The following is a 57671-nucleotide window of genomic DNA, read 5'->3' as shown; positions in this document are numbered from 1 at the left end:
TCTCACATTTCGGCCCACAGCGAATTGGCTTGGCTCTTCAACTGTGTGACGCCGCTGAACTGGTTGGAGCGCATGATCCAGTTCAAAGAGAAAGCCGTCAAGCAAGGGGAGAATGTGACGGTCGGCTTGTTTGACTACCCGGTATTGCAGGCCGCCGACATTTTGCTGTATGAGCCGGATTTGGTGCCCGTTGGCGAAGACCAAAAACAGCATGTGGAACTCACCCGTGACATTGTGAATCGCTTCAACTTTCAATATGGCAGCGATGAGAAACCTGTCATCAAGGTGCCAGAGCCGATGATTCAAAAGGCGGGGGCGCGGGTCATGAGTCTGACGGATGGGACGAAAAAGATGTCGAAGTCTGATCCCTCCGAAATGAGCCGCATTGATTTAATTGATCCGCCAGAGCTGATTCTGAAAAAAATTAAGCGCTGCAAAAGTGACCCGGTGCGCGGTCTAGAGTTTGATAACCCCGATCGCCCCGAATGCCAAAATTTGCTGACGCTCTACATGATCCTATCGGGCCAAACTAAAGAATCTGTGGCGCAGGAATGCGCTGACATGGGGTGGGGACAATTCAAACCGTTGCTGGCCGAGACGATGGTGGCAACACTGCAACCCATCCAAGAAAAATATCAGGCCCTAATGGCCGATCGCGCCTATTTGGAATCAATTCTGCGGGAGGGGCGCGAAAAAGCGGAAGCGATCGCCCTGCAAACCCTTGCTAAAGCAAAATCAGCTCTGGGCTATTCACAGCCGCTTTAGACCATTAACGGTCGCTTACTCTGACTTCAGCATGGCAAAGGTGGCAGGATATACTGACCAAATAGCTGACCTCTGGATGCCTCTTCTATTTCTACCTGCAACCAAAATTTTCTTTAAACCAGTTTGATGTCGCCCACTGATACCCACGCCTTACCCACCTCACATTTCCAAAAAGCTGCCGAGGCTCGGGAGTTTTTGATCACGGCAGAAGTCATGCCGCCCAAGGGGGGGGATGTGAGCCACATGGTGCAGATGGCTCAGCAGTTGCGGGGGCGAGTCCACGCCGTCAACATTACTGACGGCAGCCGTGCGGTAATGCGCATGTCATCTCTAGCTGCGTCAGTCATCTTGCGACAGCAAGGGCTGGAGCCAATTTGCCAAATGGCCTGCCGCGATCGCAACCGCATTGCCCTCCAGGCCGATTTACTGGGTGCCTATGCCCTGGGGATTCGCAATATTTTGGCGCTGACGGGCGACCCGGTAAAAGCAGGCGACCAAACCGGAGCACGTCCCGTTTTTGACCTGGAATCGGTACGGCTACTGCAGCTCATCCGCCAGTTAAACAATGGTGTGGATGCCTGCGATCGCCCCTTACCCAATCAAGCGGTGCGATTATTTGCCGGAGCCGCGATCGATCCCCAATGTCGCAGTTGGTCGGGGCTCCAGCGGCGCTTTGCCAAAAAGCTCGAAGCGGGAGCGCAATTCTTTCAAAGTCAACTCATCGATGACTTTGAGCGGCTAGAAAAGTTTATGGATCAAATCGCGGTGGGCTGCGATCGCCCCATTTTGGCCGGCATTTTTCTGCTGAAGTCCGCTAAGAACGCCCAATTCATTAACCGCAACGTCCCCGGCGTCAATATTCCTGAGCACATTATTCAACGCTTGGCGACCGCCTCAGAGCCCCTCCGCGAAGGCATGATGATCGCGGCGGAACAGGTCAAAGCCGCCCAGGATCTCTGCCAGGGCGTGCACATGATGGCCATTCGGCGGGAAGATTTAATTCCTGAAATTTTAGATCTCGCTGGGATCAAACCTTTACAGGCGACGCCCACCGTCACACAACGTGAGCCTACGGAACTTGCGCGCGTCCGATTCAACCGGACCAAGGTACTCGGCGGCGAGGGATAAGTCCTGATCCCCAGCGTCCTCATTCATCGGCTCAGGGATAGTAATGACCGTCCGGCAAAATTGTGGTGCGATCGCACTTCGCGTTCGCCACATCCAGATTAGCAGCCCGAAAAAAATTCGCCCCGATTACACAAGCTTGGCTCAAATCGGCATCTTGGAGTGCAGCCCCAGTCAGGTCAGCCTCAGTCAGGTCGGCCCCAGTCAGGTCAGCCCCAGTCAGGTCGGCCCCGCTTAAATTACAGCGACAGAAACTCGCTTCCCGCAGTCGGGCATAGCGCAGATCAGCCCGCGACAAATTGACGCCGTCTAATTGTGCCCGGTTCAAGTTGCTGTTGGTGAATTTGGCATCGCCAAGGTTGCCCTGTTTTACCACCAAATCTTGCAGATTAGCTCGACTCAAATTGCCATACGGCAAATAAACATTATTAATCGTCGCTGCAAAGAGATCAATTTCTCGCAAATCACATTCAAACTCATCCGCATGTTCGATCTTGACACCTGGGAATCGGCGATCGCCTGCCCGATAGCGAGCCAATAATTCACTAAAATCTAGCATCACCATAAAATCAAATTTTCCGCTGAACACCCAACAACCCTTTTATTAGTTTCACTCCCTAAATCGCTTGCGAATCGGGCCCATACCAAGATCTACTTCACCCTGACAACAGCCCTCAGCTCGATCCAACAAAACGGGTCAAAGGCAGTTTTCCACGTGAGGCTAAATGATGGCCGACTCAACCAGAAAGCCCTTCTCGCTGGGAGTTGAGAGTTCACCACCATAAATATCTATGAGCCGCCACCACACCTATTGAATCCATCAAAACCGCCTCAACTATTGCGCTCAATTTCACCAACATAGAGTCTGGCGCGCAACTCAAATTGACACAGACAAACGACACAAATGTGTAGCTTTACGAGTAGCCGATTTCGGCCTAGAAAAGGAAACCTAAGCAACACTTGACAGGACGTTGTCAGCCAAAAATTTTCAATCCACTGAGAACACATTGGCTGAAAAAATAACGATTAATGCAGCAAACTTTATCCCTCTCAATAGTCAGTTAACGGTTGTTAAGTTACAGTGCTTTGACGAATGTTTCACCTGGCTTAAAGATATTTTTGGATTTATCTCAGCCTCATATCTACTTTCACTAATGGCTGAGAAAAGTAACGCTTATAGATATTTTTGAACGACGGACTCCCAGGTTGCTAGCTAGCATCAACCTCCTGTTGAATTTTCTCAGCCTGTCCGTTGTTTTCGTTGGAGTGTTTCCAGCTAATAACTAACGATGAAGTCATTCGAAAGACTCGCAAGTCACGCAGTCTGTGAATCACGCCCTGAGCCGCTGGCCCTCGCAAATGTCCATCCAGCTCAAATGTCGATGGGGTTGTGCAGCTGAAACGCCTTTGATGTTGGCGCATACAAGTTAGCGACCGTAAATATTGATGGTTTCGAGGGCGATCGCTGTCAGTCGCCTAGGCGAGAATGTAGAGTAATTCATAACAGCTCCCAATTTTTGGGCTGTATTCAACATTCAACTTTTCAGTGGAGCTGCGCACAGCCGGATTGCTGAAGCTGCTAATCGTATGAGTTCTCTCAGTTCAATAGCGGAATATTTCCACGATCGCACTAAATACAGTCCTGACTCGATTGCTCAGGCGGGTCGCGCGATGCAAGGAGCCCAGCCTGAGCCCTTCAAGACCTATCGGCTCGGGACGGAGATCGACCTTAAACCTTACCTAGAAGAATCTAAGGTCAACCCTGAGGCGACTGCAGATGAGCGGGCCTGGGCCAGGCTTTCCCACTTTTTGATCAACGTATACGGCCTCACCGCTCAGATTCAAACCCTGATGGGGCAGACGTTTTATCTGCGAGCGGCTCCTTCTGCCGGTGGTCTATATCCGACGGAGATTTACCTGGTGTCCCGGGGCAATCAGCTACTGCCCGCTGGCTTATACAACTACCAGGCCCGCACCCATGCACTCTGGCGGTTTTGGGACGACCACCCCTGGCAAGCCTTGCAGGCCGCTTGCTTTTGGCATCCCGCCTTAGAGACGACCCAGGTCGCGGTCATCCTCACCAGTGTGTTTTACCGTTCGGCTTGGCGCTATCAAGACCGCGCTTATCGGCGCATCTGCCTAGACGCGGGGCACGTGTTGGGCAATCTGGAGCTGGCCGGTGCCCTTGTGGACTATCGTCCGCACCTCATTGGCGGTTATCTCGATTCAGCCATCAACCAAATGCTGTATCTGGATACTGAAGCAGAGGGAGCGATCGCCGTGGCCGCTTTGGCCGACATGCTGCAAGTCGAGCAAAACCTGCCCCATCTCACCACAACTCAGCCGAGCCCGGCACAGGTCAAGATGCCCCGGCTCGCCGAGGGCGAACTGCTGCCTCTCATGCACCAAGCTACCTGCATCCAGCAGGATGAAGACTTTCGGTGGCACAGTCGTCGCCCCAGTGTGGCCGATCAAGTCGGACCAGCCGCTACAGCAATTCCTGACGACAAATACAATTTTCCGTTTTGCCTCAAAGTATCCACCACCACACCGCCCATTGACTGGGACACGCGCTTGCGAGGTATGGAGAAAACCCTATTGCGGCGACGCTCGACCCGAGAATTTAGTGGCGCTAACCTCACCCTAGAAGAACTCAACGCGGTGCTGGATTTTGTCTACCAGCCCCATCACTACATTGAGCAAGGTCTAGATGGGGATCCAGATTATTGCGACCTCAGCTTGATTCAGACTTTTGTCGCCGTTTCGGGTGTCGATGGGTTAGAGGCTGGCTGCTACTACTACGCTCCCTTGACCCAAGAACTCCGACAAATTCGCTTCAAGAACTTTCGTCCTGAGTTGCAATATCTCTGTTTGGGACAAGACTTAGGCCATGACGCGGGAGCGGTCATTTTTCACACGGCTGACTTAAAAGCCGCGATCGCACGCCATGGCGATCGCGGCTATCGTTATCTCCACTTAGACGCTGGCCATTTGGGACAACGCCTGAATGTGGCCGCTGTCCGCTTAGGGTTGGGCGTCAGCGGCATTGGCGGCTTTTTTGATGACCAAGTCAATGAAGTGCTGGGCATTCCCGAAGACGAAGCCGTTGTGTACATTACGACACTCGGGCGACCCGCCGCTGCCGCCACCGGTTAAGAGGCTGCCACTTGCCCCGATCCCTGACCGGGACTCAGAGGATGCCTTAAGAGGTTGCTTTGCGTCGTAAAGATGACCCAGGTCCCTTGAGACTGGGCTGAAACGCCTCTTTCATCGTCGTTTTTCTAGGTGTCCTAGGTAGCAAAACCTTGGCTAGAGAACTTTTCAAACACCCTCTCAGCAGATACACTGACCCCAGATCGAAGTAAGCTGATCTAACACAGTGAAATCGAGTTTCTTCTTATATGGTCACAATCAACGAGAACTATTTGAAGCTGAAAGCGGGCTACCTCTTTCCAGAAATCGCCCGTCGAGTTACGGCATTTGCGGAGGCTAATCCCACCGCGCCGATTATTAAACTGGGTATCGGTGATGTCACCGAACCCCTACCTGAAGCCTGCCGAGTCGCGATGATCAAAGCCGTTGAAGAAATGGGCGATCGCGACTCATTCAAAGGCTACGGCCCCGAGCAAGGCTACGAATTCCTCCGCGAAAAAATTGTGCGCCATGACTTTCAAGCCCGTGGGTGCGACATTACCGCCGACGAAATCTTTATTTCCGACGGTTCTAAGTGCGACTGCGGCAACATTCTCGACATCTTTGGCCACGACAATACGATTGCCGTCACCGACCCGGTCTATCCCGTCTATGTAGACACCAATGTCATGGCTGGCCACACTGGCCCAGCAGGTGAAGATGGCACCTACGAAGGGCTGATTTACTTACCAATCTCTGCAAACAATAACTTCACAGCGGAGATTCCGGACTATAAAATCGACCTGGTCTATCTCTGTTTCCCCAACAATCCCACTGGGGCCGCCGCCACTCGTGAGCACTTACAGCAATGGGTCGATTACGCCCACACCCACGGTTCCCTATTGCTGTTCGATGCGGCCTATGAAGCCTTCATTACTGAAGACGACATTCCTCACTCCATTTATGAGATTCCCGGAGCGCGGGATTGTGCGATCGAATTCCGGTCATTCTCCAAAAATGCAGGCTTTACGGGAACCCGTTGCGCCTTTACCGTCGTGCCCAAAACCATCAAAGTCACGGCTTCAGACGGCACCGAAGTTGACCTTCACCGGTTGTGGAATCGCCGCCAGTCCACGAAGTTCAACGGTGTGTCTTACATTGTGCAGCGCGGAGCCGAAGCTGTTTACACCGGAGCTGGGCAAACTCAAGTCCGTAAGCTGATCCGGTTCTATTTGGAGAATGCTCGCATCATTCGTGAAAAGCTGTCCGAAGCGGGCATTCAAACTTATGGTGGAGTCAATGCTCCCTATGTTTGGGTCAAAACACCCTATGGACTCTCTAGCTGGGATTTCTTTGACAAGTTACTGCATACTTGCAACGTCGTCGGCACACCTGGTTCAGGCTTTGGGGCCGCTGGCGAAGGGTATTTCCGCATCTCAGCCTTCAACAGCCGCGAAAATGTCGAAACTGCGATGCAGCGTATTACCGAAAAGTTCAAAGCTTAGGTCATAGATCAGCCATCTGCTCTAATTAGGGGTTGGGTGCTGCTGACTTCAAATTGCCCCTTGCCGCAGTTTGATTCATTGACTCGACGCCATGTTTGACAATCAGTCGTCGTCATCTAAGCCGTCATTGCATCAGCAAAAAAGGGAGCTAGTTCTCACTAGCTCCCTTTTTTTACTAAGCCGTCATGCAACTAAGGCCACACACAAAAAAGGGTTAAGCAACTTTAGTGCGCTTTTGCCATGCCATGGCACCACCGAGCAGCCCTAAACCAAGCAGTAAAGTCGGTTCTGGAACCTTGGCAGTGGTCCCTACAAACTTCCAGTCGGGACCATTAAACCCACTTTGGCTGAAGAAGCGCAGTGTCGACACCTCGCCACCCTGTACACCCAAATCGGCAATTTTGATCCCTAAGGAACCAACCGACTGAGCTTTTTCGATCTCAGAAGTGTCGATTTTAAAGCCAGTGCTAAACCACATATCGCGGGTGATGTCTAGCCGGTTGCCAAGCAATTCACCGCCAGCACCGACAGCTTGAATCCCGAGATCACTATTCATCCCTCGTTCCCAAATAAAGAGGGTCTTAATCGCCTCGCTGAAATTCAGGTCAATCTCAAACCGACCTTTATCTTCTGTATCGATAATGTGATTAATGTTGTTAGTGCTAAGGTTGGCAACCACATCTGCCGCCGTAGCGTCTTCTGCACGTGCACCTCCCGTGGCATCATCTCCAGTATCAGCACTCGCCGCCCCAGTGTTGCCACCAGTGTAAGCGTCGTTGTAGACGATCTCAGCGGAAGTTACGTAAGAAAACTCGTCAATGATTTGATCCCCAACTGTGATCGATTCCAGCAGGATGTCGGCTGTCGATGAACTGGTCTGGGAATACGTTCCCTCAAAATCGAATCCCAATGCGAAAGCTTGGCTCGTACTAAAACCTGAGAGTAAAGTACCGGTGGCTAACCCGGTGGCCATAGCAAACTTTGAAATAGAAAGAGACATGGTTGCTTACCCGAATACGACTGTCACGCTTTTGACAATAACGGGTAAAAATCGGCGAGACGACAGCGATGCTACCCAACCGAAAGTTGGTTGCACCTTACAGATTCTTTACTTAGCACTTAAGCACTCTCCCAACGGATCCAAAAAATGTATCAAAGAGTGCATTTGTTCAATTATTTAGGGTGACAGCGATCGCCAGTTTTGACGACCGAAGCCGACAACAGGTTGATTTGACGTCCTTTGTCTGCTGAGCTGAACTGTAAAAATCCACGTCTCAGTAGATTTTCTCAGATGTTCCGCAGAATTGCTGAATCGGTCATGATTTGCCAATGGTGGATGAGTTTAATCTCTATTAATAGGGATTTCTAGAAGTAGGGTCTCTACTAAATCATGTAATGGGTGTGTCTTTTGGTCTGGCGCTTTGTCTTGCCTACATCGTCGGTTTGCTCATCAGCGCGATCGCGGGGTATGGGTCTGTCGGTGTCATTTCAGTATCTTGGGCCGGGGTAGCGGGATTGCTGCTGCTGTCAGGCTGGGGGAGGTTGGCCCATCGTGCGTGGCGGTTAGGATGGCAACCGGGACGCTGGTGCGGCTTGGGAGTGGTGGTGCTGTTAGCGGCCATCTACATGCCCCTACGATCGCCGGTTGCGGGCGCGCACGATGTTAGTCAGTTCTTACAACGGGCTAACACCATTGGCACAGAACACGTCATTGTGGGGAGAGCGATCGAAGATCCGCGCCTCAATCGCGATTTAAAGGGCCGGCTTTTAGTCGCTGCTCAAAATTTACAAGTCTTAGATATCGATGGTGCGGTTACGTTTCAAATTCCTGTTAGCGGGCGAGTCTATGTCACGGCTCCCCTGCTTCAAGTTACCGGACTCCACGCCGGACAGCGAGTGACTGCAAGGGGACAGCTTTATCGCCCACAGCCCGCGATGAATCCGAATGGGTTTGACTTTCGAGCCTACCTCACCCAACGAGGCACATTTACAGGCCTCGTTGCCCACGAGTTCACGTTTGACCGGGCCACCTGGGGTCTCTGGCAAGTGCGGCAACGCATTGTGCGCACTCAGGTGCGAGCCTTAGGCAGTCCTTTAGGACAACTGGTGAGTGCCATGGCCTTGGGACGTAAAGCGGTTGACCTACCTAGCCCTATCCAAGATGTCTTCATGCGGGTTGGTCTGGCCCATACGATCGCGGCCTCCGGGTTTCATGTGTCGTTATTGTTAGGCGTCGTACTCGCACTATTGCGATCGCGTTCCAACCAATTACAGGCCTGGTGTGGCCTTGGTGTGCTGGTCTGCTATGTCTTACTAACGGGTGCTCAAGCCAGTGTGATTCGAGCCGCCTTGATGGGTGGGGCCGCGCTACTGGCATTAGCGACCAACCGTCGAGTGCGAGCGGCTGGAGCCTTGATCATGGCCGCCACGGTCATGTTGCTCATCAATCCCACCTGGCTATGGAGTGTTAGCTTTCAGCTCAGCGTCACGGCAACCTGGGGCTTAATCGTCACCGTGCCAACTCTGATGCGCCGATTAGACTGGCTGCCGGTCATGGTGGCATCTTTAGTCGCTGTGCCGATCGCGGCTACGCTGTGGACTCTACCGTTGACGCTGTACCACTTTAATGTGTTGGCGGGACTCAGTATTGTGCTCAATGTCGTGGCTATGCCTTTGGTCACTGTGATCAGTCTCGGAGGCATTGCGAGCAGTGCTTTAGCATTAGTGTTTCCACCCCTTGGGGGCATCGTGGCCCATGCGCTCTACTATCCAGCGGCAGCGCTGTTGTGGCTCGCGCAAACGAGTAGTCAACTACCCGGGAGCTCGATCGCCATTGGGCAAATTTCTCGCTGGCAACTGTGCGGTCTGTATCTCATCCTCTTGGGGCTTTGGGGCGGTGGCGGTTGGCTGCAACAACGTCGGGGCTGGCTACAGCCCATGTTCGCGATCGCGTTTCTGATGCTGATTGTGTGTCCACTCGGTTGGCACTGGGCAACGCAGGACCAAGTCACGGTGTTGGCGGCTGGACAAGAACTGATCTGGGTGCAACAAGACCATGGCCAGACCACACTAATTAATAGCGGCGATGCGAAAACGGCTTTCTACACCGTCGAGCCTTTTTTAACCCAGGCGGGCGTCAATCATCTGGAATCCGCGATCGCGCTCCCGTTTGGGGCCGACTATCGACAGGGGTGGCAGCGACTCTTGGCGCAGGTGCCAACGGCGCATCTCTACAGTACCGATACGGCAACCGCCGACCTGATTTCCCAGGGGCAGTTTCATCCATTACAGGCCGGTACCACTACCGCCCTGAACCAACTGTCGCTGCAACTGCTAGGGGTTGAAAATCCGATTGTGCGGTTGAGCGATCGCCAAGATTGGCTATTGTTGCCTGAACTGCCATTAGGGACTCAGGAGCATCTGGCAAAAACAGGCACCACCCTCCAAAGCCAGGTCTTAGTCTGGGCTGGAGATGAGCTCAGCCCGGCCTTGGTGGAAGCCGTCGCCCCGCAAGTGGCTATTTGTTATGGTCAGCAGTTGCCTGAATCCCTCGAACGTCAGCTCCAGCAGCAAGGCATCCAAGTATTTTGGACCCACCGAGATGGAGCCATTACCTGGCAACCAAAGCAAGGATTCCGCCGCTATCTTTCAACTCCGCATCGCATCCAAGCGTTTTAGGCCATTGCCGGTAACGCCTCTCTTCAAAATAATGCGGCGATGGGATGTGCCGTGGGACATGAAGCAACTTGGCTAGCGTCGGCAGAACTCACCCGTAGACCGACTGGCAAGCCCTACACATAACTCATCGGCCGAGGAAGCAGGGCTCAGTCCTCTTCTTTCACGGCATCTTGGGCTTGCTCGGTTAAATAAGGCAACAGTTGCGACTGAATCGATTCTGACTGGTTGCCCCAGAGCATTTTGCAAAATTGGTGCTTACCTTGAGCACTCGCACGATTGAGCACCCCAGCCAGCTTTTCACAGTTCACAGACTCAGTCATCATGGCTCCTTGACATTTTGCGTATTTTGCCGAAATATCAACCGTCAAACAGTTTTGCTTGATACAGCAGATTTTACTCTTAGTTCTCCGACAATATTGACTTGCGTAACGCCTAGCAGATTTGTGCAGGCGTTCGGCCAATTTTCTCCGGATGACCTAGTGATCGCGAGAAGACTGAAGTGGTAGATGCACCCTGATTGTTACCCCTGGACCTCCATTGCGAGGTTCAGGGTTTTTTTTGCGGTTCGGAAGTGGTAGGAATACTTAGATGTGATCGCGGCCCCTGGTTCACGCCTGTGGGCTCAGTTAGCGCGATGGTAGACAATTCTGAAACCGACAAAGGGAGAGCAATCATGGCAAAAACACAGGTCGGCGTTTTGTTTGGCGGTTGCTCAGGCGAGCATGAAGTCTCGATTTGTTCGGCGCAGGCGATCGCGGGAGCCCTCACCCAGGGAACCAATGCCGAAAAATATGCCGTGATTCCGGTCTACATTACCAAAGCCGGAGTTTGGCAGTTTGGCGATCGCGCCGCCCAAGTCTTGCAGTCGGGCGAGCCTTCCTCTAGTGATGGTGAAACCGCGAACCCAGGCGATCGCTTGCCTGCCCCCCAACCGCTCAACGCCATTGACATCTGGTTTCCCGTATTGCACGGCCCCAATGGCGAAGACGGCACCATTCAAGGACTACTCTCGCTACTACAAATCCCGTTTGTGGGCTCTGGCGTGCTCGGCTCGGCGGTCGGCATGGACAAAATTGCCATGAAAACCGCCTTTGCCCAGGCCGGACTTCCGCAAGTAAACTATGTCGCTGTGACCCGCGCCGAAGTATGGTCCAACCCCTGTGTCTTTCCCAAGCTGTGCGATCGCATTGAGGCAGCCTTAGGCTATCCCGCGTTTGTGAAACCGGCCAACCTCGGCTCGTCCGTCGGGATTGCCAAAGTGCGATCGCGCCAGGAATTGGAAGCCGCGCTAGACAGTGCCGCTAGCTATGATCGCCGCATCATCGTCGAAGCCGGAGTCGAGGCTCGCGAAGTCGAATGTGCGGTCTTGGGCAACGACGTACCGAAAGCTTCCGTCATCGGTGAAATCAGCTTTGAGAGCGATTTTTACGACTATGAAACCAAATATTCTGCCGGACAAGCCGATTTGATGATTCCCGCGCCGCTGTCGCCAGAAGTCACTCGCCAGCTTCAAGAAATGGCGGTGCAAGCCTTTCAAGCGGTCGATGCGGCGGGCATTTCACGAGTCGATTTTTTCTACGTTGAGTCAACAGGTGAGATTTTCCTCAACGAAATCAACACCTTGCCCGGCTTTACCCAAACCAGCATGTACCCGATGCTGTGGCAGGCTAGCGGTATGACTTTCGAAGCCCTCGTGGATCAGTTGATCCAGTTGGGCCTGGAGCGATCGCAGCCCATCAGCGCCTAACCCCAGCATTTCAGGTGTCTGACCCCACAGAGAATTGAAGGATTACCTAAAATTAAGGTCAGGTCAACGACTGAGGATTGCGGACTACTGGATCCTCTTTCTCCAGTTCCCCGGTCAAATCTATCTGACTATTCATTGTCCCGACTGGCGCTCAGCCGCCGACTTCACCATGACCATTGCAAAACTGATCGACCAATTTGAAGCCTGGGCACCGCCCCAGTGGCAAGAAAGCTGGGACAACTGCGGCTGGCAAATCGAGCCGGGTATCTTGGGCGCATCGGCCCATGTGCTGGTTTGCCTGACGCCGACGCTGGCCGTTATGGAAGAAGCGATCGCTCGACGAGCCGCCGGTACACCGATCAATTTAATTTTCGCCCATCATCCGCTAATCTTTAGTCCCCTCAAATCGGTGCAAACGGGCACCCCCATTGGGGAGATGGTGCGGCTGAGTTTCACCCACGGCATTGGGGTCTACAGCGCCCACACCAACTTTGATCAGGTGCCCGACGGCACTGCCGATGTGTTGGCGCAGTTGATGAATTTGCAACAGCCACAGCCGATTACCCCAACCCAACCGGGTATCGGGTACGGTCGCGTCGGAACTATACCGGAACCCACAACGCTTGCCCAAGTGCTGGCAACCATTCAACAGCAGCTCACCCCACCCGATTTGCTGTATTCTCCCGAAGCAGATTTACAGCAGCCCATTCACCGCCTCGCCGTATTGGGCGGCTCTGGGGCCAGTTTCATCGGCGACGTGGTGAAATCGGGGGCTGATGCCTACCTCACTTCTGACTGCAAGTTTCACCAGTTTCAAGAAGCGCGCGATCGCGGTCTCGTTTTGATTGATGCGGGACACTACGCCACCGAACGTCCGGCTTGCGCTCGGTTAGTCGACAAGCTACGATCACTCGGTGCCGAGACCGCCCAGTTGAGCGATCGCGACGAAGACTTTCGCCAGTTTTGGCAAACGACCTAGAGCGCTTTACGATACGCCCGCAAATAAAGCTGCGAAGGGTTTTGTCGTCGCATTTTCCTGGGCGACGATTTCCACAATTTTATTTTTGGCCGCTGCATCTTGTAACGCTGCTACGCAAGTCTCCGCCACCTTAAGCCGAGGAATGTTGCCTTCAAACAACGTATCGGCAGGGGCCATAATTAGCGGGCGATCGTCCGTATCATCGTTCTTTAATCCCCCAGGGCGCACAATCGTATAAGGCACGCCGCTCTTGATCAAATAGTCTTCGGCCTGCTGCTTCCAATACAGCACGAGCCAAAACAGATTCAACGGATGAAAGAAGCGCGACACACACAAAGATGACACCATCACGAAGTGGTCGAGATTGTGAGCCTGAGCTACGTCAATCAAATTTTTAGTGCCCTCGTAGTCCACCTGATAAGGTCCAGTGGGATCAAAACTGGGCCGCGCCCCAGTGGCACAAACCAACACCGTGCAGTCAGCGATCGCTGCTTCGATCGTGTCGCGCTTGAGTACATCGCCCACCGCAAACTCAACCGTGTTCGGCAAAATCGCCTGCGCTTGTTGGCGATCGCGCACCAGCACCCTCACCGGAATCCCCTTTGCGACTAGTACCCGCACAATTCGACGACCCGTTTCCCCTGTCGCCCCAACAACCAAAGCTTTCATGCAATTTCCCCTTTCATAACAAGCGGCAAACCATTGACTTTCATCTATCAAACCAATAGAAAAGTTGCGCCAATTTTTCTCTCAAACCGTAGTGATAGCTTCAAACTCCAGCACACGTTTATTTCTAAGCTAACCCTACTCCAGTAAGCCTGCGGAGAAAAGCGTGAAATTGATCCCGGTTCCCCGGCAAGAGTCCGTATATTTGCGACTGATGGAGCAGAAAGAACCGAGTTAGGCTACAAACAGCTCAGATCAGCCTTCAAACTTTAACGAAGGAATATTCTTCAGCTGTTCGTCGGTTAAAATAGCCTCCAATACTATAGTGAAGCTATAAGTAGCTGCTGAACCGTGCCATTGGGCATTTGCATTTAAAACCAGATAGCAAACCGCCTCCATGCAAACACCATTTACCAACCACCGGGTTAATGACCTTTCAGAACCGATTTTAGGATCTGTTTCTCACCTGGTTGACTCTATGGAAGAGAGCACTGATCATCCAGCTTCGGAACCACTACGCCACCAACCAATGCTGTTTCACGGTGACTATATCGGCAGCATGGAAATGGCTGCGGATCGTGATACCGTTGCTCGTTACCTCGATGATCATCAGTCATGGTTTTTACGATGTGCACATCCAATGACGGCAACGCCGCTGGAAAATAATGGCTACGACTTGACGATTGGGCATTTTGGCGCACTTGGCTACGACGTTGAACCAAAAGTTGGTTTGCACCTGCTACCACAGGATCATGGCGTCTACCGAATTGAAACTATTGAAATTCCTGGGTATGTATCCCCTGGATATGAGGTGGATTTCAAGGCGGCACTTGAGCTTAACGAAACACCGAGTGCTCCCGGCCCAGTATTGACGCAGGTCGACTGGACTCTGGAGTTAAAGGTCTGGGTGAGTTTTCCTCGCTTCATTCAGGCTTTGCCCTGCCGCATCATTCAGAAAACCGGCGACCATTTGCTGAGTCAGATTGTTCGACAAGTCTCCAAACGGTTGACCCACAAGGTGCAAGCAGACTTTCACGAAACGCTGAATTTGCCTTTCCCAGAAAGCTACCGCAAACGCAACCATCACTTTTTCGATCGGTTTTCTCGGAGTCATGAGCATCACGATCACTCGTAACAATGCAGTAGCTGATTAACCGCACTTTGATAGTCACTCTTTGTCCACTAGTTCGGCACTGGCTCAGGCTGTTTGCTTGTTTCGATCTAGTCACATGATCGACTTTCAGGAGCTTGATCGGTTGCGGGAGGGCCTTACCTGCTTGGTCGCATTGGTCATTGTCCGTCATGAGCGAGTCATTTAGTTTCGCGACTGGCATGGGTACTCTGAATGCAACCTACTTAGAGAAATAGTGAGAGATAGCTCCGGCGGATCATTGCTGGCTATCGTGCTTGGCGAAACAACATTCGAGGTATTCCAGCATGGCTGCTGCTCGTTCCCGAAAAACTAATAAAGCCAAAATGTTGGTCGTAGACGATGAGCCGGACAATTTAGACCTGCTGTATCGAACTTTTCGCCGCGATTTTAACGTTTTGCGCGCCGAAAGTGGACATCAAGCACTTGAGGTGTTGGCCGAACAGGGTGAGGTGGCCGTCATTATTTCTGACCAGCGGATGCCAGAAATGAAAGGGACGGAATTTTTGAGCAAAACCGTGCCAGAATTTCCAGACACGGTACGCATTATTTTGACCGGGTTTACCGACGTGGAAGACCTGGTGGATGCGATTAACGCCGGGCAAGTATATCGCTACATCACTAAACCCTGGAATCCCGACGAACTCAAGCTTGTGGTTGACCAGGCCGCGAATACCTACGAATTGCTGAAGCAGCGCGGCGAGGCAATTGATCTACTGCAAAACCAACATTGGCTAGTCATGGAAATGGCCAATATTGCTCAGTCTCAGGATACTGTAGCGGCAGCTTTGCCAGCGATCGCGGCAGCCCTGCAAAAAGTCACGGCGGCAGATGGAGTTGCCGTTCACCTGGTGGATGCAGATGCCTTAGGAAATGACATGGGAACTGCCGGGGCGATTGCGGCGGCTCTGCTCAAGCAAGCTCCATTGATCACAGAGGCAATTACCTCACAGCAGTTGAAATATATTATCAACACCGCCAAAGCCCCGAACCCCAGCACTAAAGAATTGTATGAGGTGCATCAGGTGGGCTCCCATGGTACCGTGCCAGTGATGTTTCGCGGGGCTGTGGTGGCAGTGATTTCCCTACAGTGGCAACAGCCCCATGAATTCACTAAAACCCTGCAAGATTTCCTGGGCATGGCGTCTCGTCAGGTGGCGTTGACATTGGCTTGTTTGTAAACTGACCCAGGCGAATCCGGTGGTCAACCGCAATGCTGAGGCAATGCCTCAGCATTGCGAGCACTGGTAAACCTCAATGAACAGTATCTCAAGCAATCCCTGGCTCCGCGATCGCGATATGGTCTGTAGAGATGTTCATGTGCGATCGTCTTCCTTGAGATGCCCATATCTGTGACTAACTCTGCGCCCTCTGCCCAAGATATTCAACAACTGTTCGACCGGATCGCCCCAGTTTACGACGACTTTAATCAACAGTTGAGTGGAGGATTGCACCGTGTCTGGAAACAAATGGCCGTTGATTGGAGTGGGGCAGCATCTGGGCAAACTGGCTTGGATGTGTGTTGCGGTAGTGGAGATCTGGCGCTGCTGTTGGCTCGGCGAGTCGGGCCAAGCGGCGAGGTATATGGAGTCGATTTTTCCCCCGCGCAACTTGCGATCGCACGCCAAAAACCTGCCCAGCCATCTCGCCTGGCTCCCCTGCACTGGATCGAGGGCGACGCCCTCACCCTCCCCTTTGAAGATGAACAGTTCGACGCCGCCACCATGGCGTACGGCTTACGCAATCTCACTAACCTGACTCAAGGTCTCAAAGAGTTAAGACGTGTCCTGCGGCCAGGGGCCAAAGCCGCGATTCTCGACTTTTTACAACCGCAGTCTGCCTGGCTGCAGCAATTTCAAAGATGGTATCTCGATACGATAGTCGTGCCCACGGCGAAAAACTTCGGCATGACGGATGAATATGCCTACATCGGCCCCAGTGTCGAGCGGTTTCCCTTGGGGCCAGAGCAGCAACAACTGGCCCTGGAAGCTGGTTTCGCTTCTGCAGTTCACTACCCCATTGCGGGCGGCTTGATGGGGATATTAGTGCTGACACGGTGACGCTTCGCTGTGGGCAAGTAGTTAACGTCTTAGCCACGAGAGCTATCTCCATCGCACCCTGCCGACGTCTGCCGTAGACAACCTGACATTAAGACTTTGCAAGACTGCTGGCATAACCGTGAAGCTAGTTTGTTATGATGACTCGGCACGTTGCTGCTGATACAATCGCCCCTCACGTCTGCGATGGATTGGTCTAATATTTGGTTATTACTAGCGCCGCCCTGCGTCGGTGGCGTGATTGGTTATTTTACAAATGACCTCGCCATCAAGATGCTGTTTCGGCCCTATCGGCCCTATTACCTGTTCAAGCGACGGCTGCCCTTGACGCCAGGCTTGATCCCCAGTAATCAGGAGCGACTCGCTCGCCGCGTGGCCGACACCATCATGGGCTCCCTCCTGACGCCAGAAGAGATGGAAAATCTGGCTCGGCGACTGCTGCAAACAGAGCGGACGAAACAAGCCATTCGCTGGCTGCTAGAGCTCAGCCTCGATCAAGTTCAGTCTCGTAACCAAGTGCGCACGGCAGAGATTGTGGGCCAGGTTTTGCAAGATGTCTTTGGCACTTCCCTGCCTCGCCTATTGCGCGTCTGGGCGCGCCGCGAAGACTTTCTCCGGGCTCAAATCGATCAAATCTTTGACCAAGTTTTGTTGGACTTCCAGCTCACTCCAGACCAAGCGCAACAACTCTCAAACTGGTTGCTGATTTCGGTTTTGCCGCCCGATCGCCTACGCCGAATGCTGATCGATTTTTTGACCGATCGCAATATCCACACAATCGACGAGATTTTCCGTTCGCGCACTAGCGGCACCTATTGGGTGGTTGCCAATCTCTTTGGCGTTCGCAACTCTTTGATCCGCCTGCGCACCTTTTGCCTAGATGAGCGCGACCTCACCAATGATCGCATTGCTGAACTCGTCGAAGCCCTCAACGTGAATCCGCGGCTCCAAGAAATCTTTCAGCAAATGACGCTACAGCAACTGCCGGTCTCGACAGTTCGAGAACTGCGGAAAACTATTCGTGAAGCGGTGCGGGGATATATTCGAACCTTAGGGCCGGATCTATTAAAAGGGCTGAGCAGTACTATCAATTGGGAAATGCTAGCAACTCAATTGCTCAACCGTTTGCAAAATTCTCAAGTGATTACCGATTCCCTCGATCCGGTGAGTGAAGAGTTGGCCCTCATTTTGGAGCGTTATTTAGAGCGGGATCTCGAAAATTTAGTCGCTCAGGTGATTCCTATTTTAAATATTGATCAAGTCATTATTGAGCGCGTTTCGTCCACCAATCCTCGCGATTTAGAGATGGCCGTACAGGGCATCGTGCGGAATGAATTGCAGGCAATTGTGAATCTTGGGGGGATTTTAGGTTTTCTCATCGGCGGTTTACAGGCGGCTTTCTACTATTTGCAATAATCCGCCATACAGGCATGATTTGATCAAGTTCCCTATGGTCATTAGTTATGCAAGTGTTATTAGTTCACGGTCTCAGTCGCACGCCAGCGTCTCTGATGCCACTAGCTTGGCGTTTACAAACAAGCGGTTGGCAGACCGATGCGTTCAGCTATGCAGCTATTTTCGAAACCTTCGACCAGATTGTCGAGCGTTTACGGCAACAGCTACATGAACTGAGTCAGCAGGGGGCTTACAGCGTAGTGGCGCATTCTTTGGGCGGACTGCTGTTGCGAGCCGCTTTGGGCAACGAGTCTGCGCCACCGCCAGCCCATATTGTGATGCTGGGTCCGCCGAATCAGCGTCCACGTTTAGCGCCGATGGCCTGGCATCTGCCACCATTTCAATGGGTTACTGGGCAATGTGGCTGGAATCTGACTCGCCTTGATTTTTTTCAGCAATTGCCATTATTGCGATCGCCTTATACCATTATCGCTGGTGTGGGCGGGCCAACGGGACTGCTGAGTCCATTTGGTGCGGAAGCCAACGACGGGATTGTCGCCATTAGCGAAACCCGCATGAGCGATCGCGATCTCCCCCTCCAATTTCCTGTCGGGCACACCTTTATGATGAATGATACCGCTGTCCAATCGGCGATCGTTGCAGCTATTCAGAGTGCAGTGTAAGCTAGTCTCCCCTGGCAGGGTTTCAGGGTGCCCTTGGGGTTAGTTGGTATAGCAAACTTCAAAAGACAAAGTTCAAAGTTCAAGATTGAGTCTCTTGCTACACAAGGCCTCTGGCGTCTCAAGAGGCCCGAACCTATCAGCGGCTTGCCATAACTGAGCGGGAAGAGCGATCGACCCGACTGGGGCCATTAAACCGATTTCGCTACCAGCTTTGCTTTGACTTCAGCCAGGGTCTCGTTAATGATTTGCGTCCATTCCTCCACTGGGAGTTTCATTGGCTGAGGCAACTTCAAACACTTAAAGGCAACGGCATCTGTAAATCGCATCGCAATTTTGTCGGCTGCTTTGGGGGGTAAATTGCTGCCGTTGGGAGGGTAGCAGTCAACATCTTGCCAATGCAGTACTTCGGACGTATAAAAGCCATCTTTGTTGAGAAAATGACTCGATTTCAACAACTGCAAGCGATGAGTCGCCACCGATAGGCCTCGCTGACGCTGACTTTCCTGTAACTTGCGCTCATCCATGGCCGAGGGAGTGGTATTTTTCGGTAGCGGCCCCAAAAAATCAGTGTAGATGTGCAAATCCATCGGCGTTGATGTTGCCACCATATGAGCCGAATTCATCTTTTGTCGCTTGGGACTCAACATCCAAGTGCGGATGGCCCGAGGCGTATCTCGCCCTTCCAGCAGGTGAATGATCCCAAACTCTCCCGGAATAGATTTTGTTGATTGAAACTGATTTTTAGCCCCCTGATCATGGTCGGTTTCTGACCAGAGTTTGCGACGGATATAGCCAAGACTGTCTTCGATGATGCGATCAAATAGCATAAGTAGACCACCTATTACGAGACGTTTGAGGCGCGTAGCTAGAGCGCGTCACCCTATATGCCACTCTTAAGTACGGCCTAAGGACATTCAGAAAGCAAGAGGCACTAACAACCGTGGCCCTCACCATTCGTTTTGGAACTAATCGCCGGGAGAGGTGGAGTCGTGCTCTTGGTACAGGATCAGCCATGCAGGCTATTGATCAACCAACCTGACACGCTGCCAGTCGCGATCGCCTTCAACTTAGTTTTCCCAACTCAGCAAGGGGCTGTGCATCAAGTAACAATCAACTAACAAGAATCGCCTCCTGGTCAGCACAGGAATTATTCTGTGCGCTGCTCGCCTGAGATCAATTAGCTTGGCGTATGTTATCGGTTGGCTCTGGTGGCATCAAATTGGGTGTGGGTCAGTTGCGCCGTGCACTCCGTTATCTGCCAATTCAGCCTTATAAAAAAAGGATGCTCTAGGCAGTGACGCCAGCTAGGATAAAAACAGTCTTACCGAGGGGATACGATGTCTGAGCCGACAAACTGGTACGTCGTGAAGGGGAGGTCGGAAACCTGTCAGATTCTAACCGAATCAGAATTAAGCATGACCTCCCACGCTGAAAAGTGGGGGCCATATGCGACGGAAGGGGAAGCGATCGCTAAACGAGTGGGCCTGATTCGAGCAGGTAAGTGCCAGCCGATGTAATGAGTACAGCTAGGCTGGCAACGACTCGTAATGCGTGAGGCCAAATTTGCTTGGCGTAACTTACTGCGGCTCAATCGCAGTATTTTGATTCGCTCTGACAGTTTGCAACAGGAGTTCTTCAGCCTGACGATATTGCGGATCTTCCAGCGTCCCAATGCGATCGCGATTATCGGAGAGCTCTTCCTGCTCGTCTTCCGATAGCTCGACCAGAATATCTGGCTCAATCCCTTGCTGGTTGATGTCTCGTCCGCTCGGGGTTAAATACTTGGCAATGGTGATGGCCACGCCTGACCCGTCTGGCAAGCTGCGGACCGACTGTACTAACCCCTTACCAAAGGTTTGGGTACCCACAAGCTGCGCTCGCCCATTATCTTGCAATGCGCCTGATAAAATCTCGCTAGCACTGGCAGAGCCGCCATCGACTAGCACAACCAAGGGTCGGTCGGTCAGCGCGCGGTTATTCGCCAGTTCTTCATCCGCCACACCTTGGCGATTAACGGTCGAAACAATGCCACCATCGTCAATCCACATGCGAGCAATCTCGATGCTGGAATAGAGCAGCCCCCCCGGATTAGATCGCAAATCGAGGACGTAGCCGACAACGTTTTGCGATTCTAAATCTTCAATAGCCTCCTTCATTTCACTAGCTGCATTGCTGCTGAACTGGGTCAAGCGAATGTAGCCAACTGGCCCTTCAGGGGCATCATTTACGGAGTAGCGCACAGGATGAATTTCGATCCGAGCCCGTGTCAGATTAAAGTCGAGCTGTTTCGCATCACGGCGTACCGTCAGGGTTACATCTGACCCCACTGGCCCACGAATCAAACTCACCGCATCGTTTAACTCCATGCCTGCGGTCGATTGACCGTCAATCTCGATAATGACATCCTGAGAACGGAGGCCAGCTTCAAAAGCAGGGGTGTCTTCGATCGGCGCAACAACGACGATTTCGTCCGTTTCTTCTTCTTGAGTAATTTGAATACCGACCCCGGTCAGTTCTCCAGAGGTATCGATCTGCATATTACGGAACTCTTCGGGATCCATGAAGCGGGTGTAGGGATCCTCCAGCAGTTCCAACATCTCGCGCACGGCATCATAAGCCGCTTCTGGGGAACTATACTCGCGACTCAGATAGTCGGTACGTACTGCCTCCCAGTCGGTTTGATTGAAGGTCGCATCGACATAGGTATTGTCAATTAACTGCCAAACTTCATCAATAACTTCTTTGGGACTTTCTTCAAAGAATGCCTTGCTTTGGGACAAGTGCAACCCTGCCCCAGTAACAATGACGCCGGCAGCAGCTACAGCTGTTGCGCCTAAAACCAATCCTCGCTTTGCGATCGCCATATATCTCAATTTCCGTTGGCAATTATGCTCAATCTAACACAAGCAATACTGAGTGTTGAGGGCAACTTCCCTCACCCAGACAAAGCCATGATAACGAGCCTAGCTGAGAGATTTCTGAGTGAGTGTGCCAGAAAGATAACCCACTAACTGGCAGGGATGGCTAAGTACTAACAATATCGATAAGAATCGACAAAAATTCGGACTTCCCAGTGCTAGGGATCGACCCAGCGGCCATCTGCCTTGATGAGATTGATCAGTTCAGCGACACCCTGATCTTCAGGAACTTTTTTGATTTCCTCGCGACCTCGGTAGAGCGAGATGTAGCCAGGGGTTTTGCCCACATATCCATAGTCAGCATCGGCCATTTCGCCAGGGCCGTTGACAATACAGCCCATGACCGCAATGTCCAGGCCCGTCAGGTGCTTGGTGGCCTCGCGAACTTCGTGCAACACATCTTCGAGGTTGAACAAGGTGCGCCCACAGGAAGGGCAAGCAACATATTCCACCATGGTTTTGCGCAGGCCCAAGGCTTGTAAAATGCTGTAGCAAACGGGAATCTCTTTTTCCGGTGCTTCGGTGAGGGAAACGCGAATGGTATCGCCAATGCCTTCAGCCAACAGGGTACCAATGCCGGCGGTGGACTTAATGCGACCGTACTCACCATCGCCTGCTTCGGTGACGCCCAAATGCAGCGGATAGTCCATGCCCAGTTCGTTCATGCGCTTGACCATGAGCCGATAGGCCGCCAGCATAACAGGAACCCGGGAGGCTTTGAGGGAAATTACCAAATTGTGAAAATCTAGAGATTCGCAAATATGGATAAATTCGAGAGCAGACTCCACCATGCCTTCGGGGGTGTCGCCATAGGTAAAGAGCATTCGCTCAGCAAGGGAGCCGTGATTGACCCCAATACGCATGGCTTTGCCCTGATCGCGCAGGGAGACGACAAGCGGTTCCAAGGTTTCGCGAATCTTTTCGCCAATCTCCTTAAATTCAGCCGGGGAATATTCGGTACGCCCGGATTGGGGCTTTTCGAAGACGTAGAGGCCGGGGTTAATACGCACTTTGTCAACGTGCTTGGCCACTTCTAGCGCGATTTTCATGCCGTTGTGATGCACGTCGGCGACTAGGGGCACCAGTTGGTAAGTTGTCTCCAACTTCTCGCGAATGGTGGCAAGGGCTTTGGCGTGGGCCATGCTGGGCACAGTAACCCGCACAATCTCACAGCCAATTTCATGCAGCCGCCGAATACCGCTAACGGATCCTTCAATATCCAGGGTATCTTCGTTGATCATGGACTGGACGACGACCGGAGCTCCGCCGCCAATCGTGATGTTGCCGACAGGAACGGGACGGGTTTGGCGGCGATGAATCGTGGTGTCGAAGGCGGTATCGACAGGTGTGGAAGCGGGAGAGGAAGGAAGGGTTTGCATGGCCCTGAGCTGAATAAAGATTTGTGAGTTTATCTGTTTTCAGAGTGCCATAGAACGGGGTGATTCGGCGTAGAGGATAGGAGTTATGGGCTGGATTGCTGGCAGCAGAGCGATCGCCCCACCCACCCATATGTTCCTCGGGAAGACGGTCTGGGTGATGCTCCCCAGGCGGGGCGATATGTCTCAAGACCGACGTCTCAGAACCTTTTCAGAGGGTGCGCGATCGCGCCTTCCACCCATAATGCTTTTGCCAATCAGGCCAGCAGACCGTATTGTGCCGTCTCATCGCCAGCGTCCTAATTTCCTTCAATCATTGGCATAGAAAAGCTGTCTTCAGGGGGGTATCAAACAGCCTGGTTGCCATAGAAAACTTGTATAAGCCCGTATCGAAGACGGCTGTCGCTGGGTGTAGCGTTGATCAGGCCATTGGGTTTGGCTGCAAAGTTTTATCGCGGTCTGGGAAGCGCTCGGCTAAATGATGTCTTTGGCGGGATTCCTGACGAGATATTTTGGCCATATCTCAATCATTGGCTGTATATCCCATTCAGAAAACGCACCATAGCATTGCCAGAGCCCCGGCCTCTTCAAGAAACCAGGGCTCTGGTAGTTCAGCCGCAGGCATCGTCGCCCCCTTTGCCAGGCTCACCAACGAGTGGGGCAATACCTGCGAGCACCAGTCCCCATCGGGACTTAGGGCACGATCAATACGGGGCAAGGCGAAAGGTTGATGACACGATTAGTCACGCTCTCTTGCTTGACTTCCTCAATCAGACCAACGCCGCGACAGCCCATGACAATCAGATCGGCCTCAATCTCGTCGGCGACATCACAAATCACAAACGCTGGTTGCCCTGATCGCTCCATCGTTTTGCTTTGCACACCTTGCTGCTCAAAGAGAGCCTGCGCCTGGTTCAGGAGCGCCGCCACTGCTTCCGCTGAGGCCTGCTCTGGATGCTCAGGGGTATCGCCCGTTTCAACAACGGAGAGCAACACGAGTTGACTCTGATGCTCTTTGACCAAATCAATCGCCAGATGCGCCGCTTGCTGAGCTTCTGGGCTCATATCAATAGGAAACAAAATCGTCTTGAACATAGCTCCTCAGACGAATACACAGACTCCGGTAGAATGAGTCTCGGACATGGTTGTAGCGCTGACAACAAAATTGTGTCGCACGTTAGTGCTGTCAGGTGCCTTTCCAACTCTTAGATTAATTCAAGGGTGGGGGCTAATCGGCAATAGCCATGCAGAAACGTAATAATCGCAACTTGGGAGGTTCAAACCTGTGGCAAAGAAGACCGTAGCAACGCTCACCGCTGCTGATGTGTCCGGCAAGCGAGTCCTCGTCCGGGCCGACTTTAACGTGCCCCTCAACGACGCTGGCGAAATTACCGACGATACTCGCATCCGCGCGGCGCTACCGACCATCCAAGACCTCACGGGCAAAGGGGCAAAAGTTGTGCTCACCAGCCATTTTGGTCGTCCTAAGGGCAAAGTAGTCGATTCCATGCGACTGACCCCGGTAGCGAAGCGCCTCTCCGAGCTGCTGGGCCAAGAAGTTGTGAAGTGTGATGACTGTGTCGGGCCAGATGTCGCCGCCGCCGTCAACGGTCTGCAAGATGGCCAAGTTGCCCTGTTGGAAAACGTCCGCTTTCACGCGGGTGAAGAAAGCAATGACCCGGAATTTGCGAAGCAGTTGGCGGCCAACGCCGATATGTATGTGAACGATGCCTTTGGTACCGCTCACCGCGCTCATGCTTCAACCGAAGGCGTTACCAAGTACCTCAGTCCTTCCGTCGGTGGCTACTTGATTGAGAAGGAGCTGGAGTATTTGCAAGCGGCGATCGAAAATCCCCAGCGTCCCCTGGCGGCAATCATCGGCGGTTCCAAGGTGTCCAGCAAGATTGGCGTGATCGAGACGCTGTTGGACAAAGTGGACAAGCTGCTGATCGGTGGTGGCATGATTTTCACGTTCTACAAGGCGCGCGGGCTGAGCGTCGGGAAGTCTCTGGTAGAAGAGGACAAGCTAGAGCTGGCCAAGTCTCTGGAAATCAAAGCCAAGGAAAAAGGCGTTGAGCTGTTGTTGCCAACTGATGTGGTGGTTGCCGACAACTTTGCCCCCGATGCGAATGCGCAAACCGTCAGCGTGGAAGCGATTCCTGATGGCTGGATGGGGTTGGATATTGGCCCTGATGCGGTCAAGGTCTTCCAAGACGCGCTGAAGCAGTGCAAGTCGGTGATTTGGAATGGGCCAATGGGCGTCTTTGAATTCGACAAGTTTGCAGCGGGTACGGAAGCGATCGCCCATACCCTGGCGGAACTCACACCGACTGGCGTGACCACCATCATCGGCGGTGGTGACTCCGTCGCAGCGGTTGAAAAGGTTGGAGTGGCTGAGCAAATGAGTCACATCTCGACTGGCGGCGGGGCCAGCTTGGAGCTCTTGGAAGGCAAAACGCTTCCGGGTATTGCCGCCCTTGACGAGGCATAACGACTGACCTGGATTTGAGGGAAGCTCTCAATTCAGACTCAAAATTTAGATGCCAGCTGTGAGGTGCGCCCATGTCGCACCTCTTTTTTGTGGCCTGACTGGGGGGCTGACCGCTTCAACATCAGCCGGGGCAGGATTCTTGGTATATTCAGGCGGTTAATATCGCCAGGGCGATCGCCGATCAAGGAGCCAGTATGACGCAATTCTCTCCATCCGAAGTCATTGAAAAGATTCATGCTGGTCAATCGCTGATGAAAGCTGAGTTAAGTGGCATTGAGCTGAACCACGCCAACTTAGATGGGGGAGATTTCACCTCGGCATATCTGCGGCGGATGCAGGCTCAAAAGAGTTCCCTGCGCCAAACCAACTTCTCCAACGCTACCCTGACGTTGGCGGATCTGTCGGGCAGTTGTGGGGTCGGCTGTCAATTCACGGGTGCGATTTTGATCCAGGCGCGATTGGCCGATGGCGATTTTCAGCAGGTGCAGGCGCTGGGGGCCAAGCTGTACGGGGCGGTGTGCGATCGCGCCAACTTTTCCCATGCCGATTTGCAACGGGCCGATCTGCGCGATATCCAGGGAACTGCCGCCCAATTTCAGCACGCTAACCTCACCCAAACCCAGTGCGATCGCGCCGATTTGAGCCAAGCCCAGTTCACTGCGGCCCAACTGGGCAAGGCCAGCTTCCAGCAAAGTGTTTTAGTGGGAACCTGCTTTGAGACCGCCGATTTGAACCATGGGGACTTTAAATCAGCGACGTTGAAAGCCGCCAATCTCGCCAAGGTGAACGCCACGAGCAGCAGCTTTCAGGCCGCTGACCTGACCGAGGCAAACTTGGAAGCGAGTGACCTGAAATGGGCGGATTTTTGGAATGCGGGATTGGTCAATGCCAATTTGCAAAAGGCCGCTTTGTTTGAAACAAATTTAGAATTTGCCAACCTTAGCGGGGCGGACTTCAGGGGTGCTGACCTCCGCAGTGCCAATTTGGAACATGCCCAACTCGATGGCGCGATTTTCGATCAGGCTCAGGTGCAGGGGGCGCTGTTTACCGATGCCACCGGGCTCACCCCCGACCAGCAGCAATGGCTGCGGCACCACGGGGCCTTGAATGTTGAAGTGCTGTAGGCACTTGAGGCTGGTCGCAGTTCGCTGACCGCTGGGCTGAGGACACCTCAAACGTCCGTCTCCGGGGGGTATCACCGGGGCCTTCACATGACCGTTTTGGGGCACTCAGGGTTCTCTCAAATAGAAGAGTCGATATGCTGAAAGGGTTCTCAAACTGGGTGTGAAACATGCAGGTGACACCGCCGATTGTCAAAGATTTGGTGTTTATCGGGGGCGGGCATACCCACGCGATCGTGCTGCGGAAGTTTGGCATGCATCCCATTCCGGGTGTGCGCCTAACACTGATTACCAACCTGGTCGATACGCCCTATTCCGGCATGTTGCCCTGCCACATTTCCGGCCTGTACGACTTTGACGAATCGCATATCGACCTGCGACCCCTCAGTCGCTTTGCTAACTGCCAACTGATGATGGATCGGGCGGTGGCGATCGATGTGGCCAATCAGCAGGTCATCTGCGCCCATCATCCTCCCATCGCGTTTGACGTACTCTCGATCGACACGGGCAGCACTCCGGCAACGGTGCAGGTCCCCGGGGCCAAAGCATACGCGATTCCAGCCAAACCCGTGCCCGAGTTGCTCACAGCCTGGGAGTCTTGTCTGGATGAGGTGCGGCACGCGACTCCTGGCCCCATTTCGCTGGCGGTGGTGGGGGGTGGCGTCGGCGGCGTCGAGCTGACGTTGAATATGCAGATGCGGCTCTGGCAATTGCTGGACGAGGTGGGGCGATCGCGCGACGACCTCACCATTCATCTCTTTCACCGGGGGGATGAAATCGCCAATGGACGCAATCGCAGCACCCGCCAGCGACTGCACCGCCGCTTTGTGGAACGGGGTGTGCAACTGCATTTGCCGGAGTCGGTTTGTGAGATTACCGCCGTCGGCCCTGACCAACGGCAGGTGCGCTGCGAATCGGGGTTGACGGTGACGTGCGATCGCGTTTTCTGGGTGACCAATGCCGCTGCCCCCGGTTGGATTCAGGGATCCGGTTTAGCCACCGATGACGACGGTTTTCTCTTAGTAAAAGACACGCTGCAAAGCTGTTCCCATCCCCATGTCTTCGCAGCGGGGGATGTGGCGACCATGAAGCATCACCCGCGCCCTAAGGCCGGCGTGTTTGCCGTGCGCCAGGGGCCGCCGCTGTTCAACAATTTGCAAGCCTTCCTCAAAGGGGAAGCGCTGAAACCGTTCACCCCACAAAAGCAGTATCTCAACATTATTGATACGGGGGATGGCAGCGCGTTCGCCTCTCGGGGGCCATTCACGTTTGAATCGCGATGGATGCGAGCGTGGAAGGATCGCATTGATCGCAAGTTCATGAGCCTGTTCAGCGATTTTCCTGAAATGGGGGCCGAGTCGTCCAGTCCGGGGCAGCGCGCGATCGCCGATACGACTGCACCAACGATGTATTGCGCCGGGTGCGGCTCGAAGGTGGGCAGTGATGTCTTGCAGCGGGCGTTGGCACGGTTGCCGATCCCCCCATCCCCGCTTGAAAAGGGGGGTAATGAAGGTGCCGCAGACCATGTGCTGGTGGGGTTGACATCGCCCGATGATGCGGCGGTGGTGCGGGTGCCCCCCGGCCAGCTGATGGTGCATACCGTCGATTTTTTCAATGCCCTGGTGAATGATCCGTTTGTGTTTGGCCAGATCGTGGTGAAGCACTGCCTGAATGATTTGTATGCGATGGGGGCGGAACCGCAGACGGTGCTGGCGATCGCCACCCTCCCCCACGCCACGCCCGACAAACAAACCGAAACTTTGTTTCACTTACTGTCTGGCGTGCAAAAAGCTCTGATGGCGACCCCAGCGTCCCTGGTCGGTGGCCACACCACCGAAGGCGAGGAACTGGCGCTGGGCTTGGCCTGCAATGGTCTGGTCGAAGAAACCGCCATTCTTCACAAAGGGGGAATGCAGCCGGGAGATACCTTGATTTTGACGCAGCCGCTGGGCACAGGCACGCTGTTTGCCGCCGACATGCAGAAAAAAGCGAAGGGCCGCTGGATCGAGACCGCGATCGCCCACATGATTCAGCCCAGTGCATCCGCCATGCAGTGTTTTCGCGACCATGACGTCACCGCCTGCACCGACGTGACTGGATTCGGCCTGCTGGGGCATCTGCTCGAAATGGTGGAAGCTGCTGCGGTCGCGGTGACGCTGGACTTAACCGACCTGCCCCTACTGGAAGGGGCGATGGCCACCCTGCAACAGGGCATCGTCAGTTCCCTCCAGCCGCAAAATCTGCAAGCAGCGAGAGCCCTGCAAAATGCAGCGACCTATGCCCAGCGCCCCGGCTATCCCATCCTGTTTGATCCGCAAACGGCGGGGGGCTTACTGGCAACGGTGCCGAGTGATCGCGCCGCCGACTGTGTCGCGGCCCTGCGCGATCGCGGCTACCCGGCGGCCACCTGCATTGGCACCGTGCAGCCATTTCGCGAGGCCGAAGCGCCCATTACAATTGACGCATGGTGAAGCATCTCGAAATTTCAGATTTTTTGACAGCGGTTGGCCCGATCCTGGACGTTCGCAGTCCCGGTGAGTACGAACAGGGGCACATGCCTGGAGCCGTCAGCTTTCCCCTCTTTAGCAATGATGAACGGGCGCAAGTGGGGACGTGCTACAAACAGCAGGGACGGGATGCGGCGGTGGAACTCGGCTTTGACCTGGTGGGGCCAAAGTTGGGGGCGATCGTGCGCCAGGCGAAAGCGATCGCCCCCAACCAAATTCTCCGCGTCCACTGCTGGCGGGGCGGGATGCGCAGCGGCAGCGTCGCCTGGTGCCTGGAAACCGCCGGACTGCAAGTGGTCACGTTAGCGGGCGGCTACAAAGCCTTTCGGCACTGGGCGCGGCAGGTGTTCAGCACGCCCCGGCAAATTATTGTGCTGGGGGGCATGACGGGGACAGGTAAAACCCAAATTCTGCACGCCCTCGCCGAGCTGGGAGAGCAAATCCTTGATCTGGAAGGACTCGCCAACCATCGCGGCAGCAGCTATGGCAGCTTAGACATGCCGCCCCAACCCAGCACCGAACAGTTTGAGAACATGATCAGCGATCGCCTCGCCCACCTCGATCCCATTCGCCCCGTGTGGATTGAGGCCGAAAGCAAGCGCGTCGGCACCTGCCGCGTCCCCCCGGAGCTATTCGAACAAATGGAAGCCGCCCCCACCCTGGAAGTGGTGCGCCCCCTCGAAGAACGCTTAGGCATTTTGGTGGAAATCTACGGCCAAACGGATCGGCAGGGGCTGATCGAGGCGACTCAACGCATTCGCAAACGCCTGGGGGGACAACGCACCCAAGCCGCAGTGGAATGTCTGCATCGCGGCGAACTGCGAGAAGTCTGCAAAATTGTGCTCGACTACTACGATCGCACCTACCGCTACGATTTGGAACGCCGCAACCAGGTGATTCCCCAATTAGATATTGCCAATCATGACCCCATCGCCGCCGCCCAACTGCTGATCGACAAAGCGCCATTTTTGCTGTCGGCCAGCTAGTCGCGATAATCAGCGCTTTCCCCAGTCCACAGCGTCGCTTACGCTAGGGCGAGGTGGTTAACGGTAGCTGGCAGCGTCCATGTTCCTCAAAACCTTAGAGCTGAGGCATTTTCGCAATTACGAAACCCAGCGGGTCGAATTCACGGCCCCGAAGACCATTCTGCTCGGCGAAAATGCCCAGGGCAAATCAAACCTGCTGGAATCGGTCGAATTGCTCGCCACGTTAAAGTCTCATCGGACGAGTCGCGATCGCGACCTGATTCAAGATGGCTTTGCCGCCGCCCACATCAGCGCCGAAGTCAGTCGCGAGGTGAGCGATGCCGACCTCGCCATCACCCTGCGCGAAAAAGGCCGCCGCACCGTTAGCCGCAGTGGCGAAAAGCTGCGTCGCCAACTGGACTTTCTCGGCGCACTCAACGCCGTGCAGTTTTCCAGCCTGGATCTGGACTTGGTGCGCGGCGGGCCGGGCGTGCGCCGCACCTGGCTCGACACCCTGCTCACCCAGCTAGAGCCCGTTTACGCCTACATTCTGGGCCAGTATCAACAAGCGTTGAAACAGCGCAATGCCCTGCTCAAACAAGACGATCGCCCACCCGATACGGCGCAACTGGCCCTGTGGGATGCCCAACTGGCCGCCCTCGGCACCCGCGTGATTCGACGACGATCGCGGGGCCTGGCTCGCCTCGTGCCCATTGCCCAATCTTGGCACAGCGCCATCAGTGGCAAAACGGAAGACTTGGTGCTGCAATATGCCTCTAACGTGCCGTTAACAGAAGATGATCCCCAGGTCATTCAAGCCGCTTTTTTAGAGAAAATCCAGCAGCGGGCGATCGCCGAACAGCACCAGCACACCAGCCTCGTCGGCCCCCACCGCGACGACATCGACTTCACCATCAACGCCACTCCGGCCCGTCAATATGGCTCCCAAGGCCAACAGCGCACCCTCGTCTTGGCGCTCAAGCTGGCCGAACTCGAACTCATCGAAACTGTCGTCGGCGAACCCCCATTACTCCTGCTGGATGATGTGCTCGCCGAACTCGATTTGAAGCGGCAAAATCAGTTATTAGAGGCGATCGGCGATCGCTTCCAAACCCTCATCACCACTACCCACCTGGGTGCCTTTGATGCCGACTGGTTAACCCGCTCCCAAATCTGTACCGTCCAAGCTGGACACATCATGACTACACCTTGAGCACCACTTCTACAGCCCTTTCTCTGAGCAAGATCAAAGGCTTAAAGTCCGGCCAAAGGCTCTAAAATCAAGAGCCTAAGACTTTGCAATTACAGTCAACGACTGCACCACTACCTAGCGAATCAGCCGGACACATCTCATGTATCATTTCAAACCTCAAAAAAGCTGCAGAACATAAGCGCCCGTCCGTTCAAAAGGCCGCAAACCTTAAACAATGACGATACTCCAATGGGATTCTTCCAACTTCTGGGTTCGGAAATCCCTGAAGTACGACTGTATAAACCGACATCACTCTATTTCCGCTTGTGCTGAAAACAAAAGAGTGGTCAGTTCGATGATTGTAACTTGGACTCTCTTCAAGATTTCTTGATTAGACTAGATTCAACAGTAGTTCCTTTGAAAATTTTCCGTGTAGGTTTGAGATGACGATTGACCCTTATAAGATGTTGCTTATAGACGACGATCCCAACGACATTGAACTGGTCCAACTGGCGATTCAGGACTTCACCTTCATTCAAACTTTAGATGTTTTGACCGATGGTGCTCAAGCGCTTGAATACTTGATTGGCGATCAAAATCGATTGCCGGTTTCCCCATTGCCTCAGTTTGTGCTGATGGACTTAAAGCTGCCAAAACTAACAGGGATTGAAGTTTTACAGGCAATTCGTCAAGATCGCCGGACACGAACTTTACCGGTTGTTATCATGACGTCATCGTCGGAAGATTGTGATCTCAGGGACTGTTACGATCTAGGCGTCAATAGTTATGTCGTCAAGCCGTTGGATTTTCATCAATTTCAGGAATTCGTGAAACTGGTCGGAAGCTATTGGATGACGATCAATTCCCCTTTTAGCGTTTTGACATCGTAACGGGAATCATAGGGGCAACTTAGGGAATCTCCGTGTTCATGGCCAATCGTTTTCTCTCTATCCAGGGAGTAACTACTGATCTTTCTGACAGCAATCAGTTGATTGCCGCACCCTCTTCCCTGCGCTTACTGGTTGTCGAAGATGTCCAAGCAGATGTTGAACTCATCGATTTAGCCCTGAGTTCTGCGGGCATTGACTGCGCTATTCAAGTCGCGGATTCTTTACAGAAATGTGAATCACTGCTGCAAAGCGGTGAGTTCGATGCTGTTTTGGCCGACTACCGACTGCCGGGAGTACGCGCCCCTGATGTCTTTCGAGTGGTGCAGGCACAGCAACCGTTTTTGCCGTTCATTTTGGTAACTGGCAGCTTAGGTGAAGAAGCGGCAGTTGAATGCATCAAAACGGGTATGACCGATTACGTGTTGAAAGATCGGCTCTACCGTTTACCAACGGTGTTAGGCAGAGCTTTGGCTGAGGCCCAACTCAAGCAACAGCAGCGCCGAGCTTTGACGCAAATTGAGCAGCAGGCTTGGCGAGAATCCATCCTCAACAAGATTTTTCAGGCCATTCGCGAAACGCTGATTTCGGAAGAGGTACTGCAAACGACGGTTGAGCAGTTACAAGCGGCATTGGGCGTCGATCGCTGCATTGTGGCGCAACCGACCCACGATGAACATCAGGTAGTGGTCGAGTATGTCAGTCTTTCGTCGGCTGAGCTGGACAGTTTTAAAGGGCGGGCTTGCCAGCTATGTCGGCATTTTGAGCCCCAACTGAAGGCGGGTCAGCAGATGAGCCTCACTCTCGAAGATGCAGCACTGTCGCCGATCGAGGCCGACTTTTTGCAAGAATATGGCCTGCAATCGGCCCTGCTGACGCCGCTCAATTACCAACAAGAATATTTAGGGGTGCTAACTCTCCATCAGATTGACACACCTCGGCAGTGGAGTGTGGTGGAGCGATCGCTGATCAAAGCAGTGGCGGAGCAATGTGCGATCGCCATTTATCAGATTAAGCTTTACACCCAGGCTCAGAAAGAATTAGAGCAACGCCGCCGGATTGAAGACCAACTGCGTCACGATGCCTTTCACGATGGCTTAACGGGGTTGCCCAACCGCGCCTTATTTCTCGACCGGCTCAACCATGCCCGCCAAATCGCCCATCGTGACCAGGATGAAACCACTCCACAGAAACTGGGCGATTTTGCGGTGTTGTTTTTAGACCTGGATGATTTTCGAATTATCAATGACAGTCTAGGACACGATGCTGGAGACTTTTTGCTCCAGGTGGTCGCGGCCCGCCTCGATCAGTGCGTGCGGGTAGGCGACACGCTGGCGCGCACCAGCGGTGATGAGTTTGCGATTTTGCTCGAAGATATCGACAGCATTGATGATGTGCTCGTCGTCGTGAAAAGCATTCAAGCCATCTTGCAACAACCCATCACCCTAGAATCGCAAGAAATTTTCATCAGTTCATGTGTTGGCATCGTCATTGATGCCCCTAACTATGATGATGCTTCGCAATTACTCCGTGATGCCGATACGGCGATGTACCAAGCAAAGGACAAAGGTCGCAACAGTTATCAGATTTTTAACTGGACGATGCATGCGGAGGTCAAGCAGCGGCTACAACTAGAAAATGATCTCCGCCGCGCTTTGAGTAAGGATGAGTTTGTCCTGTTTTATCAGCCGATTTTTCGGTTGTCGCGTCAACACAATCATCAGTTATGCGGCTTTGAAGCCCTGATTCGCTGGCATGACCCAGAACAGGGAATGCGATCGCCCGACAGCTTTATCCCGATTGCCGAACAAACCGGGCTAATTTTACCAATCGGGGAATGGGTAATTTGGCAAGCCTGCCGCCAATGGCAGCAATGGGTGCAGCGCTGGTCGCAGTTGCCACAACGGGGCCACATCAGCGTCAATCTTTCCCCCATGCAGTTTGTGCAACCAGATTTACCGGGACAAATTGACCGCATCGTGAGCCATACAGGCATTGACTGTCGACAGTTAAGAATCGAAATCACCGAAAGCGCCCTCATGCAAAACGAAACGGCGGCTCTGGAAACCTTAAAACAGCTCAAGGCAAAAAATATTCAAGTCGCCATGGATGATTTTGGGACGGGCTATTCTTCTCTGAGTTATTTGCTCCGCTTTCCCAAAGACGTGCTCAAAATTGATAAGTCGTTTGTGTCGACCTTAGAACAGAGTTCTGACAGTCAGGCCATTGTCAAAACTATTTTGGCTCTCGGGAAAAATATGGAACTTGATATCGTCGCCGAGGGTATCGAAACGGCTGAACAGGTGCAGTTTTTACTCGCGCAAGGCTGCACCTTGGGCCAAGGCTACTGGTTTTCTCGACCGCTGACCGCCGCCCAAGCCGAGCAGATGTTAGAGCAGCATCTTGCGAAGGGTTAGAGCGATCGCGAGGCTTGTCGGGTTGGCCCGCCTGACGTCAGCCAGCATCTTCACTCAGCAAGAACACGCGATGGGTAGGCGCATCTTGCGGGTAGCTGAGACCTCGTCAAGTCTTTCGCTGACCCTTTATCCTTAAGTAAAGATAAAATACCGAGACCCATGATAGATATTGCTGCGCCCCCTGCCACCCTGCAAATTGCTGTAATTGGGGATGTGCATGATCAATGGGATGAGCAAGATATCGCGGCCTTACAAAGTCTCCAGGTAGATTTAGTCTTGTTTGTGGGAGATTTTGGCAACGAAGCGGTAGGCGTCGTGCGCTCGATCGCGTCCTTGCCATTACCCAAAGCCGCAATTTTTGGTAATCACGATGCTTGGTATACAGCGACCCCTTGGGGCCGCCGTAAATGCCCGTACGATCGCCAAACCGAAGATTGGGTACAACAGCAAATTGAGCTGCTGGGGCCAGCGGATGTGAGCTATGGCAAACGCGATTTTCCCGACTTAGGGGTGACGGTGATTGGGGGGCGGCCCTTTAGCTGGGGCGGTTCCGAGTGGAAATATGAGGCGTTTTATCGCGATCGCTACGGCGTCCACAGCTTTGACGAATCCTTGGCGCGCATGAAGCAGGCCATTGATGCCGCCGCGTTTGACACCTTAATTTTTGTCGGTCACTGCGGACCAACGGGGCTGGGTGATGCGCCAGAATCCCCCTGTGGGCGAGATTGGCAGCCGATCGGTGGTGATTTTGGCGATCCCGACTTTGCCGCCGCGATCGCCTATGCGCAGCACATCGGCAAGTCTGTGCCTCTGGTGACCTTTGGGCATATGCATCACCATCTGCGTCACCGCCAAGATCGGCAGCGGCAGCGAGTCAGCTGCGACTCTGCCACCACCTTGTATCTCAATGCCGCCTGCGTGCCCCGCATCGTGCAAACGGCCACCGCCTGCGAGCGTAATTTTTCCCTCGTCACCTTGACCGACCGCCAGGCGCAGCGATCGACGCTGGTCTGGGTAGATCAGACTCACACCATCACTTCATCGGAAGATTTACTGGCCGACCTAGCAGCTCCAAAACCATTACAGCCCCTGCGCTAATCCAAAGCGCCCTGTCCATCCAGGCTATGGCGACCGCAAGAGAGGGGCTAAATCGAGGTAAGTTTCCACTTCATCCGCCAAGCCATCCAGCATCATTTCCCGCTGTTCGCGGAAATTGGCGACCCCAGTCGGTAACGAACTCAGCCCCCGTTGTTGGCGCAAACAGTTGAGCCAAGCCCGCCGCCAGGGGCCATTATCAAACAGCCCGTGGAGGTAGGTGCCCCACAGTGCTTGCCGCGTATCGACAATGCCCAGCGATTTGTCTTCAAATAAGAAGTCAAATTTGAGGCTACTGGTCGCTTCTTCTGAGGCGACCAGTTGGGTGCGGCCTTGGTGTAGCTCATAGCCCGCAATGGGCAAGCCCAATTGCGGATATTGCGAACTCGTCTCGCGCTGGCGAGCAATCTTGCGCGTCGTGATCACCGTGCGAATGGGCACGAGTTGCAAGCCTTTGTAACGACCATCTTGCCCCTCGATACCTTCAGGATCGGCCAGATATTCCCCCATCATTTGGAAGCCGCCGCAAATGCCTAAAACAGTGCCGCCCGCGTGCATATAATTTTGAATCGCTTCAGCGAGTCCCGATCGCTGCAAGACCAGCATGTCAGCGATCGTGGTTTTGGTGCCAGGCAAAACCACCGCATCAGGGTAGCCTAAATCTTCACCGGGGCTCACGTATCGCACCCGCACCGATTCTTCCGACTCCAGCGGGTCAAAATCGGTGAAGTTAGCAATGTGCGGCAGTTTAATTACCGCGATCGTGATGGAAGCATTCGTTTTGTTAGCCGTTCGATCCAGCAGCGAGAGGGAATCTTCCGCCGGAAACGCTTGATTGAGCATCGGCAACACGCCAATTACCGGAATCCCCGTGCGCTCTTGCAACCAATCGATCCCCGGTTGCAAGATGTCTTGCTGCCCGCGAAATTTGTTGATAATGATGCCTTTGACCAATTGCCGCTCATCGGGATCTAGGAGGTCTAAAGTCCCCACTATGTGGGCAAATACGCCGCCTCGCTCAATGTCGGCCACCAGCACCGTGGGCGCGTTGAGGTACTTAGCGACTCGCATATTGGTCAGGTCACGATGCTTGAGGTTGATTTCGGCTGGACTGCCAGCCCCCTCACACACCAAAAAATCAAATTCTTGCCCCAGGCGACTCAAACTCTCTTGTATGGCCTGCCAACCCGTGTCAAAGAATTTCTCGTAGTAATCTTTGGCGGTGATGTGGCCCACAGCGCGCCCCCGCAATACGACCTGCGAAGTCATGTCTCCCTGGGGCTTGAGCAAAATGGGGTTCATCTCTGCCTGGGGGGCGACCTTCGCCGCCCAAGCTTGCACTGCTTGCGCGTAGCCAATTTCGGCTCCGCCGTTGGTGACATAAGCATTGAGGGCCATATTTTGCCCTTTGAATGGGGCTACCCGCCAGCCGCGACGACTTAACATGCGGCAAAGAGCGGTCGCTACTAGGGATTTGCCTGCGTGGGATGTGGTGCCCACTACCATAATCGCCTGCATGGTTGCCTCCAAAAAAAATCCCGCTGAGCGGTGGATGAGGGTCTGTCGCCAGACTGATCGCCAAGGCCCACAAAATCGTGGTTAACCTGCAGCTAGTCACTTTGGTAAGAATACCCAAGGCGAGAGCTAATGCGCCAAGCGATCGCCGGAAACTTCCGTACAAGCGCTGTGGGCATAGACGCCTGATCAAGCATTTTTGTTGGTCGCCCAAAGATCCAATGCCACCAATCCCGCTGCTGCAGTTTTATGTCACCCGTCAAGGCAATGCTACGGGAAGTGTGTGATGTGGATCTATATATTATTTGACGGCAAGCCAGGAGACCGCCACCCAGAGGTGACAGTGACCATCCGCATCCGGTTCAGGACGAAGTCCATGCCAGGGCGGTAGAGCCCTCTGGTCAATCAGCCCACCCAATGGCGTCCCATCGCGAAAACCTAATGTCGTCAGGGGTTGGAGCATCGCCCGGGATTCGGCAACTGCCTTATCTGCTCTGCAAATGTCGCAACGGTGAAATTTTAGTGCCGGCCAACAAGAGCAAAATCACCACCAAACATTGCCCCCTAGCGGCCCCTTTGGTGTAAACCCGTCAAAATCTCCAGCGATTTTTGTGAAGTTTATTTGAATCTCTTTGGGGGTTTTCTCAGCTAACGCCGAACAATCTGAACAACCAATGGCTAACCCACCGCGAAAGAGGAAGTGGTGTCGTTTAGCATTGACCGAGATCAGCGCAGCTTGCAGGTAATCCGCTTTAAAACCGACAGGATCAAGCCAATCAAAAAATAATCATCTAAGAGAGTAAAAATACTCAGTCAAATATTTAACCTGTGTCAGATGTTATCAGAAGCCCACAAAACCTTAGGGCAACCTGATGATGGCGACCTGATTCCGATACAATAAACGCAAAAGTAATTTTTTTATGAACCGCTTTACAATCTTATGTCTTTGAAGGCTGACGAATCGACTTTTGAGGCTGAAGTCCTGGGATCACCTGTTCCCGTCCTTGTCCATTTTTGGGCACCTTGGTGTGGCGTATGCCGTTTGGTTGAGCCACTGCTGCTGAGCTTGCAAGATGAGTGGTTGAGTAGTTTCCGACTAGTAGATGTCAATGCTGACGAGAACTTCAGGCTGGCAAATCAGTATCGGTTAACTACGCTGCCAACAATTTTGCTGTTTCAGAATGGTGAGCTTTGCCATCGCATTGAAGGCATTAACAGTCGCGACGGCCTTAAGGCCTCTTTAGCCAAATATCTGAATGACTGTAGTCATCAACTCGTGGGCTTAGAGCCCTCGATTAAGATTCAGCCTTACACCGGAGCCTAAATCGGCATGATTGGGGGACTGGTTTAGTCCAATGGCGGCAAGTATCCCTCAATCAGCATGTCAGAGGCAATTGACGTGAGCGTTACATCGGTCAGGTTAATTGCTTTGTTCATTTTGCGAATGCCTAAGTCACCAACGGGCGTTGGGCAGTCAGTGCCTCCCACAATTTTGGGCGCGACAAAGGCATGGACTTTTTGGACGCAATTTTGCGCGATCGCGCGCGCCGCCAACTGTCCACCACATTCCCACAACACTGATCGCAGCCCGCGCTCTTGCAGCGCGTGAAATACGTCTAGCGGTTCTAAGGTTGGCAGGGCGATCACCTCCACTCCTTGGTGTTCTAGCTGCTGTTCTCGTCTAACGGGACGTTCTAAACAGCAAAAAACTAGCGTCTGAGCTGATTCAACATCCCAGAGATATGCCTGTTCGGGCAAATCGAGATGGCGGCTCATCACCACTCGCAGGGGATTGCGATCGCCTTGCCCATGGCTGGTGAGGCGCGGATTATCTCGGCGCACAGTTTGCCCACCCACAATCACCGCATCACACCGACTGCGTAATCGATGCACCCAGACCCTGGAGTCGGGGCCAGTGATCCAGGCACTATGCCCGGTTGAAGTCGCAATCTTGCCATCGAGGGTCATGGCGTATTTCAAGATGCCAAAGGGCCGCTGCTGCACAACGCTGTGAGCAAAGGCTTCATTTAATTTTTGACAGGCCGCTTCGTCAACGCCGACGGTCACTGCAATGCCTGCCTGCCGTAACCGCTCAACGCCACTGCCAGCCACTCGCGGATCTGGGTCGATCATGCCCACGACGACCCGAGTAATGCCAGCCGTCATAATCGCTTCAGTACAGGGCGGCGTGCGCCCCGTGTGGTTACAAGGTTCCAGATTGACGTAGAGGGTGGCCCCCTGAGCGCGATCGCCCGCCGCTCTAAGGGCAAACACTTCGGCATGGGGCTGCCCCGCGCCCGGATGCCAGCCCTCGCCCATAACTTCCCCATCTTTAACAATCACCGACCCGACTAAGGGGTTAGGGGAGGTTTTGCCTGCTGCTTGCTGCGCGAGTTCTCGACAGCGCTGCATCCAACTGTGGTCATCGGCGTGGTGGGCGATCGTCGAAGACATGGGACAAACCTCAATTTCACTCAACCGAAACCGTCCCTATTTTGGCAAGTTCATCTCACCAGCCGTTTTGTATCGCTTGAATTACTTGGCTCTAATCAACCTGATGACTAGCAATCCAGTCATCGCATCATCGCGTCTTGAACCAGCATCAGTCACAGCAGAACGGTTTTACTACAACCTAACCAAGAACCATAACACCGCAAGTGCCTTTCTATCTGTAATGTTCTTTTAAGAATTTATTAGTCGGCTGTGTTAAGTTGCGTAAACAATGGGCGACTCGTCCTTGCATAACTGTTGCCAACGTTTTTTCAGGAACTTGTGATGACATCGACTACTTCGGCAGTAAAAGCCTTCATTGCAGCCCACGACGGCACATCGTTGCTCAGTCAAGACTTGGAACGTACGACTGATCAGCTGTTTGCAAGTCTGCTGTTTCGTGATTTGCTGCTGGCTTTGATCAACGCTCCTGCTTTTGCCCCCGAGCTCGGGCAGGAGTTTGCGATGGTCGGAGCGATTAAAGGATTATCGGCCTGTCGTCGATTGCGAAGTTGCCTCAATAGCTCGCTTAGTCATTTCTTTGGTTTACTGTCTGAACTGTTGGGCGCTTTCGATATTGCCGCTGGGGTGGCTTGGTCTAAGTTAGCGACCCAAATTCGTCAATCATCCTTAGGAGAAGAAAAGCTGCTGCAGGTTTTGGTTCACAGTTCTGAGGGGGCTTTTTATCGGCAGCTAGCCGAGCATCTGGTGGAAGCGGATCCGCACGCGATTTATCCCACTTCTAGTTATCGTCAGAGTCAGGGCTTTGTCGTCAGCACTGAAGACGACCAAACGGTTGAGGCGGTGATGACGTCCAGTACCTTCACCTCCATTCGGGTACTGGAAAATGTACTCGATCCCCAGCAAACCATCCTGCGAGATATGTACATCTCTGCTGGTCGCTGTGTCGCTCTGCTTGACCAGAACGTGGAGCGCTTTTATGGCGAGCAGATTGAGCATTATTTTGCCCACTACGGCATTCAGCTAGATAAGCTGGTCTACCGGGCCATGGAAGTCGATAAAGGCATTCACACGGTAGAACGGATGCTGGGCGACTTTAAGCGTTTGGGGGTGTCGCGGAATGAGCCGGTCCTGATTGTCGGGGGGGGGGTTCTGACGGATACTGGCGGTTTGGCCTGTGCCCTTTATCACCGCAACACACCCTACGTGATGCTGTCGACTTCGATTGTGGCGGGGATTGATGCCGGTCCATCACCACGCACCTGTTGTGATGGCTTTGGGTACAAAAACTTGTTTGGGGCTTACCATGCGCCCGTGCTGTCAATTACCGATCGCGCTTTCTTCAAAACTTTGAAAGAAGGATGGTTGCGTCACGGCATCGCGGAAATCATCAAAATGGCGACCGTCAAAGATGCAGAATTGTTTGCTTACCTGGAACAAGCTGGCCCCGAACTGATCGCGACTCGCTTTGGCACCTTGGACTGTCATGCTGATGCGCCGATTTGTGAGCTCTCTCAGAAAATTTTGGGGGCGGCGATGCGTAGCTATGTCGAAGCTGAGTACGACAACTTGTACGAGACCCATCAGTGTCGCCCCCATGCCTATGGTCATACCTGGTCTCCCGGCTTTGAAATTGCGGCGGGACTGCTGCATGGTCATGCCGTCGCCGTTGGCATGGGCTTTGGTGCTTACCTGAGCTATCGCCATGAGTGGATTAGTCAGGAAGATTTCCGACGCATTCTGAATTTGATTAGCTCCTTTGGTCTGAGTTTGTGGAGTGACATTTTGCTCGATCGCGATCTCATGTGGGAAGCTCAGGAAAAAATGGTGCAAAAGCGGGGGAATAATCTCGTGGCTCCGCTCCCGAAGGGCACGATTGGGCAATGCGGTTATCTCAACACCATGACTCAGGATGAGTTGATCATCGCGGTTTCGGAATACCAGACCCTTTGTGCGGAGTATCCTCGGGCTGGCGTGGGGGTTGATCCGCTTTGCAGTGATGTGGGTCTCGAAGATCCGTCAACGGTGGCGCACCATACTCCAACTGGTGCAGATGTGTTGTCAACAGTGCAGGAGGCGATCGCGTAACCCGATGTCTATCGAAACATTTGACCTGGTCATTCCACTATTCAAACTGCGGTGGAATACACGGGCAGTGCTGGAGGGACTCACCAAGCACTATCAACCCCGCACCATCCACATCATTACGCCGACGCCAGAAGCGGCCCCCTTGCGGACTCAGGTTACCCACTGGCAAACCGCTCCCATTGTGGTTCACGAAGAGGAGCCGTTCTTTAGTCCCGTCGGTCTCTCGAAGGAGTCGATTTGCGCGGAGCTAGATCTGGGGGAATCGTTGTACACGCCAGGCTGGTTCTACCAGCAGCTATTAAAGCTGGGGGCTTACGAAGGCATTCCTGATCTCAGCGAGTGGTATCTCGTGTGGGATAGCGACCTGCTGCCAGTGGCGACTTGGCCGATTTTTCAAACGGTGGAGGGAGCGACCAAACACGCATTTGCGCTGCTGCAAAGCAACCAGACGGGGAATGCCAAAATCGTGGATACCTGGGCCAATTGGATTCGCTCAGTCCTGCAGGTCGAAGCAATCATAGACCCCGCAGGGACGTTTATTCCGCATCACATGTGGTTTAAGCGATCGCACTTACAGGCTATGGCCCAGCGAGTGCAAGCCTACTACGGCTCGACGGAACCCTGGCTCCAACTGATGATGCGATCGGCCAATGAATTTGGCACCTATGGCGAATACTGGATCTATTCGTCATGGGTGGCGGCGACGGCTCCCGATGACCTCGCGTTTCATCCCTATGAAGCCTATGGCGCGACCACAGAGCGGTTCTTTGATGACGGCACAGGACTGTTTTCAGCAGCTTTAAAGCAAGCACAAGCGGCTACCGACGAGCCATTCTCGCCAAGCTATGAAACGGTGTCAGCCTTTATTCAGCAAGCTTATGGCACTGATCTCCTGCCGTCTTCGCTGTCCTTTGAGAGTAGTCCCCGGCACCTCAAAAAAGACGAGAAGAACATGCACATTGAGGAGTCGCGATCGCGCTGGAATCCTCGCAGCGTAGCCACTGCCAGCACTTAATCAACGACGATAGGGAATTCGCTTAAATGACACCCCCAACATTACAACGCTTTCTGTAGGGGTTAGGCATTGCCAAACCCCTACGATCGGGGGCGTTATTTTTAAGCAGCTTCCATAGCGCGAGCATCTATGACTTAAAAGGGATAGCCGATCGGCCATCCCTTTTGTTGCCAGGAAGGGATCACGGGTTGAAATCCTCAATTCAAAGCGAACGATTCTCAAAACCTGATTGCAGTAATACAGGGCAGGCTTTAAGAGGCGATCGCAACTGACTAGGACCGAAATCCTGTTAACGGTAGTTAGTGAACTGCAACGCCACTGGCCAGTCTGCGGACTTCAAAAGTTGAATAGCGATTTGCAGATCATCTTTAGATTTTGCCGACACCCGTACCGCATCTCCTTGAATCGAGGCCTGAGCCTTTTTGATGTTGTCACGCACAAATTTAGAAATATCTTTGGCGATTTCCTTATCAATGCCTTCTTTTAGCGTGACGACCTGGCGGACGCGGCCACCGCTCGCCGATTCGGCTTTACCAAAGTCAAAAATTTTCAGCGACAAATTGCGCTTAGCAGCTTTCGTTTGCAAGATGGATTGCACCGACTGCAACGTCATGTTGCTATCGGTTTCAAGCGTGATGGTATTCTCGCTTAGATCAATAGAGGTTTTGCTGTCTTTGAGGTCGTAGCGGTTCGTAATTTCGCGGCTGGCCTGATCGATCGCATTGACCAGTTCTTGACGATCAAATTCGCTAACGACATCAAAGGAATAGTTAGAGGCCATAAGCTCCAAACGGCTAACAACACGGACAACACGTTGCATGGGCATTTCAGCAACGTTCTTAAACCTACATCACTAATGCCTCTGATTTAAACCTTACAGCAGAGAAAAGTCCAATGAACGTTGCGCCGACTTGGAGGGATTAGCGGTAATTGATTATGGGGTCTCTGACCAAGAACGGTAAGGGGCCTTAGCCAGGTTGGAATTATAGTAGCGGGCCTCGTGGGAGACTTCAGCCCCCACCCAAGGCGGCAGGTCAAAGACTTCGGTTTCGCTCTCTAGCTCGACTTCAGCCATGACCAAGCCAGCATTATCGCCCAAGAACTCGTCAATCTCCCATAAATGGCTGCCGACGTTGATGCGATAACGCCATTTTTCAATTAGGGGCGGCTGACAGAGATCAGCCAGCATGGTCTCCGCATCGGCTAGCGGAATATCATATTCAAATTCTTGTCGCGACACCCCGTTGGTTGGCCCTTTGATCGTGAGATAACCGCGATCGCCCACTACCCTGACCCGGACCGTCGTGCCATTTTGGGTGGGAAGGTATCCCTGGCGATACAGCGTGCCTTTGACGTATTGTCGCCAGGCCACATCAGTCACCAAAAACTTACGCTCAATTTCTTGTGCCATCGCGGCTACCCTGCACTAGACACGTCGATCATACCCTTGCCAATGTCCAGCTTCTACTCGGATGAACTGCAAAAAGGTCATGAGTGCCGCAGTGCTGGGGAGGACTGCCTTCGTGCGATGACTATCTGCTCATGGGCAACACTAACGAGCTCAAACGGAACTGTGACGGTTAAAGACAGATTAATAGACGCGCCGCAAAACGTAGTTGCCTAATTCAACCAGAGCTTTCTGCGACTCTGACGAGGGTAGGTCTTCGAGGCAGGCGATCGCTTGCCGCACCTGTTGAGTTGCGAGTTCCCGCGATCGGGCAATGCCCTCGCTGTGGTGAATCAAATCAAGTGCCTGTTCAAAATCTGCTGGCTCTGCAAACTCGCGTTCAATCATTCCCCTCAAGTAGGGTTTTTCTTGCAAAGCAAACAGCACTGGCGCAGTCAGATTACCACTCTTCAAATCGGACCCAGCTGGCTTACCCAAAACCTCGCTAGACCCGGTGAAATCCAAAATATCATCAACAATTTGAAACGCCAGCCCTAAAGAACGGCCATAAGCATACAAATTATCCAGTTGATGACTCGGCAAACTACTCAAAACACCTACCGACTTCGCGCTATTCGCAATCAGAGACGCCGTTTTGTAATAACTCTTGTCTAGATAAGCTTCCAAAGTCAAATCGGTGTCAAAGCGATTAAGCCCCTGCTGAATCTCGCCCTCTGCCAGATCCATAATTACTTCAGACAACAGCTTGACCACAGTTAGATTGTCTAAGTTAGCGAGATACCACGACGACTGGGCAAACAGGAAGTCACCGGCTAACACCGCCACCCGATTCCCAAAACTGCTGTGAACGGTCGGCACGCCTCGCCGCACATCAGATTCATCGACGACGTCGTCATGCACCAGACTCGCCGTGTGAATCATCTCAGTAATCTCAGCCAAGCGACGATGCTGCGGCAGGATGTCAGATCCCGTGGAAACAGCTCTTGCCAGCAATAACACGATGGCAGGGCGGATGCGTTTGCCGCCTGCGCCAAAAAGATGTTCGGCAGCAGCGTACAGAATGGGATGTTTTGCACCAACCAAATTCTTCAAGTTTTCTACCAGAACTTGAAGATCGGACTCGACTGGTGCAAATAGAGATGTCACTGGAACCATGGATAAGCCGACCCAGGCGGAGGTTTACGAAATTTTACAGTTCTCAGTCTATTCTAAGGCAACCACAACAGCAGGTGGGAATCACAGCGATGAAAACTCCTAATGAGACGATCGCCGACAGACTCAACTTGCCGAATCACCTCACTCAGCACACTACTGCTAACGCCAGCCATTAAGAGTCAAAACCTGGTGCCGTAGCAACCTGAGACTTATTGACCTCGATCAAGTGTCAGCATCACCCACCAAACTTTGGGGCAAGCCCTACGTAAAGAACGCAGCATTGCCGAGCAAACCGATTGGCATAATCCACCACTTCAGGAACCAATGTGAGGTGCCAAAAACAGGCGATAGTCGCCAGTGGCCGCATTATTTGCTTGCAAAACTTAAATAAAAGTTAAGTAGCCAAGATGTTTTTGAAAACCATGCAAATCTCTTTACTGGAGAAGTCTAGGAGCACTCGTAGGTGTGTTAGACTGACGGTAAGTTTTGAAGCAAATTGAATAGTGCTGTCCTCCAATTTGTTGCTGGTTCTTACGAACTTGTTCTGTTGCAACAGTTGTTAGGCACTTGTTGTTATCTCTAGGGGTTCATTGGCCTATCGCAAAGCAAGCGATTAGTTTTGGGTGGGAGTAATTTTGAAATTGTCCTGGCTGCTCATTTGAAGGCTATGGCGGTTCCAGTAATCCATCCAAGTCATACTGATCTCGCGTGTCTCGCGTGAAGCAGAAGAGCTGTTTGAGCTTTAGCGGCAACTGTCTAGTCGGTTATTCAGTGCTGTTTATTGCCGCCGTTCACTCCACTTCTCCGCTCATCACGATGAATCTCCTCCTGACACCGACTATTTGGATTTTGATGCTTGCGATCGCTTATCTTGTTGTCGTTTATGGCCTGCTTTGGTGGGCGCAGCGCTGGGGCAAATCAGGCAAACGACGCAGTATTTTTTAGATCTGGACTATCTTCAAAGGCCACTGTGCAACGGCTCAACGATTGGAATAATTGCCTTGCGTAGCCTGTTTCTCAGTAACCTTACAATCGCTGCCAGGTGGTTCCGCCGCCTGGCTTATTTTATGGCGGCAAGCAGAGCGCTCATAATCAGTCGGTGAGATCGTCCAAAAACTCCGTCACACATTATGCGGGGCAGCGCGTTAAATCGTTCTGAGTCTCGCCATCACGTGCGTGACTACAACGCCGAACCCAGGCAGTGAGTTCGGCTGCTGAGGCCATCGACCCAGGCGTCTCTGACTGACGGCGACCCCGTATTTTTACAGTTATTGCCATCAAAATGATGGTCTAAAATCTGGGTTCTTGGGGAAAGGCTGCATACCCTGCCAGGCAAGGAACTGCGGTTCATCACGCAGGCTCATGGTGACGTCTCCCAGCCATTATTAATCCTCGTTAACTTTAAACGGAATGGGCAATATCCGCTCCAATATTGGCTTATGAGTAAGTTGACTATCCCAGCTCAACCTGATGCTTAGCCTTCCTGGATATCATAATTTTGTCCTGCTTTATGATGGCCCTAATTCGCGGGTTTATCGGGCGGAAGAGATGGCTGATGCTCAGACGGTTATCCTCAAAGTTTTGAAGGCTGACTATCCCACGACTGAGCAACTGAAGCGATATCAGCAGGAATATCGACTTTGCCGAGAACTCGATTGTCCTAGGGTGATCAAAGCCCATCAGCTGCAAACCTGGCGTAAGACTCTGGTCATTGTTTTTGAGGATTTTGGCGGGATTGATCTACAGCAATGGCGATCGCAGCAGGCGGCCCAGGTGTCGATCGCGGCAGGGTTAGAAATCGGTCTAAACATTGCCCAAGCTTTGGCGGCGCTCCATCGTCAAAATGTCATTCATAAGGATATCAATCCGGCAAATGTGGTGCTGCATCCGCCATCGATGCGGCTCAAAGTTATTGACTTAGGAATTGCAACACAGCTGAGCCGTGAAACGCCTTCGCTGCAATCGCTGGAAGCGATCGAAGGCACCCTCGCCTATCTGTCGCCAGAGCAAACTGGCCGCATGAATCGCCCGTTGGACTATCGCACTGATTTTTATTCCCTGGGCGCAACTTTATACGATCTGCTGACGGGTCGCCCCCCATTTGTGGGGGACGACATGGCGGCCATCATTCACAGTCATTTGGCGCGTCCGCCGTTGCCACCAGAAACCTTGAATCCCAAGATTCCGCCGATGGTGTCGCAGTTGGTATTGCGACTACTCGCGAAAAATGCAGAGGAGCGTTATTCCAGCGCGGATGGTATCGCTCACGACTTGCAGCGCTGTTTAACGGCCTGGGTTGAGACTGGTCAAATTCCAGGGTTTCAACTGGGGCAGGCCGATCACCGCGATCGCTTACAAATTCCGGCGAAGCTATATGGTCGGGACACAGAAGTGGCAGCGCTACTGGCGGCCTGCGATCGCACTGCCCGCCCCGACACTCTGGCTGAGTGGGTGTTGGTTTCGGGCTATTCAGGGATTGGCAAAACCGCCTTAGTGCAAGAAACCCACAAACCCATCACCGTCCAGCGCGGCCACTATATCAGCGGTAAGTTTGACCAGTTGCAGCGCAATCTGCCCTACAGCGCCTTGATCCAAGCCTTTACGACCTTGGTGCGGCAATTGCTAACCCGTAGCGAAGCCGAAGTTTCAAAATGGCGCGATGCCCTGCAGCAAGCCCTGACCCCAAATGCATCGGTATTAATTGCGGTCATTCCGGAGCTAGCGCTGATCCTCGGGCCACAACCTGCCGTTCCCCCGTTAAGTACGGGGGCCGCTCAAAACCGACTTCATCTGGTGTTTGAACAGTTTATTCGGGTGTTTAGTCAGCCTCAGCACCCGCTGATTCTCTTTCTAGATGATTTGCAGTGGGCTGATAATGCCTCGCTTCAGCTCATTCAGGTGATTTTACAAGCCGAGGCCCACCAATCACTATTGCTCATCGGCGCTTATCGTGATAACGAAGTGGAGGCGACCCATCCGCTGCGACACCTCATAGCTGAGCTACAGCAAGCACAAGTCCGAATTCAGGAATTACATTTGCAACCTTTGCAGTTTGAGCATGTCGTGCAGCTCTTGCATGACACCTTTCCCCAGGCTGCAACGGCGGCCTGCAATGCGCTGGCCCGTCTGTTGCAAGTCAAAACCGACGGCAATCCCTTCTTCATGGGGGAATTTCTGAAGGCGCTGGATGCGGCCGGGTTGATCACCTGCGATCGCCAGCGGGGATGGCAGTGGAGTTTAAGCGACATTGAAGCTGCCAACATAACTGACAATGTGGTGTCGTTGATGGTGGGCAAACTACAGCAATTGCCTCAGGCCACCCAAGCAGCGTTGCCAGTCGGGGCGGCGATCGGCAATCACTTTGCGCTGTCACTGGTGGCAGCGGTGCAAGCAGAGCCTTTGTCCATCACAGCAGCCCACCTCTGGGAAGCGGTCCAGGCTGGGTTCATCATTCCTGAGAACGACAACTATAAACTGTGGCAGGCGATCGCGGGAAGCGACCTGATTCCGCCCACCGATGTGCAGCAAGCCGAAGTGAGCTATCGATTTTTGCATGATCGCGTGCAACAAGCCGCCTACTCCCTGATTGCGCCAGACCAGGTGGCAGAGCTGCACTGGTGCATTGGCCGCACCTGGCAACAACAACTCACGCCCGCCCAGCAGCAGGAACAGATCTTTGATCTCGTCAACCATCTCAACTATGGAGTGGAGGGGCTGAACGAACCGACAGAGCGGGTCGCCCTCGCGCGGCTGAATCTGACCGCTGGCCAAAAAGGGCTCGCAGCTGCTGCCTACGGGCCAGCGTGGAGTTATCTCAAAACCGGGTTGCATTGCCTAGGTGCAGATGCCTGGCAGCAGCAGTATGGCCTCACCCTGGCATTAACCCAAACCGCCGCCGAGGCCGCCCTGCTCAACGGTCACTTTGAGCAGATGGATCACCTCATCACCGCTGTGGTCAGTCACGCGTCCGGCATCATAGATTGCGTGCCCGTTTATACAGTGCAAATTCAAGCCCTCATGGCGCGTCATGAGTTAGCGGCGGCAGCACAGCTGGGGGTGCGCGTACTGCGCCAATTAGGGGTGCGACTGCCGGCGCAGCCCAGCCAGTTCCAGATTGTATGGGGGTTAGGACGAGCCAAGCTAGCCCTATGGGGCAAACCGACCGACAAGCTGGCGCGACTGCCAGAAATGCAGACCCCGGAAGCGATCGCGGCGACCAAAGTCTTAGCCAGCATTGCTTCGGCGACTTATCTCGCAGTGCCTAACCTGTTTCCTCTCACCGTGTTTAGGCAAGTAGAACTGTCTGCACAGCAGGGCAATTTGCCTGACTCCGCCTTCTCTTATGCCATGTACGGCCTAATTATGTGCGGTGTCGTTGGCGACTTAAAGGGTGGCTATCAGTATGGGCAACTGGCGATCGCCCTCCTTGATCGCTGCGGCACTCGGGCCTTATCGGCGCGCACCCTATTTGTAATGAACACTTTTATTCGCCACTGGCGTGAGCCACTCGCCACCACCCTGCCAGAACTCCAGCAGGGATTTCAGCTAGGCTGCGAAACGGGGGATTTGGAGTATGCGAGCTTTTGCGGACAAATGTCAATTATGCATCGGTTGTTCCTGGGCGAATCACTTCCTGAACTTGCCGAACAGGCTGACACCCTCGCCGCTGCAGTGCTGAAATTTAAGAAGCAGCCGATTTATGAACTCATTCAGCAGTCGCGGCAAGTTATCCATGCTTTGACGACCAATGGCGACCTGCGGTTACGCCTGGAGGGGCCTTTTTATAACGCGGCCAAACTGTTGCCACAGCACCTCACAGATGATTACCGCACAGCGATTTTTTACCTGCACAGTTACAAACTTTTTCTGCTGTATTGGTTTGATCAGCCAGATCAGGCGGTTGCCAGTGCCGATCAGGCAAAGCCCTACATCAAATCTGTGGTCGCCTTGTATATCTCAGGTTGGTACGTGTTTTATGATGCCTTGGCACGGCTAGCGGTGGCAGAATCTGCCAGTCCAGTTCGGCGGCGATCGCTCTTGCGCACAGTGCGCCATCACCGCCGTCAGCTCAACCGTTGGGCCAAGTCAGCCCCAGCGAACTATGGACACAAGCTCGCCTTGGTCGAGGCCGAGCTTCATCGTTTGCAGCGGCGGCATAACGCGGCAAGTGCAGCCTATGATCGGGCCATTGACCTAGCGCTGCAAAGTGACTTTATGGTCGAAGCGGGCCTCGCTTGCGAACGGGCCGCCCGATTTTATCTGGCCCAACAGCGCTTAATCGTGGCGCGAGCCTATTTTCAAGAAGCGGTGTTTTTGTACCGCCAGTGGGGGGCAACGGCCAAAGTCGCCCAGATGGAGGCCAGCTTTGGCGAACATCTTCAGCTAGAGCGACCAGTCCAGGGGCTCAACCAGGCTCAGACCCTAACATCCGGACACCGGCAACCGAGCACGGGCAATCATTTAAATCAAGACTTGGACTTACTGACGGTCATTGAAACAGCGAAAACCATTGCCGAAGAGATTCAACTTGACCAGCTTTTGGCCACGCTGATGCAGTTGCTGCTTGAAAATGCGGGGGCGCAGCGAGGTCTGTTGCTCTTTGAGGTCGATGGTCAATTAGAGATTGCGGCGAGTTATGAGATGGCTGCGGCGAAGGTTGACCTCACCAATGCCAGGTTGGCGGCGGCCAGCGATCGCCTCGCCATCGGGGTGGTCAACTACGTGGCGCGCACGGGCGATAGCGTCGTGTTAAATGACGCCACCCAAGCCAGACAGTTTCAACAAGACGTTTATATTCAAACCCAGCAGCCGCGATCGCTATTGTGTGCCCCCTTGCATAACCAGGGCAAACTCGCTGGCATTATTTACCTAGAAAATAATTTGGTCGCCGGAGCTTTCACCCCACAACGCTTAGAGCTCGTGAATTTGATCTCGGCCCAAGCGGCAATCTCGCTCGACAATGCGCGGTTGTACGAACAAACCCGCGAGAGCGAACGGCAACTGATGCAATTTATTGAAGCGATGCCCATCGGGGTGGGCATTTTTCGGAGCAATGGCACCCCCCATTATATGAATCAGCAGGCTCATGCTTTGTTGAACGGGGCAGTGGCGGACAGCAGCAACGTGGCCCCCCTAGCCCACCTTTTTGAGGCTCAGGTGGTCGAAACCGGCGATCGTTACCCAGCCGAAAAGTTACCTATCCGCCAGGCCCTGCTGGGAATTGCCAGTGCCGTTGATGATTTAGCCATTTGCGCCGGCGATCGCACCATTCCGATTGAGCTGCACAGTGCTCCGATTATGACCGAGTCAGGACATCTCAAGTACGTCATCGCTGTCTTTCAAGACATTACCGAGCGCCAACGCGCCCAAAAGCTCTTGGCCGATTACTCCCATGAATTGGAACAGGCCGTTCATCAGCGTACCGCCGAGTTAGCGCAAGAAGTGCAAGAACGTCAGCGCGCCCAAGAGCAATTGCTTTTAGCCAATCAGGAACTGCATCGACTCGCGAATGTTGATGGGCTGACTCAAGTCTCAAATCGCCGCTCCTTTGACCAGAAACTGGCAACGGAATGGCAACGACTGCAACGCGCCCAAAAACCACTCTCGCTGATTTTGTTTGATGTTGATTTCTTTAAGCGCTATAACGACGAGTATGGTCACCAAGCGGGCGATGATTGTTTGGTGCGCTTGGCACAGGCCGTCGCCCAGGTGGTAAATCGATCGGCAGATATGGTGGCCCGCTATGGCGGCGAAGAATTTGCCATTGTATTGCCTGAGACCACAGCAGCAGGTGCGATCGCGATCGCCACAACTATCCAACAGACCGTAACGGCTCTAGCGATTATCCACAACCGCTCAGAAGTTGCCACCTACGTCACCCTCAGCATGGGCATCGCAAGCCAGGTTCCACACCCTGACAGCGAGCCGAAAAACCTCATCGCTCAAGCGGACAAAGCGCTCTATCAAGCCAAACAACAGGGGCGCGATCGTTACTGCGTTTATGCGCACACCGAATCGCTGGGTTGATGACTCTTCAAGTTAATTACTCTTCAAACCGTCGCATCAAATACGCCACGCCAAAATCGCCATCGGGATGAGCTTCCAACAGTTGTGCTAGCTCAAAGACTTTGTTGGCAATTTCTGGTCCTAGTTTGTCAATGGTGGCAGCTTTTTCTCGCGCGGCAAAGTCCAACACTTTAACCTTACTTTGCCATTGGTCGCTAAAGATATAGTCCAAATGTTCGTCTAACCGGAGCCGTTGCAAGACTTCCCATTCACCGCGATCGCACCAATAGCCACGACAGTTGGGACACCGTTCCACAAAAAATGTCGTCCCTGATAGCTGCACTCGCCCTCGAACTAGATAGTTCTTACAGTCAGGACAAAGGGCAGCCCGATTATCCAAGGATGAGGGTTGAAAGTCGATCGGAGCTTGGCTGGGAACCACCGCCACCTCGGGCTCAGCGTCGCGGCCAACCCCGCGCTGATTTTGCCACTCAGCATAGCTTTCAGGTCGAATCCACGCGCCGCGACAGTCGGGACAACACAGGGCCGACAGGTCGCCAGACAACATGCCATCGCTGAGATCGACCTTCAGTTCCTTAGGGCACTTCACCATAACCAGACATCAAAACCAACAAAGCAGTTCTATTAAACCACTCCATCACCATGCAATTTACCTGACCTCAACCAGGAGTGACTTTGCCAGGCTGAAATGCACCTATCTGAAGATCGCGGACAAAGCTATAGATGCCCACCAGTCAAGGTGCCGATTACCGCAAGCACACAAGTCCTCGACGGTATCCATATCAATACCGATTCACCGTTGGGATGCTTGTCCCCTGATTTCCCTGCCGCGATCGCTCGACATCCTGAATCATTCGCCTCCGACGTCTTAATCGTCCCCATCAGATTAAGATGCCCTGAAGGAATTAAATTACGAGACAAATCAGGATGGGCTTCGATACCAGATAAAGACATCATCTCACCTTTACTCAGAGGTTTAACCGCCCAAAGTTGGCCCAACAAAAAGTTCAAACGTTGGACAAAATGATGCGATCTATACTTCGGCGACTCTGCTATTTTCCTGGCCAAATAGCAAACTTGTTCGATAACAGTAAAGGTTCTCAATCAGCGAGAACACCGGAGTTTTTGCCTAATGATTACCTTCCGGAAAATACTTGCGGGCATCTCCCTCCGGTTGTAGAAATCTTTGACCTTAACCACTAACAATAAGTCATAAAAAATGGGCAACTCTGCAAAAACAGAGTCACCCAAAATATCTGGGAACGCAATTGAGCTTACTGAAGCACCAACTTGACGTTAGCGTTTTGCAAGCCAGGACGCTTGACTTCAGCCAAGGTCTTGTTAACTGCATACTTTTGGTTGATCGAATTGATCAACTCAGTCTGGTTGTGCTTTTTAGCAACACCCCAGAGGTCAGCGATGAGATCAAAGCTGCCATCAGCATTGCGAGACCAGCCCAGATCATATTCGCCTTCGAGAACAGCAACGATGTCGGCACGAACGCGCTGACCGTTATAGCCGCGGACATCAGCTTCGGTCTTCACCGAAATGCCGAGGTCGCAGAGAGACTGCTTAAGAACTACAGCGTCGGTCACTTTCGTGCGCAAGGTGCTGAAGTGAGACATGGTGTTTCCTCCTGGAGAGAACTTGAGAGAGACAACGAGGTTTGAGAGAGATGAAGACGGACAGGGGATGAATCCCTAATCAACCTTCGAGATAAACGCTAGCAAAAATGCTAGCCCTTTTCCCTGACGGATCAGAGAAAAAGCCTTAAAACTCCATACGCTGGTATTCAGCGACGGAGGCTGCAGCCGGCCGTGCCCGCTGACGCGCCCAATCGCGCAGGGCGGTCACCTGTTCATTCATCGTCTTCGACAGGGGCATCGTTGACCGAATTGCAGCAATAATGTCTAGTTGGGTAAACTCTCGATCTTGGGCAAAGGCTTCATACATCGCCGAAATAATGCCCTGCTCAATTTCTGCGCCCGAGAACCCATCACAAACTTTAACTAACTGAAGCAGATCAAACCGCTCGATATCACGGCGGCGCTTCTGCAAGTGAATATTGAAAATTTCTTGACGCTCTTCCTCATTCGGCAAATCCACAAAGAAGATTTCGTCAAATCGACCTTTCCGGAGAAACTCACCAGGTAACCGTTCAACCCGGTTGGCCGTGGCCATCACAAATACAGGGGATCTTTTTTCCTGCATCCATGTTAAGAAGGTACCAAATATCCGACTAGAGGTCCCCCCATCAGAATCTGACGAACCCGAACTACCTGCGAAGGCTTTATCAATTTCATCAATAAAGAGGATAGCTGGCGAAATGGATTCAGCAGTGCGCAAGGCATTGCGTAGATTAGCCTCCGATCGCCCCACCGTGGAGCCGTCATAAACGCGCCCCAAATCTAGTCGTAACAGCGGCAGTCCCCACAAACGCGAAGTCGTCTTAGCAATCAACGACTTACCACAGCCGGGGACACCCAAAATCAACATGCCTTTCGGCTGAGGCAACCCATATTCCCGCGCCCGCTCGGTGAAAGCATTAGAGCGTTGGGTCAGCCAGTGCTTCAGCTCTTCCAAACCACCAACGGAATTGATGGTTTCATCAACTTCCATGAATTCGAGAATGCCGTTGCGCCGAATCAGTTGCTTTTTCTCAGTGAGAACGATGTCAACCTCGCTCTCGGTAAGCTTGCCCGCCGTGACTCGGGCCTTGCGATAGACCTTTTCGGCTTCGTCCCGTGTCAGACCTAAGGCTGCCTTCAAAAGCTTCTCACGCACGTCCGTCGTGATACGAGTCGACTTGGCCACATCTAATTCGCTGCTAAGCACCGTGTTCAACTCAGCCATGGTGGGTGGCGGGAAATCAAGTACAACGACTTCCTTTTCGAGTTCCACAGGAATTTCCTGCACGGGCGACATCAGGACGATAGTCTTCTGAGCGTCTTTAAAGCTAGCGATCGCATCCCGTAAGCAACGAGTCACTGCGGGAGAGTCTTTGAACGGATGCAAATCCTTGAAGATGTAGATCCCAGGCTCTCGTTGACGGGTTACCCACTCGACAGCCGCTTCAGGAGACACCGTACTGTTGTGCTGAGTGACATTACGAGGTTGACCATACTCGACAATGCCATGGGTCATTGTCCAGGTAAAGATCCGCCGCTGGGGCCGCAACTGCTGAGCTACGCTCGCAACCGCCTGCTCAGCCCGCTCTTCCTCGAAGGTTACTAAGTAAACGAGGGGATATTGCGCCTGTACGAGTATGTTGAGATCTTCTCTCATGACTTCTTCCTGACACTACATTCGCTTAAGAAGCGGCGAAACATCGACCCAAAGCGCGAACAAAACCCCTGACCAAAAGGGCCACCAACCTAGCAGTGAACCAGTTGGCCTTCTTCGGGACGCGAACCGCCCGAAATCACATCAGAAACTCCGACTGTTAACTCGTCGTCCGACGACCCAGACACATCTTTGACCGACATGAGGTCACCATCCCTAACCACGACCGCGTCGGAACAACTAGGACAGCTGTAAGTTCGATGGGTGCTGCCGTGACTTGAAACTTCTTCGACGACATCAGAATGTGACAAATAAAACTGGAGCGCCTTCTCAGCTAGCGAAGACATCGGCTCACCATCAACCGCTGAACGAATTTTCAATTGACGATGCAAGTCTGATGTGAGGTAGAGCGTAACTTTAGTAGCTTTTTGCTGGTCTTCCATGTCGCATTCCAACTGACGTGACCCGGGTATGGATGTCAAGGTAGCGACAATCCACCATGACTGTCAAGACAGAATGCCAGTATGACGTCTTTTTGTTTACATTTCGCAATAATTGAGCTACTTGGCAAGCCCGGCTTACGGGCTTTTTTCCTTTGCTGGAAACGCTTTGGGGTCTTTGAGATGCTTCCGAGATCGCTGGTTAAGAACTGTTGCTCTTCGCAATCAAACGCAACACCGTAATTTGTCTGGCCGAAACGATCGCTCACGGAGAGGGACAATTAGCGCTGGTTCTGCGATGTGCCGATGACAACGTTTTGATTTTTTCGTGGATCCAATCTAACGCAGTCAAGGTAGCGCAATATTGTCGTCTTGCGGGGCGATCGCCCTAATTTTTGAGCCCGCTTATCCACAAGGAGCTCAGGCCGACACCAAAAGTTGACCCCAAGATCAAGCTGCCTAATGGATGACTAAGGAAGGAAGCGGGTTCAGCTTTACACGGCAAACCAGGGGATTAGCCAAATCCTTGCGCGCGGCGCGACACTTGCCAAAGGACGACTTCGCCGTTGTTGCCTCCGGCCAATAGGCGATCGCCTGTGGGTGACCAAGCGAGGGTAGAAACGCCTGTGGAAAATACTTGGAGCGATTGATCTAGTTTGCGACCCTCACGCCACAGGGCTACCCGGCCATCCTGCCCTGCCGACGCTAGTAGCAAGGAATTGGGCTGAAACGCGATCGCATTCACCCGGTCTTGGTGATGTTGCAAAACTTGGGACTGCCAGCCGCCTTTTTTCGCCTGGGGGCCCCGTTCCCACACGGTGATGCCCTCGACACAAGCTGCCGCCACTAACGGCGACCCCAAAGACGTATCCGGCATTGACCAATCAATTTGTCTGACCTTGCCGGGAAACCCCTGCATTAGCCATGGAGGGGGACTGCCCCATTCGGTCACGGTGAGGGTGCGGTCTAAGTTGCCGGAGCCCAGATAACGACCATCGGCAGACCACGCGCAACACAAACTCGCCCCTGGTACGTCGATCGCCGTTGGGGGCGCGGTCCAATCAGCCTGCGACCAGACTTTGACCCCACCGTGCCCGCTCACCGCCAAGCGATCGCCCTGAGGATGCCAGGCCAAATGTAGCGCCGATGATGCTTCAAAATTGAGAGCGGCAACCGCCTGCTGGGTGGTCGCCTCCCAAATATGCACCGTAGAGCCAATGCCATAAGCCAGCAGTGGCAAGGTGGGGTGCCAAGCCAAAGTATCAATCCAGGCTCCATCGTAAGCAGCCAGCACCGACGGTTGACTGGTCTGCGCTTGCCAGAGGCACAGCTCCCCCGCTTGGCCGCCCCAAGCCCACAGATCGCCCTGGGCCGAGCAACCCAGACAGTTCACCGCTTGCCCCTGGGCCGCAGCCAGCGGGGTGGCCGTTCCCGTCTGGG

At 53.2% G+C, this 57671-nt stretch carries 44 protein-coding genes (1 of these 44 running past the window's edge); 26 read left to right on the top strand and 18 right to left on the bottom strand.

Features of this window, described 5'->3' with window-relative positions; genetic code table 11:
• Both trpS and JUK32_RS14145 read left to right on the top strand, forming a co-directional pair.
• Positions 1 to 765 carry the 3' portion of a tryptophan--tRNA ligase gene (gene trpS, locus JUK32_RS14150; protein WP_204139509.1) on the top strand. It extends 246 nt beyond the left edge of the window, so 765 of the gene's 1011 nt are visible here — the last part of the coding sequence; its start codon lies beyond the left edge, outside the window; its stop codon occupies positions 763 to 765.
• Between the two features lie 126 nt (positions 766 to 891).
• Entirely contained in the window at positions 892 to 1893 is a 1002-nt protein-coding gene (locus JUK32_RS14145) for a methylenetetrahydrofolate reductase (protein ID WP_204139508.1), read from the top strand.
• Between the two features lie 31 nt (positions 1894 to 1924).
• Here JUK32_RS14145 and JUK32_RS28265 read toward each other — a convergent pair whose 3' ends face one another.
• Entirely contained in the window at positions 1925 to 2455 is a 531-nt protein-coding gene (locus JUK32_RS28265) for a pentapeptide repeat-containing protein (protein WP_204139507.1), read from the bottom strand.
• A 1022-nt stretch (positions 2456 to 3477) separates the two neighbouring features.
• On the opposite strand from JUK32_RS28265, the gene JUK32_RS14135 reads away from it, so the two are divergent.
• Positions 3478 to 5046, top strand: a complete 1569-nt coding sequence (locus JUK32_RS14135) for a SagB/ThcOx family dehydrogenase (RefSeq protein ID WP_204139506.1) — start codon at positions 3478 to 3480, stop codon at positions 5044 to 5046.
• Between the two features lie 245 nt (positions 5047 to 5291).
• On the top strand, positions 5292 to 6527 hold the full coding sequence (locus JUK32_RS14130; protein WP_204139505.1) for an LL-diaminopimelate aminotransferase: 1236 nt from the start codon (positions 5292 to 5294) through the stop codon (positions 6525 to 6527).
• Between the two features lie 214 nt (positions 6528 to 6741).
• Here the strand turns inward: JUK32_RS14130 and JUK32_RS14125 are convergent, their stop codons facing one another.
• On the bottom strand, positions 6742 to 7527 hold the full coding sequence (locus JUK32_RS14125) for an exosortase-dependent surface protein XDP2 (RefSeq protein ID WP_204139504.1): 786 nt from the start codon (positions 7525 to 7527) through the stop codon (positions 6742 to 6744).
• 395 nt (positions 7528 to 7922) lie between these two features.
• Between JUK32_RS14125 and JUK32_RS14120 the strand changes: the two genes are divergently transcribed.
• A complete protein-coding gene (locus tag JUK32_RS14120; RefSeq protein ID WP_204139503.1) occupies positions 7923 to 10205 on the top strand; it encodes a ComEC/Rec2 family competence protein in 2283 nt (760 codons plus the stop codon).
• A gap of 146 nt (positions 10206 to 10351) precedes the next feature.
• Here the strand turns inward: JUK32_RS14120 and JUK32_RS14115 are convergent, their stop codons facing one another.
• Complete coding sequence (locus tag JUK32_RS14115; protein ID WP_204139502.1) at positions 10352 to 10525, bottom strand: hypothetical protein; 174 nt, start codon at positions 10523 to 10525, stop codon at positions 10352 to 10354.
• Between the two features lie 353 nt (positions 10526 to 10878).
• Between JUK32_RS14115 and JUK32_RS14110 the strand changes: the two genes are divergently transcribed.
• Both JUK32_RS14110 and JUK32_RS14105 read left to right on the top strand, forming a co-directional pair.
• Complete coding sequence (locus tag JUK32_RS14110; RefSeq protein ID WP_204139501.1) at positions 10879 to 11952, top strand: D-alanine--D-alanine ligase family protein; 1074 nt, start codon at positions 10879 to 10881, stop codon at positions 11950 to 11952.
• A gap of 169 nt (positions 11953 to 12121) precedes the next feature.
• Positions 12122 to 12931 (top strand): Nif3-like dinuclear metal center hexameric protein, encoded by an 810-nt coding sequence (locus JUK32_RS14105; RefSeq protein ID WP_204139500.1) that lies wholly within the window; start codon positions 12122 to 12124, stop codon positions 12929 to 12931.
• Positions 12932 to 12937: 6 nt separating this feature from the next.
• On the opposite strand, the gene JUK32_RS14100 is transcribed toward JUK32_RS14105, so the two are convergent.
• On the bottom strand, positions 12938 to 13600 hold the full coding sequence (locus JUK32_RS14100; protein WP_204139499.1) for an SDR family oxidoreductase: 663 nt from the start codon (positions 13598 to 13600) through the stop codon (positions 12938 to 12940).
• 394 nt (positions 13601 to 13994) lie between these two features.
• Here JUK32_RS14100 and JUK32_RS14095 point away from each other — a divergent pair, with 394 nt between their 5' ends.
• The 5 genes from JUK32_RS14095 to JUK32_RS14075 all read left to right on the top strand — a co-directional run bounded on the left by JUK32_RS14095 (position 13995) and on the right by JUK32_RS14075 (position 18882).
• Complete coding sequence (locus JUK32_RS14095) at positions 13995 to 14732, top strand: DUF1997 domain-containing protein (protein WP_239112660.1); 738 nt, start codon at positions 13995 to 13997, stop codon at positions 14730 to 14732.
• A gap of 302 nt (positions 14733 to 15034) precedes the next feature.
• Entirely contained in the window at positions 15035 to 15928 is an 894-nt protein-coding gene (locus JUK32_RS14090) for a response regulator (protein ID WP_204139498.1), read from the top strand.
• 159 nt (positions 15929 to 16087) lie between these two features.
• Entirely contained in the window at positions 16088 to 16807 is a 720-nt protein-coding gene (ubiE, locus tag JUK32_RS14085) for a bifunctional demethylmenaquinone methyltransferase/2-methoxy-6-polyprenyl-1,4-benzoquinol methylase UbiE (protein WP_204139497.1), read from the top strand.
• Between the two features lie 183 nt (positions 16808 to 16990).
• Positions 16991 to 18220, top strand: a complete 1230-nt coding sequence (locus tag JUK32_RS14080) for a DUF445 domain-containing protein (RefSeq protein WP_204139496.1) — start codon at positions 16991 to 16993, stop codon at positions 18218 to 18220.
• Positions 18221 to 18267: 47 nt separating this feature from the next.
• Positions 18268 to 18882, top strand: coding sequence for a triacylglycerol lipase (locus JUK32_RS14075; protein WP_204139495.1), 615 nt, complete (start codon positions 18268 to 18270; stop codon positions 18880 to 18882).
• A gap of 188 nt (positions 18883 to 19070) precedes the next feature.
• On the opposite strand, the gene JUK32_RS14070 is transcribed toward JUK32_RS14075, so the two are convergent.
• Complete coding sequence (locus JUK32_RS14070; RefSeq protein WP_204139494.1) at positions 19071 to 19709, bottom strand: hypothetical protein; 639 nt, start codon at positions 19707 to 19709, stop codon at positions 19071 to 19073.
• A gap of 510 nt (positions 19710 to 20219) precedes the next feature.
• Between JUK32_RS14070 and JUK32_RS14065 the strand changes: the two genes are divergently transcribed.
• Complete coding sequence (locus JUK32_RS14065; protein ID WP_204139493.1) at positions 20220 to 20399, top strand: hypothetical protein; 180 nt, start codon at positions 20220 to 20222, stop codon at positions 20397 to 20399.
• Between the two features lie 60 nt (positions 20400 to 20459).
• On the opposite strand, the gene ctpC is transcribed toward JUK32_RS14065, so the two are convergent.
• The 3 genes from ctpC to JUK32_RS14050 form a co-directional block, all read right to left on the bottom strand.
• Positions 20460 to 21746 (bottom strand): carboxyl-terminal processing protease CtpC, encoded by a 1287-nt coding sequence (ctpC, locus tag JUK32_RS14060; RefSeq protein ID WP_204139492.1) that lies wholly within the window; start codon positions 21744 to 21746, stop codon positions 20460 to 20462.
• Positions 21747 to 21958: 212 nt separating this feature from the next.
• A complete protein-coding gene (gene ispG / locus JUK32_RS14055; RefSeq protein ID WP_204139491.1) occupies positions 21959 to 23179 on the bottom strand; it encodes a (E)-4-hydroxy-3-methylbut-2-enyl-diphosphate synthase in 1221 nt (406 codons plus the stop codon).
• A gap of 690 nt (positions 23180 to 23869) precedes the next feature.
• Complete coding sequence (locus JUK32_RS14050) at positions 23870 to 24271, bottom strand: universal stress protein (RefSeq protein ID WP_204139490.1); 402 nt, start codon at positions 24269 to 24271, stop codon at positions 23870 to 23872.
• A gap of 190 nt (positions 24272 to 24461) precedes the next feature.
• Between JUK32_RS14050 and JUK32_RS14045 the strand changes: the two genes are divergently transcribed.
• From JUK32_RS14045 to JUK32_RS14010, 8 genes are all read left to right on the top strand, one after another.
• The gene (locus tag JUK32_RS14045; RefSeq protein ID WP_204139489.1) at positions 24462 to 25667 is read left to right on the top strand and encodes a phosphoglycerate kinase; all 1206 of its coding nucleotides are present in this window, start codon (positions 24462 to 24464) and stop codon (positions 25665 to 25667) included.
• A 194-nt stretch (positions 25668 to 25861) separates the two neighbouring features.
• Positions 25862 to 26791 carry a pentapeptide repeat-containing protein gene (locus JUK32_RS14040; RefSeq protein ID WP_204139488.1) on the top strand — a complete coding sequence of 310 codons (930 nt, stop codon included), beginning with the start codon at positions 25862 to 25864 and terminating at the stop codon, positions 26789 to 26791.
• A 167-nt stretch (positions 26792 to 26958) separates the two neighbouring features.
• The gene (gene selD, locus JUK32_RS14035; protein ID WP_204139487.1) at positions 26959 to 29259 is read left to right on the top strand and encodes a selenide, water dikinase SelD; all 2301 of its coding nucleotides are present in this window, start codon (positions 26959 to 26961) and stop codon (positions 29257 to 29259) included.
• Positions 29253 to 30281 carry a tRNA 2-selenouridine(34) synthase MnmH gene (gene mnmH / locus JUK32_RS14030; RefSeq protein WP_204139486.1) on the top strand — a complete coding sequence of 343 codons (1029 nt, stop codon included), beginning with the start codon at positions 29253 to 29255 and terminating at the stop codon, positions 30279 to 30281. The genes selD and mnmH overlap by 7 nt, the downstream gene beginning before the upstream one ends.
• 79 nt (positions 30282 to 30360) lie before the next feature.
• Entirely contained in the window at positions 30361 to 31473 is a 1113-nt protein-coding gene (recF, locus tag JUK32_RS14025; protein WP_204139485.1) for a DNA replication/repair protein RecF, read from the top strand.
• 422 nt (positions 31474 to 31895) lie between these two features.
• Positions 31896 to 32342: a response regulator gene (locus tag JUK32_RS14020; RefSeq protein ID WP_204139484.1), complete on the top strand. Its 447-nt coding sequence runs from the start codon at positions 31896 to 31898 to the stop codon at positions 32340 to 32342.
• A gap of 38 nt (positions 32343 to 32380) precedes the next feature.
• Positions 32381 to 34756 carry an EAL domain-containing protein gene (locus JUK32_RS14015; RefSeq protein WP_204139483.1) on the top strand — a complete coding sequence of 792 codons (2376 nt, stop codon included), beginning with the start codon at positions 32381 to 32383 and terminating at the stop codon, positions 34754 to 34756.
• Positions 34757 to 34915: 159 nt separating this feature from the next.
• A complete protein-coding gene (locus JUK32_RS14010; RefSeq protein ID WP_204139482.1) occupies positions 34916 to 35854 on the top strand; it encodes a TIGR04168 family protein in 939 nt (312 codons plus the stop codon).
• A 24-nt stretch (positions 35855 to 35878) separates the two neighbouring features.
• Here JUK32_RS14010 and cobQ read toward each other — a convergent pair whose 3' ends face one another.
• Positions 35879 to 37369 carry a cobyric acid synthase CobQ gene (cobQ, locus tag JUK32_RS14005; protein ID WP_204139481.1) on the bottom strand — a complete coding sequence of 497 codons (1491 nt, stop codon included), beginning with the start codon at positions 37367 to 37369 and terminating at the stop codon, positions 35879 to 35881.
• 937 nt (positions 37370 to 38306) lie between these two features.
• Here cobQ and JUK32_RS14000 point away from each other — a divergent pair.
• Positions 38307 to 38690, top strand: coding sequence for a co-chaperone YbbN (locus JUK32_RS14000; protein ID WP_204139480.1), 384 nt, complete (start codon positions 38307 to 38309; stop codon positions 38688 to 38690).
• Positions 38691 to 38713: 23 nt separating this feature from the next.
• Here the strand turns inward: JUK32_RS14000 and ribD are convergent, their stop codons facing one another.
• Positions 38714 to 39820 carry a bifunctional diaminohydroxyphosphoribosylaminopyrimidine deaminase/5-amino-6-(5-phosphoribosylamino)uracil reductase RibD gene (ribD, locus tag JUK32_RS13995; RefSeq protein WP_204139479.1) on the bottom strand — a complete coding sequence of 369 codons (1107 nt, stop codon included), beginning with the start codon at positions 39818 to 39820 and terminating at the stop codon, positions 38714 to 38716.
• Between the two features lie 321 nt (positions 39821 to 40141).
• Here ribD and JUK32_RS13990 point away from each other — a divergent pair, with 321 nt between their 5' ends.
• Positions 40142 to 41905 (top strand): sedoheptulose 7-phosphate cyclase, encoded by a 1764-nt coding sequence (locus JUK32_RS13990; RefSeq protein WP_204139478.1) that lies wholly within the window; start codon positions 40142 to 40144, stop codon positions 41903 to 41905.
• A gap of 4 nt (positions 41906 to 41909) precedes the next feature.
• Positions 41910 to 42920 (top strand): DUF6492 family protein, encoded by a 1011-nt coding sequence (locus tag JUK32_RS13985; RefSeq protein WP_204139477.1) that lies wholly within the window; start codon positions 41910 to 41912, stop codon positions 42918 to 42920.
• Positions 42921 to 43209: 289 nt separating this feature from the next.
• On the opposite strand, the gene JUK32_RS13980 is transcribed toward JUK32_RS13985, so the two are convergent.
• From JUK32_RS13980 to sds, 3 genes are all read right to left on the bottom strand, one after another.
• Positions 43210 to 43701 carry a YajQ family cyclic di-GMP-binding protein gene (locus JUK32_RS13980; RefSeq protein ID WP_204139476.1) on the bottom strand — a complete coding sequence of 164 codons (492 nt, stop codon included), beginning with the start codon at positions 43699 to 43701 and terminating at the stop codon, positions 43210 to 43212.
• 153 nt (positions 43702 to 43854) lie between these two features.
• Positions 43855 to 44331, bottom strand: coding sequence for a CYTH domain-containing protein (locus JUK32_RS13975; protein WP_204139475.1), 477 nt, complete (start codon positions 44329 to 44331; stop codon positions 43855 to 43857).
• 180 nt (positions 44332 to 44511) lie between these two features.
• Positions 44512 to 45483, bottom strand: coding sequence for a solanesyl diphosphate synthase (gene sds, locus JUK32_RS13970; RefSeq protein ID WP_204139474.1), 972 nt, complete (start codon positions 45481 to 45483; stop codon positions 44512 to 44514).
• 717 nt (positions 45484 to 46200) lie between these two features.
• Between sds and JUK32_RS13965 the strand changes: the two genes are divergently transcribed.
• Together JUK32_RS13965 and JUK32_RS13960 are read left to right on the top strand one after the other, a co-directional pair.
• Positions 46201 to 46428 (top strand): hypothetical protein, encoded by a 228-nt coding sequence (locus JUK32_RS13965; protein ID WP_204139473.1) that lies wholly within the window; start codon positions 46201 to 46203, stop codon positions 46426 to 46428.
• Between the two features lie 525 nt (positions 46429 to 46953).
• On the top strand, positions 46954 to 52509 hold the full coding sequence (locus JUK32_RS13960) for a diguanylate cyclase domain-containing protein (protein WP_204139472.1): 5556 nt from the start codon (positions 46954 to 46956) through the stop codon (positions 52507 to 52509).
• Between the two features lie 16 nt (positions 52510 to 52525).
• On the opposite strand, the gene JUK32_RS13955 is transcribed toward JUK32_RS13960, so the two are convergent.
• The 5 genes from JUK32_RS13955 to JUK32_RS13935 form a co-directional block, all read right to left on the bottom strand.
• On the bottom strand, positions 52526 to 53101 hold the full coding sequence (locus tag JUK32_RS13955; RefSeq protein WP_204139471.1) for a zf-TFIIB domain-containing protein: 576 nt from the start codon (positions 53099 to 53101) through the stop codon (positions 52526 to 52528).
• Between the two features lie 682 nt (positions 53102 to 53783).
• Entirely contained in the window at positions 53784 to 54134 is a 351-nt protein-coding gene (locus tag JUK32_RS13950) for a DUF1257 domain-containing protein (protein ID WP_204139470.1), read from the bottom strand.
• 145 nt (positions 54135 to 54279) lie between these two features.
• Positions 54280 to 55794 (bottom strand): AAA family ATPase, encoded by a 1515-nt coding sequence (locus JUK32_RS13945; RefSeq protein ID WP_204139469.1) that lies wholly within the window; start codon positions 55792 to 55794, stop codon positions 54280 to 54282.
• Between the two features lie 89 nt (positions 55795 to 55883).
• Positions 55884 to 56234, bottom strand: a complete 351-nt coding sequence (locus JUK32_RS13940) for a hypothetical protein (RefSeq protein ID WP_204139468.1) — start codon at positions 56232 to 56234, stop codon at positions 55884 to 55886.
• 511 nt (positions 56235 to 56745) lie between these two features.
• The coding region (locus tag JUK32_RS13935) for a WD40 repeat domain-containing protein (protein ID WP_204139467.1) at positions 56746 to 57671 on the bottom strand (926 nt) is incomplete at its 5' end.

Origin of the sequence: Halomicronema sp. CCY15110 (assembly GCF_016888165.1) — a bacterium.
Lineage (GTDB): Bacteria > Cyanobacteriota > Cyanobacteriia > Phormidesmidales > Phormidesmidaceae > Halomicronema.
The sequence above is the reverse complement of the archived record's forward strand: the minus strand, read 5'-3'. Positions and strand labels throughout refer to the sequence as shown.

What these genes read in the sequence shown, in the direction of transcription:
- JUK32_RS14095 (WP_239112660.1), top strand. Translation starts at nt 13,995, where the DNA reads ATGCAAACACCATTTACCAACCACCGGGTTAATGACCTTTCAGAACCG.
- JUK32_RS13975 (WP_204139475.1), bottom strand. Translation starts at nt 44,331, where the DNA reads ATGGCACAAGAAATTGAGCGTAAGTTTTTGGTGACTGATGTGGCCTGG.
- JUK32_RS13945 (WP_204139469.1), bottom strand. Translation starts at nt 55,794, where the DNA reads ATGAGAGAAGATCTCAACATACTCGTACAGGCGCAATATCCCCTCGTT.
- JUK32_RS14070 (WP_204139494.1), bottom strand. Translation starts at nt 19,709, where the DNA reads ATGCTATTTGATCGCATCATCGAAGACAGTCTTGGCTATATCCGTCGC.
- JUK32_RS14075 (WP_204139495.1), top strand. Translation starts at nt 18,268, where the DNA reads ATGCAAGTGTTATTAGTTCACGGTCTCAGTCGCACGCCAGCGTCTCTG.
- cobQ (WP_204139481.1), bottom strand. Translation starts at nt 37,369, where the DNA reads ATGCAGGCGATTATGGTAGTGGGCACCACATCCCACGCAGGCAAATCC.
- JUK32_RS28265 (WP_204139507.1), bottom strand. Translation starts at nt 2,455, where the DNA reads ATGGTGATGCTAGATTTTAGTGAATTATTGGCTCGCTATCGGGCAGGC.
- JUK32_RS14090 (WP_204139498.1), top strand. Translation starts at nt 15,035, where the DNA reads ATGGCTGCTGCTCGTTCCCGAAAAACTAATAAAGCCAAAATGTTGGTC.
- recF (WP_204139485.1), top strand. Translation starts at nt 30,361, where the DNA reads ATGTTCCTCAAAACCTTAGAGCTGAGGCATTTTCGCAATTACGAAACC.
- JUK32_RS13940 (WP_204139468.1), bottom strand. Translation starts at nt 56,234, where the DNA reads ATGGAAGACCAGCAAAAAGCTACTAAAGTTACGCTCTACCTCACATCA.
- JUK32_RS14105 (WP_204139500.1), top strand. Translation starts at nt 12,122, where the DNA reads ATGACCATTGCAAAACTGATCGACCAATTTGAAGCCTGGGCACCGCCC.
- JUK32_RS13985 (WP_204139477.1), top strand. Translation starts at nt 41,910, where the DNA reads ATGTCTATCGAAACATTTGACCTGGTCATTCCACTATTCAAACTGCGG.
- JUK32_RS14125 (WP_204139504.1), bottom strand. Translation starts at nt 7,527, where the DNA reads ATGTCTCTTTCTATTTCAAAGTTTGCTATGGCCACCGGGTTAGCCACC.
- JUK32_RS14000 (WP_204139480.1), top strand. Translation starts at nt 38,307, where the DNA reads ATGTCTTTGAAGGCTGACGAATCGACTTTTGAGGCTGAAGTCCTGGGA.
- JUK32_RS14050 (WP_204139490.1), bottom strand. Translation starts at nt 24,271, where the DNA reads ATGTTCAAGACGATTTTGTTTCCTATTGATATGAGCCCAGAAGCTCAG.
- JUK32_RS13960 (WP_204139472.1), top strand. Translation starts at nt 46,954, where the DNA reads ATGCTTAGCCTTCCTGGATATCATAATTTTGTCCTGCTTTATGATGGC.
- JUK32_RS14100 (WP_204139499.1), bottom strand. Translation starts at nt 13,600, where the DNA reads ATGAAAGCTTTGGTTGTTGGGGCGACAGGGGAAACGGGTCGTCGAATT.
- JUK32_RS13990 (WP_204139478.1), top strand. Translation starts at nt 40,142, where the DNA reads ATGACATCGACTACTTCGGCAGTAAAAGCCTTCATTGCAGCCCACGAC.
- selD (WP_204139487.1), top strand. Translation starts at nt 26,959, where the DNA reads ATGCAGGTGACACCGCCGATTGTCAAAGATTTGGTGTTTATCGGGGGC.
- ctpC (WP_204139492.1), bottom strand. Translation starts at nt 21,746, where the DNA reads ATGGCGATCGCAAAGCGAGGATTGGTTTTAGGCGCAACAGCTGTAGCT.
- JUK32_RS14065 (WP_204139493.1), top strand. Translation starts at nt 20,220, where the DNA reads ATGTCTGAGCCGACAAACTGGTACGTCGTGAAGGGGAGGTCGGAAACC.
- JUK32_RS14010 (WP_204139482.1), top strand. Translation starts at nt 34,916, where the DNA reads ATGATAGATATTGCTGCGCCCCCTGCCACCCTGCAAATTGCTGTAATT.
- JUK32_RS13955 (WP_204139471.1), bottom strand. Translation starts at nt 53,101, where the DNA reads ATGGTGAAGTGCCCTAAGGAACTGAAGGTCGATCTCAGCGATGGCATG.
- JUK32_RS14115 (WP_204139502.1), bottom strand. Translation starts at nt 10,525, where the DNA reads ATGACTGAGTCTGTGAACTGTGAAAAGCTGGCTGGGGTGCTCAATCGT.
- JUK32_RS14020 (WP_204139484.1), top strand. Translation starts at nt 31,896, where the DNA reads ATGACGATTGACCCTTATAAGATGTTGCTTATAGACGACGATCCCAAC.
- ubiE (WP_204139497.1), top strand. Translation starts at nt 16,088, where the DNA reads ATGCCCATATCTGTGACTAACTCTGCGCCCTCTGCCCAAGATATTCAA.
- ispG (WP_204139491.1), bottom strand. Translation starts at nt 23,179, where the DNA reads ATGCAAACCCTTCCTTCCTCTCCCGCTTCCACACCTGTCGATACCGCC.
- JUK32_RS14080 (WP_204139496.1), top strand. Translation starts at nt 16,991, where the DNA reads ATGGATTGGTCTAATATTTGGTTATTACTAGCGCCGCCCTGCGTCGGT.
- ribD (WP_204139479.1), bottom strand. Translation starts at nt 39,820, where the DNA reads ATGTCTTCGACGATCGCCCACCACGCCGATGACCACAGTTGGATGCAG.
- sds (WP_204139474.1), bottom strand. Translation starts at nt 45,483, where the DNA reads ATGGTTCCAGTGACATCTCTATTTGCACCAGTCGAGTCCGATCTTCAA.
- JUK32_RS14110 (WP_204139501.1), top strand. Translation starts at nt 10,879, where the DNA reads ATGGCAAAAACACAGGTCGGCGTTTTGTTTGGCGGTTGCTCAGGCGAG.
- JUK32_RS14130 (WP_204139505.1), top strand. Translation starts at nt 5,292, where the DNA reads ATGGTCACAATCAACGAGAACTATTTGAAGCTGAAAGCGGGCTACCTC.
- mnmH (WP_204139486.1), top strand. Translation starts at nt 29,253, where the DNA reads ATGGTGAAGCATCTCGAAATTTCAGATTTTTTGACAGCGGTTGGCCCG.
- JUK32_RS13980 (WP_204139476.1), bottom strand. Translation starts at nt 43,701, where the DNA reads ATGGCCTCTAACTATTCCTTTGATGTCGTTAGCGAATTTGATCGTCAA.
- JUK32_RS14120 (WP_204139503.1), top strand. Translation starts at nt 7,923, where the DNA reads ATGGGTGTGTCTTTTGGTCTGGCGCTTTGTCTTGCCTACATCGTCGGT.
- JUK32_RS13950 (WP_204139470.1), bottom strand. Translation starts at nt 54,134, where the DNA reads ATGTCTCACTTCAGCACCTTGCGCACGAAAGTGACCGACGCTGTAGTT.
- JUK32_RS14135 (WP_204139506.1), top strand. Translation starts at nt 3,478, where the DNA reads ATGAGTTCTCTCAGTTCAATAGCGGAATATTTCCACGATCGCACTAAA.
- JUK32_RS14040 (WP_204139488.1), top strand. Translation starts at nt 25,862, where the DNA reads ATGACGCAATTCTCTCCATCCGAAGTCATTGAAAAGATTCATGCTGGT.
- JUK32_RS14145 (WP_204139508.1), top strand. Translation starts at nt 892, where the DNA reads ATGTCGCCCACTGATACCCACGCCTTACCCACCTCACATTTCCAAAAA.
- JUK32_RS14015 (WP_204139483.1), top strand. Translation starts at nt 32,381, where the DNA reads ATGGCCAATCGTTTTCTCTCTATCCAGGGAGTAACTACTGATCTTTCT.